The organism is Pedobacter westerhofensis, from assembly GCF_900182595.1.
In the GTDB taxonomy this organism is placed as follows: domain Bacteria; phylum Bacteroidota; class Bacteroidia; order Sphingobacteriales; family Sphingobacteriaceae; genus Pedobacter; species Pedobacter westerhofensis.
Window position 1 is genome coordinate 1 of the sequence record NZ_FXTN01000011.1, and the last position, 57,671, is coordinate 57,671.

A 57,671-nucleotide genomic window follows, 5' to 3' on the forward strand; every position below is an offset into this window, starting at 1 on the left:
AAAGTTGCACCAGTTCCAATTTTATAACTAAACGTATAAGGAGCTGTGCCGCCATTGCCCTGGAAAGTAATCGTGGAGTTGGCACTGCTGGCACACACTTCTGTAGTACCATTGATCGTAGCCGTTGGCAATGGGTTAACTTTTACCGTTGCCGATCCTGTTTGTGCATTGCTGCAAGCAGTATTGCTAGCGTCACTTACGCTGAGCAGCGTGTATACATAATTTCCAGCTGTAGCATTTGATTGGCTGACAGTAGCCAGTCCTGCCCCGTTTGAAACAACAGTTAAAGTTGCACCAGTTCCAATTTTATAACTAAATGTGTAAGGAGCTGTGCCGCCATTGCCCTGGAAAGTAATCATTGAGTTGGCGCTGCTCGCACATACTTCTGTAGTACCATTAATCGTAGCGGTAGGCAGTGGGTTAACTTTTACAGTTGCCGTTCCAGTCTGTGCATTGCTGCAGGCAGTATTGCTAGCGTCACTTACGCTGAGCAGCGTGTATACATAATTTCCAGCTGTAGCATTTGATTGGCTAACAGTAGCCAGTCCTGCCCCGTTTGAAACAACAGTCAGGGCTGCACCAGTTCCAATTTTATAACTAAACGTGTAAGGAGCTGTGCCGCCATTGCCCTGAAAAGTAATCGTTGAGTTGGCGCTGCTGGCACATACTTCTGTAGTACCATTGATCGTAGCGGTAGGAAGTGGGTTAACTTTTATCGTTGCAGACCCTGTTTGTGCATTGCTGCAAGCAGTATTGCTAGCATCTGAAACACTCAATAAAGTATAAACATAATTTCCTGCTATAGCATTCGACTGGCTAACAGTGGCCAGTCCTGCCCCGTTTGAAACAACAGTCAAAGTTGCACCAGTTCCAATTTTATAACTAAACGTATAAGGAGCTGTGCCGCCATTGCCCTGGAAAGTAATCATTGAGTTGGCGCTGCTCGCACATACTTCTGTAGTACCATTAATCGTAGCCGTTGGCAATGGGTTAACTTTTACCGTTGCCGATCCTGTTTGTGCATTGCTGCAAGCTGTATTGCTAGCGTCACTTACGCTGAGCAGCGTGTATACATAATTTCCAGCTGTAGCATTTGATTGGCTAACAGTAGCCAGTCCTGCCCCGTTGGAAACAACGGTCAAGGCTGCACCAGTTCCAATCTGATAACTGAACGTATAAGGGGCTGTGCCGCCATTGCCCTGGAAAGTAATTGTTGAATTGGCACTGCTGGCACATACTTCTGTAGTACCATTGATCGTAGCGGTAGGCAGTGGATTTACTTTTACAGTTGCAGACCCTGTTTGTGCATTGCTGCAAGCGGTGTTGCTAGCATCTGAAACACTCAATAAAGTATAAGCATAATTTTCTGCTATAGCATTCGACTGGCTAACAGTGGCCAGTCCTGCCCCGTTTGAAACAACAGTCAAAGTTGCACCAGTTCCAATTTTATAACTAAACGTGTACGGAGCTGTGCCGCCATTGCCCTGGAAAGTAATTGTTGAGTTGGCACTGCTGGCGCATACTTCTGTAGTACCATTAATCGTAGCGGTAGGAAGTGGATTAACTTTTACCGTGGCTGTTCCGGACTGTGGATTGCTGCAAGCGGTGTTGCTAGCATCTGAAACACTTACTAAAGTATAAACATAACTTCCTGCTGCAGCGTTTGATTGGCTAACAGTAGCCAGTCCTGCCCCATTTGAAACAACAGTTAAAGCTGCACCAGTTCCAATTTGATAACTAAAGGTATAAGGAGCTGTGCCGCCAGTGCCCTGGAAAGTAATGGTTGAATTGGCGCTGCCGGCACATACTTCTGTAGTACCATTAATCGTAGCCGTTGGCAGTGGGTTAACTTTTATCGTTGCAGACCCTGTTTGTGCATTGCTGCAAGCAGTATTGCTAGCATCTGAAACACTCAATAAAGTATAAACATAATTTCCTGCTATAGCATTCGACTGGCTAACAGTGGCCAGTCCTGCTCCGTTTGAAACAACAGTCAAAGTTGCACCAGTTCCAATTTTATAACTAAACGTGTAAGGAGCTGTGCCGCCATTGCCCTGGAAAGTGATCGTTGAGTTGGCGCTGCTGGCACATACTTCTGTAGTACCATTGATCGTAGCGGTAGGAAGTGGGTTAACTTTTATCGTTGCAGACCCAGTCTGTGCATTGCTGCAAGCAGTATTGCTAGCATCTGAAACACTCAATAAAGTATAAACATAATTTCCTGCTATAGCATTCGACTGGCTAACAGTGGCCAGTCCTGCCCCGTTTGAAACAACAGTCAAAGTTGCACCAGTTCCAATTTTATAACTAAACGTGTAAGGAGCTGTGCCGCCATTGCCCTGGAAAGTAATCGTTGAGTTGGCACTGCTGGCACACACTTCTGTAGTACCATTGATCGTAGCCGTTGGCAATGGATTTACTTTTACAGTGGCCGTTCCGGTCTGTGCATTGCTGCAAGCGGTGTTGCTAGCATCTGAAACACTCAATAAAGTATAAATATAATTTCCAGCTGTAGCATTTGATTGGCTAACAGTAGCCAGTCCTGCTCCGTTTGAAACAGCGGTCAATGTTGCACCAGTTCCAATTTTATAACTAAACGTGTAAGGAGCTGTTCCGCCATTGCCCTGGAAAGTAATCGTTGAGTTGGCACTGCTGGCACACACTTCTGTATTACCATTGATCGTAGCGGTAGGCAATGGGTTAACTTTTACCGTTGCCGATCCAGTCTGTGCATTGCTGCAAGCGGTATTTGTTGCGTCACTTACGCTGAGCAGCGTGTATACATAACTTCCCGCTGTAGTATTCGATTGGCTAACAGTAGCCAGTCCTGCCCCGTTTGAAACAACAGTCAAAGTTGCACCAGTTCCAATTTTATAACTGAATGTATAAGGAGCTGTGCCGCCATTGCCCTGGAAAGTAATCGTTGAGTTGGCACTGCTGGCACATACTTCTGTAGTACCATTGATCGTAGCGGTAGGCAGTGGGTTAACTTTTACCGTTGCCGATCCTGTTTGTGCATTGCTGCAAGCGGTGTTGCTAGCATCTGAAACACTTAATAACGTATAAATATAATTTCCTGCTGTAGCATTCGATTGGCTAACAGTAGCCAGTCCTGCTCCGTTTGAAACAACGGTCAGGGCTGCACCAGTTCCAATTTTATAACTAAACGTGTAGGGAGCTGTGCCGCCATTGCCCTGGAAAGTAATCGTTGAGTTGGCACTGCTGGCACACACTTCTGTATTACCATTGATCGTAGCCGTTGGTAGTGGGTTAACTTTTACAGTGGCTGTTCCGGTCTGTGGATTGTTGCAAGCTGTGTTGCTAGCATCTGAAACACTCAATAAAGTATAAATATAATTTCCTGCTGTAGCATTCGATTGGCTAACAGTAGCCAGTCCTGCCCCATTTGAAACAACAGTCAAAGTTGCACCAGTTCCAATTTTATAACTAAAAGTGTAAGGAGCTGTGCCGCCATTGCCCTGGAAAGTAATCGTTGAGTTGGCACTGCTGGCACACACTTCTGTATTACCATTGATCGTAGCAGTGGGCAGTGGATTTACTCCCAAACTAGCGATCGTTGAGCTCACAACACAGGCTTGGGCAGATGAGGTTACATCAAGTCTATACAGATTACCATTTGCCGTAGCGGGAACATTCTGAATGCTTAAAGATGACCTGGTAGACGTAGTGGTAACAGTAGTATTGGTAACTGATACCCCATTTCCTTCTACCACTTTCTGCCAGCTACCATTTGGCACTTGATAATACCATTGGAATGTAGCACCTGCACCATCAACCGTCGCTGAAGTCGTGAAAGTTTTGCCTTCACAAATTACAGCACTTTGTGGCTGAGTAGTGATTTTAGGAGTAACAACATTTACAGTAACCTGTCCCTCTGTTGACTTCGCACCATAAACATCCATGTAGGTATAGCGAAGAACTGATGATGAGCTGGTGAACGTGGCGAGAGGTGCAAAATTAAGTTTTCCTGTGGCTTGTGAAAACGTAAACGTCCCAACATTGTTGATTGTTCTGGTCTGTTCTATCGCCGGCGTTGATGGGTCCAAATCTATACTGGCCAAATTTATGGCACCATCTGCGTTAGGTTTGGTGTCATTACTTAGAATGTCAATTTCGGTTGAATTACCCTGACAAATTGTTTGTGTATCATTTGAAGCCTGAGGCGTAGCCAATTTAGAAGGATCAACCTTTAGCGTTAGCCCCCTGATTTCATGATAGTTATTACTACCTCCTGTCGAAGAAGATATACCATATTTTAAGCCTGAACTAGGCACGGCTTGAGCATATTGATAACCGGTAATCACTGGCGTAATTATACTTCCATGCTGTATACTCACATTAATAACTAATCCGCCTCCTGTCCTGGGAACAAGGTTAATGATTGCTTTTCGATATTGTGGATCAGCAGGAGTTGCACCCCTTAATCCTCCCGCGATCTCATAACCATTACCATTATTATAGGTTTGAGTTGTAGACAGGTGCTTATAATTCTGACCATCGGTAGCAAATCCATTACCTGCTCCACGAAGAGTTACACTGTTGGGTGTGCGACCCGGCCCCAGCTGCCTGTCCTCTCCACTATCTGAAAAATTTCCATATTCGTCGATACCTATACCCAAATACCCTTTACTCACTCCGGGAACGTTACTGCTTATTTGGGAATAACCAAGTGATCCGCCAAACCCGCCAATGTTGAAGTTCTGATCTGTAACTGAAGCATCAAAGAGAAAGAAACAGATGCCATCCGCTCCATTGCCACCATATGTGAAGTATTCAAACTCAATATTAAGCCCATATGTACCTAGAAATACATTATTTGAGTAAACATAACCTTTCTGATTTCCTTCCTTGTTTGTCAACCTAAGATAACCTGAACCAATTGGATCACTCTTCGGATCAGCAGCATTAGATGGCGCCGGACCTGCCGTCAGGTATGCCGATGGAACTCCACCAAATACTACATTTGCTGCGGAAGCATTCTTGAAAGATTCATCATATGGAAACTGTGCAAAAACACAAAATGAACTAAAAAAAAGAATTGCAAATAATATAAGAAATTTAGTATACAAACGACTTCCCCCCACCAAAAAACCAACCCGTTCATACCCCCTCAACAAGTGCATCAACCGACCAGACCTTGGTAAATCAGAAAGGAGAGGTATTTTCATATTGGAGCGTTATGGATTATGATCTGGGTATCTCGTGGATCATAAATTAATCAACTATAAAGACGGTGCAGGTTACAAGTTGATACCAGCCAATCGAGATGTCATTATAGTTCATAAATAAAATTTTCAAATAAGTTAATTAATCGTTTTACCTCCACAAAATACCAACAATTATCCAATATTTCCAAATAAAAATCCCCAATTCGCGCTGTTTTATAATTTTTATGCCAAAAATAGTATTCACACTACAAAGGGAGGGATCAGAGTTACATAAATATTATTTTAAAACCGTTCAGACGCATCTTAAATGTCTTTTTTGAGGATTAATATTGACCTACGTAAAATATGAAAATATGGATTTTTCAGTTAGATACCTGTCATATCCATAATCATAGATAATGATGCCTGACGGATCAGTTACCCATATTGAGAATTTAAATACCCACTATTTCACATTGAAAATACGTGCATTTTTTAAAATATGAAACCGTTGTTTATATGAAAAGATGCCAATAAACTAAATAAATTTATGCATATCAACAGTAAAAATAACCAATAAAAAAATATTACACCAAATAAGTTTCATAATTACTACTAAATTTATCTTAATTAAACTAATATGCTTTAATTTATTAAGCAATAGTGATATATAGTTAATTATCAAACAGTAGAGTTCATAAACTAAAGAATCCATTTGTGGCCTGTATATGGATTATTTTTCGTATATTTGTACCGAACGGAATACAAACACACTATTCTCTCAATACTTACTTGCTAATCAATCTATTGATTAGATTCAATTTTTCCTGGCCCCCTACCGTTGGTGCCTCGGATTTAAGTTTTATTCAGGCTAGATGGATCCTTAAGTTGATATTAAGGATCGCCTTAACAAGTAAACATCAGAGAAGAGTTATTTTTTAACTAAACCAAGGAAATTTATGGCTAAGTCTCAGGCAACCTTCATGAAAAAGCAACTAGAAAAAAACAGGCAGAAGAAAAAAGAAGATAAGGAGCAACGTAAACAAGATCGTCAGCAAAATTCATCAGGAGGCGACCTGGAAAGTATGATGGCATACGTAAACGAATTCGGTGAGATCGTATCAACACCTCCGGAAAAGAAATAAGACAAAAAAAAGCCTGATTCAAACGAACCAGGCTTTTTCATTTATATGTTGATCAGAAGAACTATTGCGCTCTGCCTGATTTCTTATCTTGTCCTCTTCCGATCAGGTATCCTGCACCAGCACCGGCAACACCACCGATGATCGCACCACGGCCTTTCTTTTTATCAATCAAAGCACCGCCAAGTCCACCCGCTCCAGCACCGATTACTGTTCCAAGTGCAGCACTGCTCCATCCTTTTTTCTTCTTGGTAGTTGTAGTAGTGGTAGTAGATGAAGAACCTGTACCTGCCATTCTGGCTGCAGGAGCATTTTCTGCCGCCCTGGCTTCAGATAACATCAATATCCTTTTTTCTTCTGCTTCTTTAACAGCAAGTTCTTTCTGAGCAACTTCAGCTTTTTTAAAGCTATCTACTCTCATACTATCCCTTGTAGCTTTTATAGCTGCCTGTCTGATTGCTTCTTCTTTTTTAGCATTAGAACATGCCGACATTGCCAGGACAATTCCAAATATTGCTATCAACTTTTTCATCGTGTATCTATTTTAGTTAGAGAATTAAATTATACATCGATATTTACTAAAATGATGCCAAGATTAAATTAGATCACTTTAGAGAATTATGAAGTAGATAAATAACAACTGTAACGTAGATACGGCGATCCTGAAATTCGTTATTTGTCCATTAAAGGTGATGATCCGGGCTCCTCTAATGTATCGTGATCATCATCCTCCCCATAAGGATTATGTGAAATACGGTCATTATCATTATTGAGGTTCACTTTATAAACAGAATCATCGGATGAATGATCAGCATCCAATCCCAGATTATCATTATTATCCGAATCATATAAATCCTTTTTGCTTTTGCCATCCTGATCAGTGACCAGTTTTTGCTTCATATTTGTCATCACGCATAGTTTATATAACACAACAACAAAAATAAAGTCAGCTGGTTTGCTTAAAATCTGCCCTCCACGAAAGAATAAGCAATTAAGATTTTGGATATTAGTATTCAATTGATTATTTTCACAGCGAAATTTATAATAATAATATGCGTACAACAGGAAAAGTTAAATGGTTTAATTCTGCAAAAGGGTTTGGTTTTATAACTCCAGAAGATGGAGGAAAAGATATTTTCGTACATTTCTCTGCGATTGCAGGTGATTCATTCAGAGAATTGAATGAAGGTGACAATGTAGAATTCGAATTGAACGACGGTAAAAAAGGCCCTGAGGCTTCTAATGTAACTGTTCTTTAGGAATAATTCGTTAAAAAATTAAAAAGGGGTGTGCACTGGCATTGCCCCTTTTTTTATGATTAAAATTAAATCTGCCTCCCCAGTCCTATGTATATTTTAGATAAGAAGATCAGTATTCTTGGTTGTGGCTGGTATGGCCTGGCACTCGCCAAAAAATTAATGGAGGCCGGATATACGGTCAAAGGTTCCACTACTACACCAAATAAACAGGAATTATTGAAGGATCTGGGAGTGATACCTTATATCGTGAGCTTTCAGGAAGATGAAGAGACGTTTGATCCCGGCTTTTTTGAAAGTTCAATACTTATGATTTGTATCCCGCCAAAAAGAAGTACCGCTGAGCAGCATACTTTTCTGTCAAAGATCACAAAGATTGCAAATGCGGCGTCACATGGCCAGGTACAAAATATTGTCTTTATCAGTTCAACTTCTGTTTATGGCGATCTGAACACAGAGGTTGATGAACATTCCACCCCCTTTCCGGATACGGATTCGGGCAAAGCGATGTTAGCAGCGGAATCTTTATTGAAAAGCTACCCTGATTTCACTACTACCGTGATCAGATTTGGCGGCTTGATTGGCCCGGACAAAAACCCGGGCAGATTTTTCGCCGGAAAATCTGATATTCCAAACGGACAGGCACCTGTTAACCTTATTCACTTATCAGACTGCCTTGGTATTACACTTAAAATCCTGGAAGATGCAGCTTTTGGAGACACCTATAACGCCTGCTCCCCACAACATCCGCTCCGATCAGTTTTTTATACAAATGCAGCGATACAATCAAACCTTGCTCCGCCCCAGTTTAAAAATGAACTGCTAAATTGGAAGAAGGTAAATAGTGTAAAGGTTAGTGACAAGCTGAATTACAATTTCGAAGTTAAATTAATAGTATTGTAATACAATAAACTAGGAATTCCTGCCGTATCAATTTTAAGGAAGTAACCGGCATTCCCTTTAAAAATGATATATTGCTAATCTCCTAATCTCTGTTTATGTGATTAGGAGCAGTTTTAGAGGAGTTTTAGAGACACAAGATTTAGAGAGATGAAATTAACGATATGGGGCGCGGCGAAACAGGTTACAGGAAGCATGCACTTGCTGCAGGCAGAAAACTATAACATACTGATAGATTGCGGACTTGATTATGAGAAAGATACTTATCAGGAAGAAAATCAGTACTTCCCGTTTGACCCCTCCGAAATAGATGTAGTAATCCTGACGCATGCGCATATCGATCACTCGGGGAACCTGCCTACGCTTGTAAGACTGGGCTTTGCCGGACAAATCCTTTGCACTCCTCCTACTGCAGACCTTACGGAGTTATTGCTGCTAGACTCCGTTAATATTTTTCTCAGCAAACAGAACAAAAGATCCAAAGGAAAAAGAGCAGGCTCCGGGCCTAAACCTCTATATCTGCACAAGCATGTAATGGATACCGTTGAGCGCTTTGTCACGATCTCATTTGATAAGGATTTCAACATCAATCCTGATATTTCGCTAAAATTTATACCCGTTGGCCACCTCCTGGGCGCTGCAGCCGTGGTTCTTACGATCCGGGACAAGGGAAAGGAAAAGAAAATCGCCTTTACAGGTGATATCGGCAGAAAAAATTATCCGGTACTTGTAGACCCGCAAACTATCCCTCCGGTAGATTATCTGGTTTCTGAATCTACCTATGGCGGAAGAGTGCACAGCAAAGACACTACACTACAGGAAAAACTGATAGAAACAATCAATGAAACCTGTGTAAAGTTTCCGGGCAGACTGATTATACCGGCTTTTAGTATCGGAAGGACACAAGCTCTGGTTTACTCACTGAATAAGATTTTCAGCGAGGGCCTGCTCCCGCCGGTAAAAATATTTGTGGACAGCCCCCTTGCTAGTTTCGCAACCGATGTGTACCGCAAATACCATCACCTCCTCAACGAAGAATCACAGGATTTCTATAAGCGTAAAGGAGATGAGTTTGAGTTTGATGAACTATCCTATGTGCAGGACAAAAGGGAAAGCATCTCGATTTCAAATTACCACGAACCATGTATCATTATCTCATCAGCAGGTATGCTGGAAGGCGGGCGTATACAGGATCATTTATATTACAACATCCAGAATTACTATTGTACAATCTTATTTATCGGATATTGCGCAAAGGGCACGCTGGGAAACCGTTTGCTTCGCGGAGATCCTATTGTAAGGCTCAGGCACCGGGATCTGATGGTATTTGCCACAATCAAGCAAACTGATCTGCTGAGCGGGCACGGAGACCATGAAGATCTGCTGGCCAACGTTACGCAACAGGATCCGGCCAGCTTAAAACAGGTTTTTTTGGTACATGGCGAGAACAAAAGCCAGGAGAGTTTGGCCAGCGCCATACGTGAGGCAGGCTACAATGTAGCCATTCCGGAAAAAGGTGAAGTATATGAATTGTAGCCTTCCGCAACGAAGTTGGTTACATTACCATGCCAGCTTCTCCTTATCACTTAGATTTCAATAGCCTTAACAGCTTTTGAAACCTGGGCAATATGCTGGAACATATCAACGGCACTTTCCTCAGCCAGCTGAAAATCTGCCTCGGGAACACTGGTGTTTAATACTTTTACAAAGGTTAACCAGTTGGGCATTAAATTTTGCGCGTAGACATTATAATAATTTAAGCTCAGTTTCTCAAAAGCAGGATTTGCCCTCAGTTTTTTTTGTATGACATTGCCTCCAAGAGTGGCTCCTTCCAGTACGTACATTGCTCCTAAGGATGATGCATTGCTCTCATCCCTCAGCAGGAAATCAAAACTAATGGCATCGAGATCTTCTTTTGGGATATTCATCTCTTCCAGGTCCTGCTCCAATGCGGATAGTTTGTCCCGGTTTTCAATATCAAGGCTATCCTTAATTTCGTTATCCAGCGCATCATGCAACTTCGATTCTATTGCTGCATGTACAATATAATTGGTAGCGAGCAAAGTTTTGTATTGTTCCAGGGTCAGCGTTTTATTCATAATCTCACGAACAAACATGAGGTTCTCCAATTCATCGTGATGAGCACTGGTGGCAATCTTTAATTTTTCCTGAAGCATTGGGCAATATAGGTATTAAGATATTTAGTTGATACTTCTGTTTTGGTTAAACCAAAAGTCGTAAAGGGAGCGTACGCAGATAATCAGATTGTGATATCCGGTGGGTTTAGTTAAAAATGCATTGGCTCCGATATCCAGTGACGTCCTTACATCATTCACATCATCAGATGTTGAAAAAAGAATAACAGGCACATATTTAAAAAATGGAATTTCCTTAATACGTTTCAGCACGTCCAAACCAGATATCCCTGGCAGGTTTAAATCAAGTAATATCAATTTGGGCCTGTGTTTTTCCTCGGCAAAACGCTTTAAGGTAGCAAGGGCAGAATTACCATCTTCGGCAATGCTCACGGTTAAATCATCATTTACTTCTTTAACTGCATATTGCATTATAAATGCAAAATCCTGATCATCTTCAACGTAAAATATATCGGGGGACATTACCATCTTAATTAGTTTTGAATGCTACATAAAAAATTGTGCCAACTTTCAACTCGCTTTCAAACCATATTCTTGCATTATGCTTTTCTATGATGCGTTTCACGATCGCCAGCCCTACACCTGTACCCTCAATATCCTTCACGTTTTCCATCCTTTTAAAAAGCTCAAAGACTTTATCATGATGACCGATTTCTATACCGATACCATTATCCTGTATTTTATAGATAATTTCATCTTCTACCTTCAGTCCTTCTATGTGTACTGCCGGATGATCTTCAGACCTGCTGTACTTTACGGCATTACCGATTAAATTGGTAAAAATCTGGCTGATAAGCACCGGAGAGCCAGATATCGCTGGCAGATCGCCAAAAGTAACCTCCACATTTCCTGCGTTCAATGCAGAAATAACTTCAACCGTGCTGTCTTTAACAATCTTATCCATGTCTAAAGAAACAAATTCCACCTCGGCCCTCCCCACTCTTGCCAGCTTCAAAATCTCGTTGATCAGAAAGTTCATTTTATCTGCACCGGCAACAACTCTGCCTAACATTTTTTTTCCCTGCTCATCTAAAGATTTATTTGATGCAATAACTAATTCTGTATAACTCTTGATGGAAGTGAGTGGGGTGCGCAGATCATGGGAGATCGTATAACTAAATGTGTCCAATTCTTCGTACGCACGTTTCAGGCGTTCATTTAAAATTCTGATTTCACCTGCTTTCTTACTGATGGTATTAATAATTTTTTCCCTCAGTTTCATTACATTGGAGATCTCCGTCTTTGTCCACTTTACCGCTGTGTTTTCTACCAACTCAGAAAAGATCTCAAATGAATTCCGTGGCGAAAGGTTCAGGAGCCCATTATCGGATACTACTACAGGTTTGTCTGGATTCCCGGCCCAGTTGATTGAAGTGATCTGCTCTGGTCTGAACCAAACCGCAATCTCGTTCATATCCTTGGAAATCATCGCGGCAATAATGCCACTACCGAGGTGTTTATAAGCTTTAGCTCCCGGAAATACTTCAGGTAAACGGTGCGTATAATAAACAGCATCATGCATAGTAGCTTTTAGCCAGACAAACAATTCTCTCAACTGTATCTCATCAGGTGTTTCACCGACAGTTGAAATCACATCTTCAAATAATACGGCGGCACCACTGGCTCCTGCAATATCTTTTATCGTGTATTCCTGCCTTGTAAGCGCCGAGGCCATCTCTTCATCCTTGCCGAGGTGCAGACTGATCATGGTCATCGCCAACTGATAAATATTTGATTGCTGTTCCTGCTCTTCCTCTTCTCTGTATTCCAAAGCAGAGGAAACAATCTTTCCAATCAGTTTCGCCCCTTCCCTCGCTTTATAATCGATAAACTTTGGACTATAATTGTGACAAGCTATTAATCCCCATAATTCTCCATGCGCAATGAGCGAAATGCTAAAACTTGATTCTACACCCATATTTCTCAGATACTGGATATGGATGGGAGATACCGCCCGCAGAACAGAATGTGTCAGATCCAGCGGATCCTCCACTTCAAGTGTAAGGATTGGAGCGCTGATAGTATTCACATCTGCGATGATCCTGGTATAATTGAGCTTATAAAGCGCTCTTGCCTGTTTTGGGATATCTGATGCAGGATAATGCAAGCCATAAAAAGGATCCAGATCCTCATTTTTGACCTCTGCAATTACTTCGCCGTGCCCGTCTTCCTGGAATTTATAGATCATTACGCGGTCGTAATGAATGATGTCTTTAATTTCCTTTGCAGTATTTTGCAAAAGAGATCTCAAGCCTTTACCTTTTAGGATTTCGGAGACCGATTTTCCGATTTGGTTTTGTATGTCATATTCAAGCGTTGCCGGTTCAAACTCAACGAGGTAATAATTTGCTGTAGGAGAAATGATCATGTAATAATCTGCATTACCAATTTGAATGGGATATGGATTGATAATGTCAAAATCTTTCTTTGCCCCGCCAAGCTGGATCAGCTGCAGTAACTGTCCATTTTTGAGATTCAAACCTGCTATTTCCTCAAATTGCCCGAAAGGCTTACCTAACAGCATTTGCAACTCTACAGCTATAAAATCGATGCAATTCTCACTTGCGTAAGTGATCAGCGTTGATTCATTATCTACTGCGAGCAGAAATCCGTGTGACTGTATTCTTCCCGGAATATGGATAGGTTCCCTATCGCAATTGCTCAGATCAACATTATTCAAATTCATATATATACCCAATGCAAAATATTTGCCGTAATCAGCTGAGAACATTTGCTGCACAAAATTACCAGAATTTATCAATTCGCTCAGGCTTTTAAAAAATATTAAAACAACCTGAAGGTCTTACTTTAATCGTATTGACCACGCCTGGCAACGTTTGGTTATATCATTCCTATATGAACGGCAGATGAACAAATCGTTAATATTTAATTAAAAACAGGCCATTTGTACCAAATACTATACACTAAACTGAACTTTTAAAGCGGAAAGTCAATTTTCAGACTGGATTTGTCAGAACGACTAATCACTTCATTATGAACATATTTGATGTATATCAAAACTGAAACACCGGTTTGGCAGGATTATTACGTATAGCAAATCGTCCAGTATAAAACTGAACGCATTTAATATCTAACAACAAATAAAATGAACTCAAACATTACAAAATCGGCGTTGATATTATCCTTAGTAGGATTATCAACTTCTTTATTTGCTCAGGACATGAATTCTGACAGTACAAAACGTTTTGAAAAGAAAGATTTCCGCACCTGGTCTATCGGCCTTAACGGTGGAATGTTAACACACTATACTCCGTTCAACGGAAGTTCAAACGGTGATTTCCGCACACCACAGGAAAGCTGGGGTTACGGAGGTTACATCAAGAAACAAATTGTTCCTGGATTTGGTATTCAGGCCGACTTCCTTGCTGGTAAAGTAAAAGGTTTCAGATCTAACGATTTGCCTTCACCAAGTGCAGCTCAGGATAACAGCAGCTTTGAAACTAAAATCGACTGGTCAGCAGCAGTGAGTGCAAACTTTACAATTGCTAACCTAAGCTTAAACCAAAAACGTAATTTCTTATCTCCTTATGTTACTGCAGGTGCAGGTTACATGTCGTCAAGCGCGAATGTTCAGAACACACCAACAGGCGCAAGCACAGGTTATAACGAAAACTGGTTCGTACCAGTTGGAGCAGGTTTCAAACTGGGTGTATCTAAAGGTGTAAACATCGACTTAGGTTATACCGTGAGCTTCATGAAAACTGACCGTTTTGACGGTGTTCGCAGCGGATCTAACGATAAGTTCTCCTATGCACATGCGGGTGTTGAGATCGCCCTTGGTAAAAAAGGAACTTCTCAATTGCAAAACTACAGCCCTATCGCAGCGATCCGTGAGGAAAGTGCAGCAGAAAGCGCTGAGTTAAGAAGAGCATTATCTACATCTGAGCAAAACAGACTGAGAGATCAGGAACAATATGCAAAAGATATGGGCGATGATGATATGGACGGTGTAGCAAACAAATTTGATAAATGTGCCGGAACAGCTGCTAATACAGTAGTTGACGGAGCAGGTTGTCCTCTAGTAGCACCTAAACCAGTGATCAGAGAAAAAGTGATCATCACTGAATCAGATCGTAAAGTTGTAAGCGAAGCGATCAGAGATTTAGAGTTCGACTTAGGTAAATCTACAATCAAAGCAACTTCATACACTACCTTAAACAGAGTTGCTGCTTTATTGGTAGAGAAAAACTTTAGCCTGAAATTAGCCGGACACACTGATAACACAGGTTCAATGGCTTTAAACTTAGGATTATCTAAAGACAGAGCTGAAGCGGTTAAATCTTACCTGGTTTCTCAGGGTGCTAACCCATCCCGTATCGAAGCTACAGGTTACGGACCAAACCAACCAATTGCTACAAACAAAACAGCAGCTGGACGTCAGAAAAACAGAAGAGTAGAATTTACTTTATACTAGTAAGTAAAACCCTTTAAACAAAAAAGACCCGCTTGATCACAAGCGGGTCTTTTTTGTTTAAAGGGTTTTTAAAAAGAAGCAGATTAACAAAACCTTTATCAGGTGGATCGAACTGCATCGTTGCAGTGTTGATTGATTTCTCAGATGATAGCTAAACCACCTAGAGTTCCGGCCAGGTCTCCCCTTCCAGTTTCAATGTACCGGCACTTCTATCCGGTACTATGGTTATTGTCATCTTATCTTTCAGTTCTGTATCAATCGCGCTGCAGCTATTAAACTCTTCCTTCACAAAATCAATCTGTGCCTTCAAAGTACCTTCCTGCCCTGCAGCAATAGTTCCGGGAACAAGGGCAACCCTTCTGATTTTCTCTCTGGGAAAATAAGCCTGCAGCATGTACCCGATCTGTTCAGCATGCTCATGTATAGCAGCGGCAAGCAACTCTGCCTGAATTGCAGTGCTGTGTGCCAAGCTATCCTGCTGGGCCATCGATAGCTTTAATAAATATGACGATTGCATAGAACTGTTAATATATAATGATAGTACTTTAAACCAAAGTTGCAAGCGCCTCTTTACTGAATCCTTTCAATTCATCAGTCCGGCCGTTCTGTACTTTCTTAACCCATTGCGGATCAGCCAGCAAGGGTCTTCCAACACCAACCAGATCAAAATCGCCTCTGTCCAATCTTTTTACCAGTTCATCCAGTGAAGCCGGCTGTGATGCTTCGCCATTGAAAGCAGCCATAAACTCACCTGTTAAGCCTACAGAGCCTACAGTGATTGTTGCGGCACCAGTAAGTTTTTTGGCCCATCCGGCGAAATTGAGATCAGAACCTTCAAATTCTGGTTCCCAGAAGCGGCGTTGTGAACAATGCAGGATATCTACACCGGCATCAACCAGCGGATTTAGCCATGCTTCCATTTCCAATGGGGTTTTGGCCAATTTGAAATTGTAGTCCTGAGGTTTAAATTGTGAAAGACGGATAATAACTGCAAAGTCCTCACCTACCTGCCTGCGCACTTCTTTAATTACTTCGATACCAAAACGGCTGCGTTCAGGCAATGTTGCCCCACCGTACTGATCGGTGCGCTGATTTAATTCTCCCCAGAAGAACTGATCGATCAGGTATCCGTGCGCACCGTGTATCTCTACACAGTCAAAACCCATTCTTTTGGCATCGGCAGCAGCCTTTCCATAAGCAAGGATCGCTTCGGTGATATCTTTCTCAGTCATCGCCTTTCCTTTTTTCTCGCCCGGATTAACCAATCCTGAAGGGCCTTCAAACTCAGCAGGCGGAATCCATCCCGAATGGTGGTTTGCCATGATGCCCATATGCCAGATCTGTGGACCCATCTGTCCGCTGGCAGCATGTACATCAGTGATTACCTTGTCCCATCCCGCCAATGCCTGATCGCCATAAAAATGCGGGATGTTAGCATCATTTGATGATGAGGGACGGTCGATCACCGTTCCTTCAGAAAGAATTAATCCAACATCACCTGCTGCCCTTTTCTGGTAATATTCAGCAACACCTGCGGTTGGAATTCCGTTTGGAGAAAAAGAACGAGTCATGGGTGCCATAACAATTCTGTTCTTCATATTTAATGTTTTCAGCTTAAATGGCTGGAACAAGCTATCTGTATTCATATATATTAATGGTTATAGTTCCTTATTGATGAGATCCTTTAGTTGCTGAAACGCGCCTTCATTCCGCTTGTAATAGGTCCACTGCCCCACCCGGTTAGATTCAACCAACCCTGTCCGCTGCAGCAGCGATAAATATTCAGACACCGTAGACTGTGTAACACCGGCTTTTTGCTGGATAGCACCCACACAAACCCCGCCCTCGTGCATATGGCTTTCATGATCAGGGAAATGAGCTTCCGGGTCTTTAAGCCACTCCAGAATTGAAAGCCTGGTTTTATTTGATAGTGCTTTGAAAATATCTACCTGATCCATAGTACAAAGATACATCGGGAATTCCCGATACATCAATATAAGTTACAACATGACTATTTAATGATCATCTGGCAGACAGGAAGCGTAAAAATTAATTGGAACGGGACAGCCTGTTCAGGACGGCCCCTGCGAAAGCTTTAAGGAATGGCATTGTCCGCAGGCTTCTCATGATAAAGAAATCCTGTAAAACGGAACTCTCCGAATCAAGGAAAGCAAAGATTCTGTAGGCCGGTGCTTTTTTAAACAGGTCGCCAAATAACTGATGGCCCTGGTATTCACCTTCTGCCAGCACATTGAGCAGCGTGGCATCATACAACTGTTGTTTAAGGCCGGTGTTTTCTTCTTTAAAGAAGGGATGGCCAGCTGACTGAAGACTATCAAGAATTCTTCCTACGGTCTTTTGTGTATTGGTAAAAGTATAGCCAGTACTTGCGCGCGTATCGCCGCCGGCAGTGCCGATATGGACAATGTTGCCTTCAAATCTTTTAAAAAGATGGTCAGTCATCGGAATCACTCCGTATTCATCTTCCAGCACTTCATACTGACCGATATGCAGCACTTCAAGGATATATTTTTTGATCTGCTGGTCATACATTTCCATAGGAAGCACTGATTTGGAAAACAGCGTATATTCTATAAACAGTTCGTCATTGGCCACAGGCAGCGTATAAAAAAAAGTCGTCCCGTTCTTCTGCTCTGTTCTGAAATCCATCAGCCATGCTTCTGAAAGCGGTGGAACTGCACTGCCGGTCTTAATCCTGATTCCTTTAAAATGCTGTAGAAAATACTGTTCTTTAGCCTGCAGCTCCGGCTGATGATAAATAGAATTGAAAAGATAACGGGAAACGTACGTGTGCTCCGGGGTAATTAATGTGCAGCTATCCTCTGCTGAAGAAACGGATAGCACATCAGCCTGTACAAAGGTAATATTAGTGCAGGCACGTAGGTAAGAAAGTACAGCGTGATAAAAATCTATACTTTTGATACTGTTATAAGTATAGCCACCACTGTTTAGCTGAAGCCTGTTCCCATCATTGGAAAAGAAAACCAGCTGGTCCCAGCGATGCCTGATCAGCTCTTCAAAACATGAATATTCTTTTTTCCAGAAAGACCAGGTCCTGTCATTACTCCCTTTATCAGACCGGTCTACAACGATGATCTGCTGCCCCTCCCAGATACCAAGTTTCATCGCCCGGTAAAGCAGGCTTAAACCAGCCAATCCCCCTCCGCAAATAAGAATATCACATTTTATATACATTGCCAAACGGTATCAACAAACCATTTTTTATGGTCGAGGAAATGAGTTACCGTTTTAAATCCAGTCGCACCGGCCATAGCCTCGGTCTCGCCAATACTATATTTCTGTGAGATCTCCATAAATATGAATTCGTTCTCCTTAAAGATAAACTTTTGCCCTGAAATATTAACCTCCTGTTCGACCCTGCTTACCAGATAACTTTTACATGCACCGCTGGCCGGATCATAGGTAGGGTAATGTTCAAACTGCTCAATATCAAAATCACCTCCAAGTTCATTATTGATCCTGTGTAAAAGGTTTAGGTTAAAATCCCTCGTAAAACCGGCAGCATCATTGTAGGCAGCCAGAATTGTGCGCGGATTCTTTTTAAGATCAAAGCCGATCAGCACAAGATCGCCTTCCTGCAGACAGGAACGGATTTTACGGCAGAATTCAACTGCATTTTCAGGGCTTTCATTGCCAATGTTGCCACCAAGCAGCAATACTACTTTTTTGCGGTCTGAAATCTGGTTTGCTTTTTCCAGCATTTCAAAATATTCACCGTTTAAGCCTTCCACTTTCAGGCCTTCGATCTGGCCTGGAAGCGTTTCTTCCAGATGGCTGATCATTGCAGATGAAATATCTATCGGCATATACGTGAAATCGGCCTTCATCTCCACCAGTTCTTTCAGGAGGAAACTGGATTTTGTGGCATCACCGGCGCCCATTTCTACCAGGTCAAAGGTGTTAAAACCATTCTTTAGCGTAACTGCCAGATCTCTGGTATGCTCCCTGAAAATCTCCATCTCGCAATTGGTAGGATAATATTCAGGGCAATCCATAATTTCCTGGAATAACTTATCACCTTTACCATCATAAAAATATTTGGAGTTTAATGTCTTCGGTGTCTGACTGAGGTCGTTCAAAACCTCCTTTAGAAATTGATTCATATTTATTTTGAGAGCCTTATTCCGCTAAACATCCAGCGTAAATTGGGGTGAAAAAAATTGCGGTAAGTATTGCGGCCGTGACCAGCCGGAGTGGCAACAGAAGCGCCACGCAATACTTTTTGGTTAACCATAAATTTACCATTGTATTCTCCTAATGCGCCCGCGGCCTTAGAGAACCCTGGATAAGGCAGATAAGCACTTTCTGTCCATTCCCAGAGCTTTCCCCAGTCCAATTGTACCGAAGCCACTTCCCATTCAAATTCTGTAGGCAAACGCATACCTTTCCATTGTGCAAATGCGGCTGCTTCATAATAGCTGATATGAGACACAGGTTCTTCAGGCTTTAATGTTTCCAGACCAGACAAACTATAGCGATGCCAGATTCCATCAACCTCATACCAGTACATTGGCGCAGTAATATTGTTTTTATTTACCCAGTCCCAGGCCTCGGCATGCCACAAGTTAAAGTCCTGGTAGCCACCGGCACGGATAAACTCAAGGTAATCTGCATTACTTACCAGACGGGTAGAAATACTGAAGTTCTGGATATAAACTTTATGTCTACCCAGTTCGTTATCAAAATGAAAACCATCACCCTGATAGCCAATTTCGTAAACTCCTTCATTAAAATCAGCCCAGCCTTCAGCGGAGTTGACCAATCCTGATTCTATATTGTCTGCTGCATATTCCGGAAAGAGGGGATTATGTCCCAGGATATATTTGATATCGTACCATAATAATTCCTGATGCTGCTGCTCATGGTTAAGCCCAAGTTCCAGCAGTTCCAATACAGTTGGATCAGTTAATCCCGGCAGGTATTTTTCCATTGCCTCATCTACATAGGCCCTGTACTGAAATACCTCGTCAACCGTTGGCCTGCTCAGGTTGCCCCGGTCTGTACGGATTACCCTGGCCCCTATGTTTTCATAGTAACTGTTAAAGACATAATTATAATCAGGATTGAATGGCTGATAGGCAAAAGCATTGGGAATGAGAATGAAGGTTTCAAAGAACCATGTGGTATGTCCCAGATGCCACTTTGGCGGACTCACATCCACCACGGGCTGAACCACATAGTCTTCTTTTTGAAGTTTCGAACATATCAGGACGCTATGCGACCTAACGGCTGAGTATTTATCCCAGAGTGACATATTATTTGTGCTTTAGATGGTTGGTTAAGTCTGTTATTGATTCGATGTGCAAACTTTGTGCCTGTTCTTTTCGCATCATGAGAGCATAACTGTTATTAAACCCAATTGGTTTTAGCCATTTAATATTAAATTGCTTATTAAATGCCTGACTCACATACTGGTATACTCCATCTGTATTTCCTTCAAGTTGCTTAATCGTTTTTTTGTCAGGTTTTAACAAAACCAAAAAGCCAGTTCCCGTGTACTCGGGATAGAAGTCTATCTGGTTGTTGGTTAAGGCATCAAAACATATTTTTGTACCTCCCAGCCCGGTTTTTGTCAGCACTGTCAGATCAGTGTTCCCCAGGATTAATATTTTATACATCTGGGCCAAAATATACTGCTCGCCAAAGATCTTGGAGCCAATCCTGACCGTACCCTTTGTGCCGTTTTTTGACGGTTTATATAAATGTTTAGACACCATGAAATCCATAGCAACCTGCTCAGGACTTTGTTTGAGCTGGTCCACTTTATAATTCAGGGCTGTCATGATCGAATCATTGATCGATCCGGATAACTGGTTGAGCACTGCCTCCAGTTCGGGATACTTTGTGAGCACCTCATTTCTGATCACAGGAGCTGCATAATATGGCGGAAAAATCCCCTTGTCATCCTTTAGTGTGATCAGATCATAAGCCTTTAAACGTCCATCCGTACTGTACCCGCTAATCACATCGAGCTTGTGCTCAAATGCAGCCTTGTACATCACCGCATCACTGATCACTACAGTTTCAATACCCAGGCGGTACACACTTTTTAAGCCCAGATAACCATCTTCCCTGCCCATAAATTCGGGTGTAAAACCGCCCAGCATCCTGCCGCCTATTTGAGTGGGCAACAAATAGAATGAGCTCATAGAAATAAAAACGAAGGGCAGGATCAGCCAGCTTACGCGTATACTTTTCAGGTTGATCTTTTGAACAAGCGACAAAAGGAAGTCCAGTATGATAGCGAGCAACGCTGCAGGAATGGCGCCCGCAAGGATCATGTTGGAGTTATTGAGTGCAATTCCTCCGAATATAAATTCTCCCAAACCACCTGCGGCGATATAAGCTGCCAGCGTAGCCACGCCAACATTGATTACCGTTGCTGTACGGATACCTGCCATTAATACCGGAAATGCCAGTGGCAGTTCTACTTTGGTGAGGATCTGCCATTTGCTCATGCCCATACCTTTTGCCGCATCTACCACCGCAGGGTTTACTTCCATAATCCCGGTGTATGTATTCCTGATCACAGGTAAAAGCGCATAAAGAAACAATGCAAGAATGGCGGGCTTGGGCCCGATGCCCAGGAAGGGAATCATCACGCCCAGTAAAGCGATGCTTGGAATAGTTTGCAGTACCCCCGCAATGCCGAGCACGATACCGGATAATTTCTGTTTTCTCGCAATCAGTATTCCCACCGGAACGGCAATGATAATAGCCAGGATCAGCGAAATCATCGTCAGCCCTATATGTGCCCAGGTTTGGTTCCACAATTTATCTGATTGCTGATTTACAAACTGCCAGAAAGTTTGAGTCTGATCCATCCTTATCTTTTTTTGTATTTTGAAAATGCAGCCATTAAACTTTCTATCGTTAGGGCATCGCCAGGTGCATCATCAGGGTAAGCATTCACTTGCAGCAAGCTCTCCATCTGATCCCACACAGAGATATTTTTTGCAGAGCCTGGCAAGATCTCTTCAAGCAAAACAGATTTCAGTTCCAGCTGCAAGCGCTGTTCGTCAAGGAAATTGGCAACAAAGTTGTTCGCAGGCCTGAAGAGCAAATCTTCCGGGGTTCCAATCTGCATGATCTCCCCTTTGTCCATCAGGCAGATCCTGTCGCCCATTTCAAACGCTTCCTGCACATCATGCGTAACCATGATAATCGTTTTTTTTACCAGTTCATCCAGCACCCTGAATTCTTTCCGGATACTGATACGCGTTAAATTGTCAAGTGCCCCAAAAGGTTCATCCATCAACAGCACCGGAGGGTTTACCATCAGTGAACGTGCAAGTCCCACACGCTGCTGCTGTCCCCCACTGAGTGCGGCAGGATATTTATCCTTTATTGCCGGATCAAGATTGAGCTTTTCAAAAAGTTCATCTGCCCGTTTACCGGTCTTACTGCTTTCCCATTTTAGGAGACGTGGAACAATCGCAATATTTTCTGCAACAGTGTAATGCGGGAACAGGCCGTGATTCTGCAAAACATATCCTATACCACGCCTTAAAGTTTCAGGCTGCTGCGACCTGATATCTGTGCCATTTAGAAATATGGTTCCCGAGTCTGGTTCTGTAAGCCTGTTTACCATGCGGAGGGTAGTGGTCTTGCCGCAACCGCTGGTGCCCAGCAGGATCAGGTTCTCCCCCTCTTTTACATCGAAACTGATGCTGTTCACCGCGGTGGATGAACCAAATTTCTTTACCAGGTGCGCTGCTTTGATCATTTAGGTGATGGACATAAATAAATTATTGAGCGATTCTGCATACAAAGGATGGGCAAAAATCGTGTACCTGATCTCTTCATAGGTAATCTTTCCCATCATTGCCATCTGTATAATCGACATAATCTCGCCCCCCTGTTCACCGATGATGGTAGCGCCAAGGATCTGTTTGGTTTTCTTATCAACTACAGCCTTCATAAAGCCACGAGTTTGTCCGGTTTCAATCGCCCGGGCTACATGCTCCATTGGTAATTTGGCCACCAGGTAATCAAGTTTCGCTGCTATGGCCTGTGTTTCGGTGATGCCGATCCGGCCTAGCTGGGGATCAATAAACATACAATAAGGAATCATCCGGCCTTTGATACTCATCTTCGCATTTTCCAGGAGGTTTGCCGCAACCACCACATAATCATTGTAAGAAATGTGGGTAAATGCCGGGCCACCCTTCACATCACCAAGGGCATATACATTTTTAACTGCAGTTTCCAGAAAATCATTCACCTGCACGTGGCCTTTTTCATCGCATTTGATGCCTGTATTTTCAAGTCCCAGATTTTCAGTCTGCGGTTTTCTGCCTGAAGCGAGGAGAACATGGCTGCCGCTGTAATGCATTTTTTTGCCATTGTGCTCTGCAGTAACTTTTATTTTATGATCAGCAGTTTTTTCAAATTTGCTTACGTTTACCTCGGTAAACACCTCAATGCCATCCTCTTTGAAAAACTCGGTAACTACTTCGCAAACATCACCATCCTCTTTGGGAAGCAGCCTGTCGCCATGCTCAAGGAGGGTTACTTTGGCTCCGAAACGGCTAAACATCTGCGCAAACTCCAGTCCGATATACCCGCCTCCTACAATCAGCAAATGCTCAGGCACCTGATCAAGTTCCAGGATAGTTGTTGAAGTGAGGTAATTAATATCATGTACCCCTTCTATATCCGGGATCACAGGGCTCTCGCCGGTATTAATAAAAATATGCTTTGCGGTATAGTTCTCAAAACTTCCGTCCCTGCCATCGATGTACAAAGTATGGTCATCAGTAAATTTTGCTTCACCATATATCAGTGTCAGGTTTTTGGTGTTTTCAAGTCCGGAAACCGAGCCGTCATGAGAATGCTTAACAATGCCGGCTTTACGCGCCATTACAGCTTTAAAATCCACCTTGTAAGCAGGGATATCAATACCCAGATCCGCGCTTCTTTCAGCCATGAAAGCAAGTTTTGCAGAAGCAACCAGTGCTTTTGTAGGTGTGCAGCCATCATTAATACACGTTCCCCCTACTAATCTCTTTTCTATAATTGCTGTTTTCCATCCCGCCTTCGCTAATTTTCTGGCTAGTGGCGTTCCTGCCTGGCCTGAGCCTATAATGATTGCATCAAATTCCTTCATGATCTGTTTTTTCCTGTATATAATTTATTTATCGGCCTTGTAACTTAATCCGTTACTTCTACGCCTTTCCAAAACGCAACATGGTCTTTAATCTGTTTGGCTGCATCTTTTGGGGCTGGGTAATACCAGGCAGCGTCAGGATTGGACTTGCCATCCACCTCAAGTGTAAAATAGGAAGCTTCGCCTTTCCAGGGACAGGTAGTATGTTTCTCTGAATTTTTAAAATATTCCTTATTTAAAGATTCTTCAGGGAAATAATGGTTATTTTCTACTACTATAGTATCCTGGCTTTCTGCCAGGACCTTACCGTTATAAATTGCCTTCATAAGATGAGTTTTGTTTTGTCAATGATTAACAATTAATAATTCAAAATGTCGATAGTTTTTTCAAGTTCTTGTATAGTATTAAAATAATGTGGTGAAAAGCGGATCACTCCATCCAGATTCTTCTTATTGAAATCGATACGTGCAAAATCTCTGAAGCTCATGGAAAAGTATACCTGATGATCTTTCAGCAGCTGAGCGGTATCCTGCAGGGGACGGTTCTTTGTAGTAAAAGTAAGTATATTGCTCAGCAGAGTTCCCTGGTCATGCAATTCTAGTCCATCCACCTTTTCGAGTGCTTTTCTAAAATACTGCATCAGTTCATTGTTGTACTGATCAATGTTTTTGATCCCCAGCCCATTGATATATTTCAGTGCTTCGGCAAGTCCGATTTTAGCTGCCGGTGAGCATTCCCAGAATTCAAATCTTTTTGCGGTTCCCGCCAGTTTGTAGCTATCGTCCCCTGTCCATTCAGCCCCCTGCATATCAAAAATCAGGGGCACCAGTTGCATGTCAAGTATTTTGTCAGACACATATAAAATCCCGGTACCTCTTGGGCCGCGCACAAATTTCCTTCCTGTGGCGGTTAGAAAATCGCAGCCAATCTTTTGGACATCCACAATCCGCTGTCCTACAGACTGGCAGGCGTCCAGTAAATATAAAACATCATATTTGCGGCAGATCCGGCCAACCTCTTCAACCGGCTGCACCAGTCCGGAATTGGTTGGCATATGCGTAATGGCCACTAATTTTGGGCGGTGCCTGATCATCAGTTTTTCAAAGAAATCAAGGTCGAGATCGCCATTGGCCAGGTTCTTTGCCCTGACGATGCTAATGCCAAGCCGCTCCTTCAGCGACAGAAAAGAAAGTTGATTAGAAATATAATCATCATCTGTAGTCAGGATCACATCTCCTGCTTTAAAATCCACTGCGGTAATTGCCCTGGCATAGGCATCGGTTGAACTGGCTGTATAAGCTATGTTTTCTGGGGCGCAGTTCAGGAGAATTGCGGCCTGCACATAAAATTCCTTGATTTCATTTTCAAACCGGGCTGCGAGTGCATATCCCCCATCTATCGCCTCCATTTGCAGGTAGGCCAGCATTTTTTCAGTTACACTTTGTGGTACCAGCGAGGAGCCTGCGCTGTTCAGGAAAATTTTATCAGCACATCCTTTTGTCTGTTGCCTGATGAGGTCAGTATCCATATCCTTAACGAATTGTTTAATGGCATTAAGGTAAAGAAAATATTCTTAAGAATGTAAAAGGCCAAAGCTAGTTCAGCTGGTCAAGCGGTTTTCTGTCAGCGGAGGGCTGTATTTTGTATTTACTTGGCGGCATACCGGTAACAGCTTTGAACTGTGTAGACAGGTGCGCGCTGCTGCTGTAACCCATTTGCCAGGCAATCTCATTCAGGTTCAGTTCACCATATTCCAGTAATTCCTTCACCTTCTCTATCTTCTGGTGAATGATATATTTCTCGATCGTTATCCCCTCGTTGTCAGAAAACAGCCTGCTGAGATAAACATAGTCTTTGTTCAGTTTTTGAGCGATCAGATTCATCAGGCTTTGCTGCATAGCACTAAGGTCAGAATAATGTACAATCTCTATCACCTGCGTTTTGATCTGCTCAATCAGCTGGTTCTTTTCTTTATCGATCAATTCAAAACCCAGCACCTGCAGCGCTTCAGAAACTTGCTTTAGTTTCAGCAGGTCAGGATCGGGTGATACCGTCACTTTGCCCAGGGAAATCGCTTCTACGTTTAGGCCCAGCTGATCCAGCTGTTGCTTTACCATCAGTATGCAGCGGTCGCACACCATATTTTTTATATACAGCGTCATCAGATCAGTTCGGCCTGGTATCCGGCCTTCTTTAAGGTTTCGATCACTTCATCAGTTAAATTATCTCTTGTTCCCGTAACAGTAAGGATTTTCTCCGCAACATTTGTATCCACAGTCCATTTTTCAAGACCGTCTACAGCATCCAGATGAGGAGTCACCGTTTCGATGCAGCCTCCGCATTTGATATTTGTTTTAAATTTTAATGTCTTCATTATCTTATATTTTTGTTTAGCCTGATCAACTTTAACCTGAGACTATTGCCTACCACTGAAACAGAGCTGAGTGCCATGGCCGCTCCGGCGATCATAGGATTAAGCAAAAATCCATTTACAGGGAATAATATTCCTGCTGCCAAAGGTATGCCAATCAGATTGTATATAAATGCCCAGAATAAATTCTGCCTGATCGTTCTCACCGTTTCGCGGGATAATCTTAATGCTTCAGGAACCTTCCTCAGGTCAGAAGAGATCAGGGTCAGCTGTGCTACATCGATTGCAATATCAGAGCCTTTGCCCATCGCGATGGAAAGGTCTGCCTGGGCAAGGGCCTCACTGTCATTGATCCCGTCCCCGATCATCGCTACTACTTTACCCTGCTGCTGCAGATCTTTCACGAAATCAGCCTTTTCAGAGGGCGATAAGGCTGCCCTGTAATGATCTATTCCCAACTTCTTTGCTATAGCTGCGGCAGTGAACTGGTTATCTCCCGTTAGCATATAAACCACTATGTCCAGTTTCTGCAGCGACTGAAGGGCTTCTTTAGAGCCCTCTTTCAATTCATCCGCCACAGCCAATACAGCCAGTACTTCTTCGCTGTTGCCAAAATAGATTACCGTCTTGGCTTTCTGCTCGTAATCATTTACCACTGCGGCAAGTTCATCAGGCAGTAAGATATTCCGGCGGGAAAGCATTTTATCGCTGCCGGCGAAATAAGACTTGCTTTCAAAAACGCCTTCTACCCCTGCGCCCGTGATACTTGTAAAGGACCTGACCGCTGCCGGCCTGATATTTTGCAGTTGAATAAAGTTCAGCACCGCAACAGCCAGAGGGTGTTCAGAATCCTGTTCCAATGCGAGCAGGATTCCCAGAAAGAATTGCGCCTTATCCTGCCCCTGGGCAGCCCATTCCATATGGTTTACTGTCGGACGCCCCTGTGTAAGGGTACCTGTTTTATCCAGCACCACAGCATTTACTTTGTAACCGCTTTCCAGTGCTTCAGCATCCTTAATCAGGATCCCGTTTTCTGCACCGATGCCCATTCCAACCATAATTGCTGTTGGGGTAGCCAGCCCCAGCGCACAGGGACAGGCAATAACAAGGACAGTTACCATCGCCATCAGCCCCTGGCTCAGCTTGTATTCTCCGCCGAACAGGAGCCAGGCAGCCAGGGTAAGCAGGGCAATAAACAGCACTACCGGAACAAAAATACCGGCAATATGATCTACCAGTTTTTGTACCGGAGCCTTTGAGCCCTGTGCATCCTGCACTTGGCGGATGATCTGCGCCAGTAATGTATCGGCACCAACTTTCTCCGCATGAAATTTAAAACTGCCTTTCTGGTTGATTGTACCGGCAAACACAAAGCCGCCTGCCTCCTTTAAGATGGCAACCGGCTCACCGCTGATCATACTCTCATCCACATAAGAAGTACCGCTGAAGACCGTGCCGTCCACAGGGATTTTATCGCCCGGTTTCACCGCCAGCAGGTCGCCTTTCTGAACAGCAGAAATTTCAATTTCTTTTTCGCCCTCCGGCCCTGTCAGCATCACAGTTTTAGGCTGCAGGCCAATCAGTTTTTTTATAGCCGATGAAGTACTGGATTTTGCGCGTTCTTCCAGCAGTTTCCCAAGCATAATAAATACAATGACAACTGCAGCAGCCTCATAGTAAACATGCGGATGCATGCCCCTGCTGTGCCAGTATTGCTGAAAGAATGTATTAAATACGCTGAAAAGATATGAGATGCCTGTACTCAGCGCTACAAGGCTATCCATATTGGCCCTGTGATGACGGGCCTGCCTGAAAGCATTAATGAAGAAATTATTTCCAAATACAAACAAAACCGGCGTTGTTAGAACCAGCATATAGTAGTTTGCATACGGAATATCCATAAAGAACATGCCGATAACAATTACCGGCAATGTAAGTGCTGCTGCCAGAATAGTTCTTTTTTTAAGTGCTTTGTACTGGCTGGCCTGTACTTCGGCCTGTTTCCCTGTCGCATTTGCTGTATCCAGGATCAGATCATAACCTGCTCCCTGTAATGCTTCCTTAAATTTTATGGGTATGATGAGGGCCGGATGAAATACCACCTTCACCTGTTGGGTAGCGTAATTCACTTCTGCAGTTTCTATGCCCGGCTGTGCGGCAAGAACAGATTGTACGCTTGAAGCACATCCTGCACAGGTCATGCCTAATACCGGTAAAGAAACTGTTTGAAGATCTGAAGCTGACATCCTGTTATCCTGAACAACAAAGATAAGCCTCCGGCATGCAAATGATTTACACGCTATTGTTATAATTTTATATAATCTGAAGAATAAATGACGGCGCCGGCAGCCTTGTTGAGAATGCCGGCTCCTGAATTGATGGGATTAAAAATCCAGATTACCCTCTACAGAATCATCCATCGTTTTACCTGTTACTACAGATGCTGCCATCTTTGCAAATGCCACCATATCACCGTGTTTGTTGTCCCAGTAATACACATTGGTTGGTACCACTTTCAATAAACTGATATTAAAATCATCCTTTCCGCCCTGAAACCAAACTTTTAAAAGCGGTTTCCAGAGCTCATCGATTTTCTGCTGATCGGTACTGATTTCGGTGATACCGTAAATATTCAAAAATCCTGAATTTGTAGACTCCTGGAAAAAGAGGTGGGTAAATGGGTCAGACGCAATCTCAGTATTCTTGGTACTGTCTTTCATGCTCATAAACCACAGGTTACCGTCATCGTCTACATCCAATACGGCCATAGGTCTTACAGATAATGGTAATCCCGTTTTGATATTGGTACAGAAAAAGCACGTTTCTGCTTTGGTTGCAATATGCTTTAGTTTTTCGAGCGCCTCTTTTCCTTCTAAAGTTTTGATATGCTCGTCAGTAGGTTGCGTGTTATTAGAACTGTCACGCGAGTTTTGAATGTTTTCCATAAGTTCATTGGTAGATGAATATGATGAACACGTGTTCACAGAATTTGTTTCCACGATTACATAAAACTCTACATATCAGGGACTAAAGTCCCCATTTACACTCACAATCTATTAATTCAAACAATAGCCCATAAATCCGGTTAAATCAATATGGACGTATTTAATATTAAAATAGGATTTGGAGACAACGAATTAACGCTCACAGTTTTGCCAAATGAAGATGGACAGTATAAAATCATCTATTATGGCGGGGTCCTTGGAGCAATCCGCCTGGAGGCAGATAACGAAACCTGGGAAAAAGTCCCGGATGATGAGCTTGAAGCCGGCGACCTGCCTTTTTACAAACATGACCTTACAGCAGACAGGCTGGAGATTGTACTGGACGATCCTACTATAGGGAAAATCGGCGAAGAAATACATGCCCATTCATAGAAAACCCCTCTACCTACTGGTAAAGGGGCTCAAAACACACACTATTCTATTTAAATTACCGTAAAGTGCCTTTGAAGACACTTTACATATCATATTGTCACAAATATCTTACCACTAATTTCGATTTAGTGAGCTGATAAAATGAATGGCTGATAAAAAAAACAACACAACTGCTGATCAGCAGATCAGATAAATCCTGAGATGCTAAACTTCTGCCAGTAATTTTTGCTTATAATCTTCCAGTTTCGCCATTTCATCTTCAGGGAGCTCCGGGACTTTAAGGTTAAGATTATTAAATTTTTCTTCCAGGATCTGGCTGATCGCCAGTCGAGCAAACCATTTTTTGTCGGCCGGAATTATGTACCAGGGCGCCTGATCAGTAGAAGTTTCTGCAATTGCCTCTTCATAAGCCGACATGTAATCTTTCCATAACCCTCTTTCAGTGATATCTGCCGAAGAGAATTTCCAGTTTTTTGAAGGATCATTGATCCTGTCCAGAAAACGTTCTTTTTGCGTTTCTTCAGATACGTTCAGAAAAAACTTCAGTATAACTGTACCGTTCTCTGCCAAATGTTTTTCAAAATTACGGATACTTTCGTAGCGTGCTTTCCAGAAAGATTTATCTATTTTTTTAACTGTGTCGTAACCCGGGATCCGCTCACTGAGCACATATTCCGGATGAACTTTGCACACCAGTACATTCTCATAGTGCGAGCGGTTGTGGATACTTATTCTGCCTCTCTGGGGAAGGGCAAGGTAATGCCTCCATAAAAAATCATGCTCATATTCATTGGAAGTAGGTGTCTTAAAGCTAAATACCTGGCATCCCTGCGGATTAAGCCCAGACATCACATGCGAGATGGCGCTATCTTTCCCGGCTGCGTCCATTGCCTGAAAAATAATCAGCACAGAATGGGAATTTTCCGCATACAGTGTCTCCTGATACTTGCTTAGTTTTTCCTTGATAACTTCAAGCGTGGCCTTACCAACCTCTTTCTCTATATCGCCGGTGTAATTGGTACTGTAGTCCTTCAGTTTTATTTTCTGCCCTGATGGTGCCAAAAAGCGATTCTGATCTTTGCTCATTTATGATGTGTTTAAAAAACCATTTGTGTGGTAGTATTGTTTAATCTGTTCAAAAACAAGCAATTTTATAGCCTGCGGCCAGTGAAAGGCAACGTATTTTGGAATGGCTAAAATTTTAGTGATTTATTTGCGTTAATTTGCACATTGAGTCTTTAACAAGAATTTCATAAGAACTGTTTTACAAAATATTTTGACCCCAACAAATGTTTAAAGAGATCCATAACAAATACATCCGATATTTATCCATATTTATCTACAGTATCATTATCTTCTTTTGCGCGCTGCAACTCAATTTCCTTTGGCTCTTTGGTTATTCTCCTTCTATTCACGACATCAAAATGCCTACCCTTCGCGTGGGGTCAGAATTGTATACTTCAGATGGTAAGCTCATCGGCAGATATTATAAAGAAAACCGCACCCCGGTTGATTTCAAGCAGATTTCCCCTAGTGTGATCAATGCACTGGTAGCCACAGAAGATGTACGCTTTTATAAACATATCGGTATTGATTTCCGCTCCCTGCTGTCCAGCGGGCTCTCTACGGCAACAGGTGAGAAACGTGGTGCAAGTACCATTACGCAGCAGCTGGCTAAAAACATGTACCGCACCCGTTATAATAAGTCGCAGGGATTTATTAAACATATCCCGGTTGTACGTACCATAGTTTCGAAGCTGAAAGAATGGATGACTGCAGTAAAACTGGAATCCAACTATTCTAAAAATGATATCATCACCATGTATCTTAATACCGTATCCTTTGGGAACAATACCTATGGTATCAAAACTGCAGCAAGGATATACTTTGATAAACAAACAGATTCCTTAACGGTTCCGGAATCGGCTATGCTCATCGGCATGCTTAAAGGCACATCTACCTATAATCCCGTGCGCTATCCTGAAAGAGCTCTCGAAAGAAGGAACGTCTCTTTATCACAGATGAACAAATACGGCTATATCAGCAGTGAAGAACTTTCACGCTTTAAAAGCCTGCCGCTGGAACTTAAAGAAGGAAGAATTGATGAGGGGAGCGATGGCGATTCTTACCTCAGGGCAGCAGTGTCCAAGTATCTTGAAAAATGGTGCAGGGAAAATAAGTATGACCTGTATGAAGATGGATTAAAGATCTACACAACAATTGATTCCAAACTGCAAAAATATGCCGAAGAAGCGGTTGCAGAGCAGATGAAGATCATCCAGAAAAGATTTTATAATGTATGGGGCAACGAAGACCCATGGCAGGATTCAGAAAAACATAAAGTTGACTATCCCGGACGTGCAATGCATAACCTGCCTATTTATGCGATGCTTGAAAAGAAATTTGCCAATAAGCCTGATTCCATAGAGGCCTATTTCAATAAAAAGAAAAAAATGAAAATCTTCTCCTATAAGGGAGACAGGGATACGCTTTTCTCTACAATGGACTCCATCCGCTACTATGGAAAGATTATAAACACCGGGATGATGACCCTGGATCCCTTTAGCGGCAAGATTAAAGTATGGGTTGGCGGAGTGGACCACAAATTCTTTAAATACGACCACGTTAACCAGGCCAAGAGACAGGCAGGGTCTACCTTTAAACCCTTTGCTTACCTGGCTGCTTTTGAAAGCGGTATGAGCCCATGTGATACCTTTGTAGACAAACCCGTAAAGATCAAATACGAGGAGAACGGGAAAACAGAATACTGGGAGCCGAGAAATGCGGATTGGAACACCACATACAGGGAGATGTCGCTCCGTGCTGCCATGGGACGTTCTGTGAATACCGTCACCGCCCAGGTAACCGAAAAGGTAGGCTGGGACAATGTAGTTAAATGGGCACATGAATGCGGTATAGACAGCCATCTGCAATCAGTCCCTTCTGTTAGTTTAGGGCCGAATGACGTGTCTGTGTACGAAATGGTGAGGGCTTACGGTACCTTTCTTAACAAAGGTGTAAGAACAGATCCGATCCTGGTAGAGAAAATTACTGATCAGGATAATAATGTGATTGAAGATTTTGTAGCCAAAACCAAGAGAGTGCTTTCTGAAGAGATCGCATGGCTGATGCTGTACATGTTCAGGGGCGGAATGGAAGAACCAGGCGGAACCTCACAGGCATTATGGGAATGGGACCTCTGGAAAAAGAACAATCAGATTGGTGGTAAAACAGGAACCTCCTCAGATTACGTAGATGCCTGGTATATGGGCATTACTAAAGACCTGGTAACAGGTGTTTGGGTGGGCTGTGATGAGCGCTCCGCGCATTTCAAAAATGGCGAGACCGGTGAAGGATCTCATACTGCACTGCCTATCTTCGCCAAGTTTATGGAAAAAGTTTACCATGATCAAAGTACAGGTTATACTTACGGTCCTTTCCCTAAAGCTACCGTACCTATTACAAGAAGCATCAACTGCCCTACCCCTGTTTATGTTGCGGATACTACCACCACAGACAGCGTAGCTACCGATTCACTGAATGTAAGCCCGCCTGCAGAAGGTGAAGCCACCCAACAAAAACAGGAAGAAGTAAAACCTGAAGAAAAAAAGGCTCCTGAACCGGCGCCACAGCAATTGCCGCCTGTACCGCTCAGCCGTAAGGAAGAGCGCGAACTCAAAAAGAAACAACGGCAGGAAGAACGGGAAAGAAAGAAAAACGAAAAAAACGGAAATTAAAAAAAGCTAAAGGCCAGCTGGAACTCAAAAACCAGCCGGCCTTTTTTATTTAGGGTCCTCATTTTTAAAATCATTTATGACATAATTGTCAATGGCATCTTTACCTGGGTAGGTATCGGCCTGTTCATGGTGATATGCTCAAAATCAAGACCTATGGTAAGGTCAATCCAGTCAGGGTTGCATGAACGTACCAAACGCTCTTTCTGCATCCTGGTAAACCGGCTGATCAGTTTAAACCTGCTCAGTGCCTGGCTCTCAGTTTTGAACTCTTCAAAATAAACCAAACGGGTAAGCTGCTGTGCATGATCAAAAAACAGGCTTGGCATCTGCTTATAAAAATCGAGCGTCTTAATTAAATCAGCGCTCATTCCAACGTGTAAACTGGCACGGTTCCTATCGGTTACGATGTAGACAAATTTTTTCATTGCTTTCAGCTTAAATTATTACCACTAATTAAATTAGTATATATATTTGCAGTACGAATAAATATTACTAACTTTATTGGTACAATATTACTAACTATTTTAGTAAAAACAAATTATTTCTAATCTTTTATTTTATGTCGAATATTTCCAGCAATCTCAAATACCTAAGAAAGAAAAAAGGCCATACACAGCAGCAATTCGCTGATTTGATGGATATTAAAAGATCTCTTGTTGGCGCCTACGAAGAAGACCGGGCAGAACCTAAATACGACTTACTAAAAATAATAGCAGAATACTTTGAACTGACCATTGATGAGTTTATCAACGAAACAGTCAATGACAAGTGGAAACCGAAGCTAAAAAGCCAGGGATCCAACCTGAGGATACTCAGTATTTCTGTAGATCACAACGATAATGAGAACATTGAGATGGTCCCTGTGAAAGCAAGTGCCGGTTACCTGAACGGATTTGCAGACCCGGAATATATCAGAGACCTGCCTAAATTCCAGCTGCCGCTGCCGGCCCTTAAACAGGGTACGTTCAGGGCTTTCGAGATTGTAGGTGACTCCATGCTGCCGATCCAACCGGGAAGTGTGATCGTAGGTGAGTATATTGATAACTGGAATGATATTAAAACAGGTGAGACGTATGTGATTGTGAGCAAAAACGAAGGCGTAGTCTACAAACGTGCCGGCAACAGGTTCAAAGAAAACAAAGAATTGAAACTGGTTTCAGACAATAAAATGTATGATCCCTACATGGTGGCGGCCGAAGATATCCTGGAGATCTGGAAAGCAAAAGCCTATATAAGCTCTACATTGCCAGACCCTGCTCCTGAGCCTACTATAGAAACGCTGACCAATATGATGTCACAGATGCAGAAATCACTTTCTCAGATGAACAAAAATTAATATTTTAAAGGAGATTAAACCGTTTTCAATTTTTCAGCTCAAAGAGATATGAAAAAATTATTTTTGACACTCGCTATTGCAGTAATGGGATTTACGGCAAGTTATGCACAAACTGCAGCGCATCATGAAAAAGCTACTCCGGCCCAGAAAGCAGAAAAAAGTACGGCTAAACTGCAAAAGGAACTTTCATTAACAGCTGACCAGAAAAATAAAGTATACGCCATAGAGCTGGATAAATTCCAGAAAGCAGAAGCACTGCACAAGTCTGGCCATGAGGCTAAAAGTGCAATGAAGGATAAGCAGAAGGCGATCAAAAAAGATACAGAAGCCAAACTGGATAAAGTTCTGAATGCAGAACAGAAGAAAAAGCTGGATGCGCTGCAGGCTGAGAAAAAAGCAAAGAAAGATAAAAAGAAAGCAGATAAAGCCTAGGCCCATCTGACAGACCAAAAGCCCGGCAATTGCCGGGCAAAAAAAAGGCCATCTCATATGAGACGGCCTTTTCTACGTTAATAGTTTATTTCTATTTAACTGTATCAATCACAGCTTTGAAAGCTTCAGGGTGATTCATAGCTAAATCAGCTAAAACCTTACGGTTTAAACCAATATTTTTAGTAGCTAATTTACCGATCAGTTGAGAGTAAGAAATACCGTGCTGACGAGCTCCAGCGTTGATACGTTGGATCCACAATCCGCGGAATTCTCTTTTCTTAACTTTACGGTCACGGTATGCATACTGCAAACCTTTCTCAACCGTATTTTTTGCTACAGTGAATACTTTACTTCTTGATCCCCAATAGCCTTTGGCCATATTAAGGACTTTTTTCCGTCTTCTTCTCGAAGCTACTGCGTTTACCGAACGTGGCATAGTGTTGTTGTTTTTTGATAAACGGTGTTGCGTATTTCAGCAAACTTACTACCGGGTACCTGGTTAAAAATTAATTATTTACCGATAGCAAGCATACGCTTAACGTTGCCCATATCAGCAGCTGACACCATTGAGGTGTGACCTAAATTACGCTTACGTTTAGTAGACATTTTTGTTAAAATGTGACTTTTGTATGCGTTCTTTCTAGCGATTTTACCGGTTCCAGTAAGCGAAAAACGCTTTTTAGCACTGGAATTGGTTTTCATTTTTGGCATAACCTGTGTTATTATTTATGTAATTTATTTATTTTTTTACAACTTTTGGAGCAAGGGTAAGGAACATACGTTTACCTTCCAACTTAGGTAAAAGCTCAACCTTTCCAATATCTTCCAAAGCCTGTGCAAACTTAAGCAACAGGATCTCTCCCTGCTCTTTGTAAACGATTGCCCTGCCTTTGAAATGTACGTATGCTCTCACTTTTTCGCCACTTTCCAGAAAACTCTGAGCATGTTTCAGTTTAAACTGAAAATCATGGTCATTCGTATTAGGACCGAAACGGATCTCTTTAATTACTGTCTGTTTAGCATTTGCCTTAATCTCTTTCTGCTTTTTCTTTTGTTCGTAAACGAACTTGCTGTAATCGATTATTCTACAAACCGGAGGTACTGCGTTAGGTGATATTTCTACCAGATCCAGCTCCAGTTCATCGGCAAGGGCTAAAGCTTTTGCCAAAGGATAAATCCCTGGTTCAACATTATCTCCAGCTAACCTGACCTCCTGGGCCCTGATAAACTGATTAATATTATGTTCTGCTTCTTTTTTCTTAAAAGGAGGACGTGGTCCCCTGTTAAATCCTGGTCTGCCTAATGCCAAATTTATATACTATTTAAACTGTTATTTCTTTAATTAATAATTCTCTGAACGCCTCAATGGTCATCTCTCCTAAATCACCCTCGCCATGCTTTCTCACTGATAATTTACCTTCTGCCATTTCCTTCTCCCCAATTATCAGCATATAAGGCGTCTTTTTAACCTCCGCGTCCCTGATCTTCCTGCCGATCTTCTCATCCCGAAAGTCAATCAAACCGCGAATATCGGAATTATTTAGTTCATCTGAAACTTTTTTAGCATAATCTTCATACTTTTCTGAAATAGGAAGGATTATAAATTGTTCAGGCGAAAGCCATAACGGGAAATTACCGGCACAATGTTCAATCAAAACTGCTACAAAACGCTCCAGGGAACCAAATGGTGCCCGGTGGATCATCACAGGTCTGTGCTTCTGGTTGTCACTGCCGGTATATTCAAGCTCAAAACGCTCAGGAAGGTTATAGTCTACCTGGATCGTTCCCAGCTGCCATTTCCTGCCTAAAGCATCTTTCACCATAAAGTCCAGCTTCGGACCATAAAACGCAGCTTCGCCCAGTTCAACTACAGTAGACAGCCCTTTCTCAGCAGCAGCTTCAATAATTGCACCTTCAGCAAGTTTCCAGTTTTCATCGGTTCCGATGTATTTGGATTTGTTTTCAGGGTCTCTTAAAGATACCTGTGCAGTATAGTCACTAAAACCTAATGATTTAAACACATACAGTACCAGATCGATCACCTTTTTAAACTCATCCTTTACCTGGTCCGGACGACAGAATAAGTGTGCATCATCCTGAGTAAATCCACGCACCCTGGTCAGGCCGTGCATCTCTCCGCTTTGCTCATAACGGTAAACCGTACCAAACTCAGCAAAACGTAACGGAAGATCTTTGTAAGAACGCGGTTTAACTTTATAAATCTCACAATGGTGAGGACAGTTCATTGGTTTTAGCAGGAACTCCTCTCCTTCCTGAGGGGTTTTTATCGACTGGAACGAGTCCTTGCCGTATTTCTCCCAGTGACCGGAAGTAACATATAAATTTTTATGTCCGATGTGCGGAGTGATCACCTGCTCGTACCCTGCTTTGCCCTGTGCTTTGGTTAAAAAGTTGACCAAACGCTCGCGCAAGGCGGTTCCTTTAGGCAACCATAACGGCAGCCCCATACCCACTTTTTCAGAGAAAGCAAATAATTCCAGTTCTTTGCCCAGCTTCCTGTGGTCGCGTTTTTTCGCTTCCTCAATCATCAGCAAATATTCTGTAAGTTCACTTGCCTTTGGAAAAGTAACCCCATAGATCCTTGTAAGCTGTTTTTTTGTCTCATCCCCCCTCCAGTATGCACCCGCAACGTTCATCAGCTTAACAGCCTTAACAAAGCCTGTATTTGGAATATGCGGGCCACGGCACAAGTCTGTGAAAGCACCTTGTTTATAAAAGGTGATCTTTCCGTCTTCAAGCCCCTGGATCAGGTCCAGCTTATATTCATCTCCCTTTTCAGTGAAATAACTGATGGCGTCAGCTTTGGAGACGCTGGTACGCTCAAAAACTTCTTTCTGCTTGGCCAGCTCCATAAACTTGGCTTCAATCGCCTTAAAATCGTCCGAAGAAAATTCATGGTCGCCAAAATCCACATCATAGTAAAAGCCTGTTTCAATGGCAGGGCCGATACCAAATTTGGTGCCCGGATAAAGCGCCTCCAGTGCCTCTGCCATAATATGCGCAGAAGAGTGCCAGAATGTAGCCTTACCGGCAGTATCATTCCAGGTCAGCAATTTCACCGATGAATCTTTTTCAATTGGCCTGGATGAATCCCAGACTTCGCCGTCTACTTCGGCTGCAAGAACATTGCGTGCTAATCCTTCTGAAATGGATAAAGCAATCTGATGGGCAGTAGTCCCATTTTCATACGGACGGGCAGAGCCATCCGGTAAAGTAATGTTAATCATCTACAACTATGATTTATATATGAATGAATTGATAATAATTATTAATCACTTACAAGGTGATCTTTATATTGCAAAGATAAGGTTTTAAGAAAGAATATCAGAAACGAATCTTATTTTGTGTAAGTAACAGCTTCAGTCCCCTGCCCCACAATGACCATTGCTGCAAGGTTCACAAACAGTCCATGCGCAAGAATCCCTTCAATCTGGTTCAGTTTTTCTGACAATGCTGCCGGATCACCGATCAGGCCAAAGTCGGCATCCACAATCAGATTGTGGTTGTCGGTAATAAACTGCTTTCCGTCTTTCATTCTCACGGCGCCCTGGCCGCCCAGTTTCGCCATTGCACGTACCACATAATTCAGTGCCAGAGGTACAATCTCTACCGGTACTTTAAACTTGCCCAGCTGATCTACTTTTTTTGCAGCATCGGCAATGATAATCTCCTTTTTTGTCAGGGAGGCTACGATCTTTTCCCTGAAATGTGCTCCCCCGCCCCCTTTGATCAGGTTCAGATTTTCATCAAATTCGTCCGCGCCGTCTATCGTCACATCTATATACTCCACCGCGTTCATATCCAGCAGTTCAATACCCAGGGAAGTGGCCAGCGATGCCGTGTGTTCTGAAGTAGGCACGCCTTTGATCTTCAACCCGTTTTTCACGAGTTCTGCAACTTCGATAATCGTATAATAAGCTGTAGAGCCCGTTCCTAACCCTACGATATCATTGTCGCGGATGTATTTAACAGCTTCGCGTGCAGCAACCTGTTTTTCAAGATCTTTTGTATTTAATGGTTCCTTGTCCAAAATAGTAAAACTTAAATGGTGAGTAATGCGGTTAAGCGCGATAAAATTAAACAAAATAAATAAACCCGCTATCAAATTTGGCGGAGTTAAATATTTTAAAGGCTTTCATTTGTGGTCATGATGTCAATAATAGCCTGCGGCATATATTTAGGATCAAGGATGGCATTTATATATCCTGCTGCAATTACACTTTCGGGCATACTTTCTTCACCGGCGGTATCAGGCGTTTGTGCAATGATGTACGCCCCGGCTTTGGCTAAAGCCTTCACTCCTTTAGTGCCATCTTTGCCCATGCCAGAGAAAATGATAGCGATTTTCCGGAACAGGGTGTCCTCTGCCAGCGAAACAAAAAACATGTCTATCGCATTATTTACCTTAACAGACAAATCTCTGTCTGTCAAGATCAAATTCCCTTCGTCAATGGTCATCGTTTTATTCTCAGGCATCACATACACGATGTTAGATTTGATCTGCATGTTATTTTCTACCGTACAAACGTCAATAGCACTGTGCTTTTGTATCATTTCAGTCAGCCTGCTTTTCTGATGTGCATACAAATGTGTAGTGATTACGTAAGACACACCGTCTGGCAATGTATTCTCGAAGAATTCGGAAAGAGCGGCCAGTCCTCCGGCAGATGCACCCAGGGCAACGATATATTTATTTTTCATATGATCAGTTCCCTGCTAAGATATGGCTTCTATCCGTTAAGCATCCTTATGGCTTTGAAAATCTGATAAATTTATACAGTCCCTTCATCAACAACAGAAAAAATACATTTTCTTATTTAGGCTACAAAATTCCTGATTTCGACTACAAAAGGTCAGTGCCTGATACAGACCTTTGAGCTATCAAATTCAAAGACAATATAAATTATGGCACATCAAAATGAAAAAAATAAGATCTGGTTTATCACCGGAGCTTCACGCGGATTTGGACGTGTATGGACTGAAGCTGCTCTGGAGCGTGGCGACAAAGTTGCTGCCACTGCACGCAAGTTATCCGGCATCGCTGATTTAAAAGAAAAATACGGAGACAGCGTTCTTACCCTGGAGCTGGATGTAACCAATCCCGATCAGGTAAAAACAGTTGTAGCACAAGCTTTTGACCACTTTGGCAGTTTGGATATTGTACTGAATAATGCCGGGTATTCGCTGGTAGGCACTATTGAGGAGGCAAGCCCTGAAGATGTCCGCGCCCTCTACGAAACAAACGTTTACGGCCCGCTGGCTGTCATTCGGGCCGCCTTACCATTCCTGCGCAAACAAGGTTATGGACATATCCTGGGCACATCCAGTAACCTGGGCCATGTAGCTATGCCAGTAATTGGCTACTATTGTTCGTCCAAATGGGCATTTGAAGCAATTCATGAAAGCCTGGCAACTGAGGTTAAAGCTTTTGGCATCAACGTTACGATTATAGAACCAGGAGCATATGCCACAGAATTTGGCAGCCAGGAATCACTGAAGTTTGCCCCCGGGCTTGATATTTATACGGAATTCAAAGCAAATTTTATAGATGGCTTAAAAAACCTTGAAAGAGGCAATCCCAAAGCTACTCCAGAGGCACTCTTTAAAATGGTGGATTCAGAAAACCCTCCGCTCAGGTTCCATCTCGGCAGCCACAACCTGCCGGGCGTTCGTAAGGCCTATGCTGAACGCCTTGCCACCTGGGAAGAATGGGATGCTGTTTCAAGCGCTGCCCAGGGTTAAAACTTTGTCATACATTGCAGACCGGCAGGTAAAGCGGTCTGCAATTTTAATATATTTATCTTATGAAAAAAGAAGCAAACAGTCCCATTAAATTCGAATCGCTCTCTGAAGCGCATGAGGCATTTGGCTTGCCCAAACCGCTGCACCCGCTGATCAGCCTGATGAAAGGCACTCCTGTGTCTGTCGCCGCGTCTGAACATCACGTACTAAGCTTCTACAAAATTTCGTACAAGCCAAAAATCACCGGAAAATTAAAGTACGGCCAGAGCTATTATGATTTTAACGAAGGCGGGTTACTATTTGCTTCGCCCGGACAGGTGATCGGCAGCAACGACCATGACATGAGTGTCTGTTCTGAATACACATTGCTCATTCATCCAGATTTCCTTCTGGGTTACACACTGGCAAAAAACATTAAACAATACGGCTTCTTCTCGTATTCTGCCAATGAAACGCTGCATCTTTCAGCACTTGAAAAGGATACGGTGATGTCTATCTTCAAATTTATGGAAGATGAGCTGAACAGCCGGACAGACGACTTTAGCCAGGATGTAATTATTTCACAGCTAGAGCTGCTGCTGAATTATGCAAACCGCTTTTATAAACGCCAGTTTATCACGCGAAAAGCCGCCAGCAACGATCTATTGCTGCGCCTGGAAGAAATTCTAAGCGAATATTTCCGTAATGAGGACACACTAAGCCAGGGCCTTCCCTCCGTACAGTTCATTGCCGAACGGCTAAACCTCTCTCCAGGCTATCTTAGTGACATGCTGCGTTCCCTAACCGGCCAGAACGCACAGCAGCATATTCACGATAAACTCATAGAAGCAGCAAAAGAGAAACTAAGCACGACCAGTTTATCTGTGAGCGAAGTAGCCTATGCTTTAGGTTTTGAGCATTCGCAGTCGTTCAGCAAACTTTTTAAAACCAAGACCGACCTTTCCCCTTTGGAATACAGACGGTCTTTTAATTAAACTGCAGCTACCTTAGCCAGGCTCCAGCACGTAGTACCCTCAAATCCCCAAATTTGGCGATTAGTTTTTCGTCAGGCTAATTTTACATTTGAAACACCTGGGTCCCGCTGTATGCAGGGGTGGTATTTAATGAGGATCGCCATCGGAAACACGCTAACCTCAACAGGATTTATTTGAACTTCAGAAATGCATCCAGGGCTTCAGATGGCTTGCCATCATTTCCCCATGCACTCAGGTCGTAATGGCTCCAGCTCCTCGCTCCCTCCGGCTCCCAGTACAGTACGCCCAAACCCTGATGCTGTGGTACTTCCTTTACTTTCTGCATCACCGCCAGCAGCATATCGTAGGTATTCTGCACCTTATTATCTTCGTTCCCTACCTCTACTACCATTACCTCCTTGTGGAACCTCGCAGCCATATCGTTCAGGTTGGCAGACAGGTCATTGATAGAAAGGGTATAGTCTGGTTTGCCCTCCAGCCAATAAGGATAATAGGAAAGTCCGATGACATCGTATTTTGCCCCATGTGCAGCAGCATTGTCAAACCAGGTACGGAAACGTTTATTGTTGTTGCCCTGGTCTACATGAAGAATTACTTTAGAAGCTGGACTCACATCCTTCACTGCCTGATAGCCTTTGTTGATCAGCTGTGCAAGCTGGCCCCAATTGGAGGTGCTGCCTTCAGGGTAAATCATTCCCTCTGCCGTTTCATTGCCTACCTGCACCCATTCCGGGTAAACACCCTCCTTCTTCAGCGCATTCATTACGCCAAGGGTATAGGTATAAACGTCTGTCAGCAGTCCAGGAAAGTCGTGTCCTTCCCAGGCCTTTGGCTTCTTTTGCTTACTGGGATCAGCCCAGCTATCGCTGTAATGCAGGTCGATCATGATCCGCATCCCCCATTTTTTTGCACGTATAGCCATGGCTACCGTTTCTTCGGTGCTGCAATGCCCGCTGATTTTATCATCAGATGGATTTACCCAGGTCCGCAGCCTGACCGTGTTTATTCCATGGTCCTTCAGTATTTTAAAGCAGTCTTCTTCTTTGCCGCTGTTATTATAAAATTTATAACCTGTGGCTTCCATCTGTGGCAGCCAGCCGATATCGGCGCCTTTTACAAATGCAGATGAAGCATTAGTAACGGCAGTTTTTTTAACAGCGCAGCCAGAGAGGATGAGCAGTGCTGACAGTAGGATTGAGATTTTCATGTTCAGGGTAGTTTGCACAATTATACTCATTTTTCATTCCTTCCCTGCCAGAATTGTATATTTACAGCAGTACAGCAAAAGGACTCGTCATCAAAATAATAATGGAATATAGTTTTAGAAAGGCAGTTGCCACTGAACAGGACCAGATATGGGAAATATTACAGCAGGGCATCCTGCGTAGAAAAATGGATGGCAGCAACCAGTGGCAGGACGGCTATCCAAATCCCGAAGTGGTAAAAGCAGATATTGAAAAAGGCCAGGGCTTTGTACTCACGTTTGGCGAAACCATCGTTGGCTACACAGCGATTATCATCAATGATGAGCCTGCATATCATGACATAGAAGGACAATGGTTGACCAATGGGGACTTTGTTGTCTATCACCGGGTAGCGATCTCAGAAGATTTTGTAGGCAGGGGATTATCAAAAAAGATCCTTCAGGCAATTGACGAATTTGCATTGAACAATCACATTCACAGTGTGAGGGCAGATACCAATCATGATAACATCGCGATGCTGAAAACCTTTGAAAAAATGGGCTACACCTACTGCGGCGAAGTGTTTTTTAGAGGCAGCGCCAGAAAAGCATTTGAAAAAGTATTACCAGCTCTGTAATGCACTACAAACTAAGGGAACATATAGAAAAGATAGTACCCCTCAGCGATGCTGAATTTGAATTCGTATCTCAGCATTTCACCCTCAAAAGGTTTAAGAAACATCAGTTTCTGATTCAGGAAGGCGAAGATGTAAAGTATAACTATTTTGTGTTATCCGGTTTGTTAAAACTGGTATTTACTGATGATATGGCCAAACAGCACATTGTTTCTTTTGCGCTCGAAGACTGGTGGGAAAGCGATTTTTATGCGTTTTACACCCAGCATAAAGCAACCATGTCGCTGGAGTGCATCGAGGATACCGAAGTGCTGTGCATTACATTCGCGGATTACAAAAATCTATGCGGGGGCCTGCAAAAGATGGAGCGCTTCTTCCTGGAGAAAGCTACTTTTGGCTTTATCGCAGCGCAGCGCCGCATTGTATCCTGGCTCAGCTCCAGTGCCAGACAGCGGTACGAACAACTGCTCAAACAATCTCCCGCACTGGTACAGCGTGTACCAAAAAGCATGCTTGCTGCCTATCTTGGTGTTTCGCGAGAAACACTCAGCAGGTTCTCTCCCTAAGGCATGTGACAAACATCACTTGATAATCGTGAGGTTTATCAACCTGTAATTTCCGGGGATATGCTGAGTTTTGCCTTGTATTTATACATAGACCCTTAGGCAAACTCAAAATCTTATAAAAATGGAAAAAAGAATCATTAATCCCTGGAAATGGCAGGAAGAACGCAGTTACGTTCAGGCTGTAGAAGTAAAAAATGTAGAAAGCACTTTATATATCTCCGGTCAGGCGGCCATATATCCGGATGGGAGATCCAGCAATGAAGACATCAAAAGCCAGACCATCCTGGCCCTGAGCAACCTGGAGCAGGTGATCAGCGAAGCCGGATATCAGCCTTCAGGCATTGCCCGCTTAACTATATACACCACTGCCACAGCAGAGTTCTGGCCACACTTCCATGTTCTTCAGGACTGGATAGCCAAACATGACGTTAAACCCGCAATCTCTATGCTGGAAGTAAAAAGCCTCTTTGAAACACTAAAAATTGAATTTGAGGCTACAGTTGTCAAATAACCGCGTAGCCCGGTTATCTGTATTTATTAAGGAATGCCGGTTTTGACCGTAAATAGTCCCGTGATTGCCGGATAAATTACATTGCGGCCTCAACATTTAGACTGTTCTTTTGTATAGTATATCGGAACAACAACTGATATGCTATACAAATCAATTGATATGAGGATAGTTACACTTGAAGAACACATTTCCCTGCCGGAAATGGCCAACAAAATACCAAAGGACGCGCTCGGAGGCTTCGGTCAGTCAGAAGTGATGCAGCGACTGGCCCCAAAGCTGGCCGATATCAGCGGAGAGCGCTTGCAGTCCATGGACGACAATGGTATAACCATGCAGGTACTGTCAGTTGACAGTTCAGGGGCTAATCTCTTAGGCAGCGAAGATGGGCCGGCATTTGCAAGCCAGTATAATGATCTGATTGCAATAGAGATTGCTGGTCTTGAAAGCCGTTTTACGGCTTTTGCCCATTTACCGATGACGGCTCCACTGGCCGCGGCGGATGAGCTGGAACGTGCCGTAACTGAGTATAACTTTCGGGGCGCAATGATCCGCGGACTTACTCAGGACCAGTTTTTAGACCATCCCAGGTTTGCTCCCATATTTGAACGCGCGGAAAAGCTTGATGTGCCTATTTATCTGCATCCCGGCCTGCCGCCAAAAGGAGTGGCAGACCTGTATTACAGTGGACTGCCTAATCATTCAGGCATGGCTGAAGCAATAGGCTGTTATGGTTGGGGCTGGCATTCAGAAACGGCAATACATGTATTACGATTGCTTTTTGCAGGAGTTTTTGATATGTACCCTAAGCTTAAACTCATCATCGGCCATATGGGCGAAATGCTGCCCATGATGATGGCAAGATCTGAAAGGGCATTTAAACCCGGGAACGGTGGTGCCAATCAGCGCACGCTCAGTGATACTTTTCATCAACAGGTGCATATCACTACCAGTGGTTTTTTCACCCAGCCGCCACTGAGGATTGCGCTGGATACATTTGGCATTGACAACATCATGTTTTCTGTTGATTATCCGTTTAGCACCAACGAGATGGGCATCGATTTTTTAAATGCTATTGATCTTCCTCAGGAACAGATTGAAAAGATTGCCCATGGAAATGCGGATAAGCTCCTGAATTTGCAGCGATAATGCTACTTTTGGGTAATGAGCAGCAGTTTAAACTCTTCCCATATGATAAAGCCATTCGTAGTGAATGTTCCGCAGGATATTCTCGATGATCTGAAAACACGGATTGGCAGCACCCGCTGGCCTGATGCCATCACAGGCTCTGGCTGGGATTATGGTGCTGACCTCTCTTACATGAAGGAATTAACAGCATACTGGCAGCACAGCTTTGACTGGCGCAAAGTTGAAGCCGAGATCAATTCATACCCAAACTTCATGGCAGAGATTGATGGTCAGCAGATTCATTTTATGCACATTAAAGGGAAGGGAGAGCGCTCTGTACCACTGATCATTACACATGGATGGCCAGGCTCCTTTCTCGAAATGATCAAGCTGATACCATTGCTTACCGAAGACCCTGATTTCTCGTTCGATCTGGTGATCCCCTCCATTCCGGGCTTTGGTTTCTCCGGCAAAATTACTGCTCCCGGATGCAACAGTGAATATGTAGCAGGGCTTTGGCATCAGCTGATGACAGAACTGGGCTATCAGCGCTATGGTTTACAGGGTGGTGATATCGGCGCCGGCGTCAGTTCCTGGACAGCACTAAAATACCCATCGCATATCATTGGTTTGCATCTCAACTATATACCCGGATCTTATCAGCCTTATCTGGCAGATGGAGAACAGCTTGCTGAGGAGGTACTGGCCTTTAAGCAATATGCTGCCGGCTGGTCTGCACGCGAAGGTGCCTATGCATATTTACATGCTACAAAACCCCTTACTGCGGCATATGGGTTAAATGATTCGCCTGCCGGTCTCTGTGCCTGGATCTTGGAAAAATTCAACAGCTGGAGTGATCATCGCGGAAATATCGAAAACAGCTTTACCAAAGATGAACTGCTGGCCAATATTTCCATGTACTGGATCACGCAAACCATTCATTCCTCTATGCGCATTTATAACGAAAACAGTAAGCACCCGCTGGTTTTTAAAAAAGACGATTACATCAGCGTACCTGTTGGATTTGCTGAATTCCCAATGGAGCTCCCTACCCCGCCCCGCTCCTATATCGAAAAAGGCTTTAATATTCGACACTGGACAAAAATGCCTGCCGGAGGACATTTTGCCGCAGCAGAACAACCCGCTTTGCTTGCGAAAGACCTGATCAACTTTTACTCAAAGCTGGTCTGATCTGATGATAAAAAAGAGCGCTCTTCCTGTACACTTTCTGCCAGGCACACAGTTTGCGGCAGCAGACGAAAAGATCGCATTTGGGGAGCACTTTATCAATCACCGCATCAATTTTTATGCTGTGGTCTGGTTTACACAGAACCAGGATCTGCATTATATAGATTTTGAACCTTATCCGATCCGGAAAAATCTGGTTTATCTCCTGGCAAAAAATCAGGTGCACTCCATACCCTCGCAGGCCCTGCCCGGCGCAAGAGTGATCGTTTTCTCGGGCGACTTTTTCCATTCTATTGAAGAAACACAAATCAAACAGCTTTTTCTGCCTTTTAATAATGAAGGGATAGCCATACCAGCAGAGATGCTTCAGTATCTTGTAAATATATTTTCTGTGATCTTAGCCGAATCCAGGGGCGCGGCAGACATTACGCTGCTGCTAAAATACACCAGTGCATTCCTGCTGGTCCTCCGCAGGTTGATCAAACCGCAGGCTTTGGGTATTTACAACAACGACACCAGGGTCATCAAAGTACTTCAATTAATAGAACAGCATTTCAAGGAACATCAGCCGGTTTCATTTTATGCCGATCAAATCGGTTTAACACCAAAAAGGACCAACGAGATTTTAAAGGTAATTCTTGGCGTCAGCATCAGTCAGCTTTGTAACCAGCTGCTGCTGCTGGAGAGCAAAAGGGCGCTCTATAATGGCATTCTCTCTGTAAAGGAAATCGCCTATCAGCTGGGCTTCTCAGACCAGTCTTATTTCTCACGCTTCTTCCGCAAACATGCCGGCAGCACGCCCGAGCAGTTCAGGGGGCAATTTCAGGAAGCCTTGTAGCGATGATGTAAAGAAACGTTAATGTTCAATTTGTGCTAATAAAGCGCAGCAAAGTGCTAACCCAGGCAGTCCCTATTTCACAACTTTACCCTTAGTTGTACAAATTGGATAAAGCTTTAATGCTTATATCCTTTTTAAAATAAAAGAGTATGGAAAAGTTAAAAAACAAAGTTATTCTGATTACCGGTGCAGCAATGGGACTGGGACTGGCAAGTGCCTTAGAGGCTGCAAAAAACGGCGCCCTGCTATCACTTGTAGACTTTAATGCCGAAACGCTGGAAAAAGCAAAAGAAGAAATCGAATCCAAATATCCGGATGCCCAGATCCTTACAGCAGTTGCGGATGTATCCGACGAAGAATCGGTAAAGAAGTTTGTGGATGAAACCGTAAATACCTTTGGGCGTATTGATGGATTTTATAATAACGCAGGGATTGAGGGCAGACAAGCCCCATTGGTAGAGTACGACCTTAATGTATTTAAAAAGGTAGTAGACATTAACCTTATGGGTGTATATTATGGCTTAAAGTATATCATTCCCATTATGCAGAAACAGGAATACGGCCGCATTGTAAATGTTGCATCTGTAGGCGGAATCAGGGGCGTGATGAACCAAACACCTTATGTTGCCACCAAACATGCTGTTGCGGGTATTACAAAAACTACCGCACTGGAATACGGAAGATTCGGGATCCTCTCCAACGCTATTGCACCGGGCGCTATCCTTACCCCTATGGTTGCCGAAGCATTTAAACAGGTGAACCCGGCTGATCCACAGGCGGCTGAGGATACATATGCACAGGCTAATCCAACAAAAAGGCTCGGCAGGCCTGAAGAAGTAGGAAAGCTCGTTGTATTTCTGCTGAGTGAAGACTGCAGTTATGTAAACGGCCAGGTGATTGCTATTGACGGAGGTCAGTCCAACTCATACGGAAACGTTTAAAAAGCCATTGCGGGGCTGGATTGTATTTTTACGGGCTATTGTCATATCCTGAAAAATATTTATACTTGTAAGAATATAATTCACTCCCCATGCTTCAATTTTTCAGAACTATACTTTGCCGTTTTGTCCTGCTGGCATTCCTTTGCCCATCGCTGGCCAGCAATGTATACTCACAGTCTGCGGCTGCCCCTGCCCATCCCTGGACAGCAAACTGGATAGCCTCTCAAAGCAATACGGGCACTGAATATGGAGTGTACTATTTCCGTAAAAGCTTTAGCCTGGATTCAAGGCCCGGCTCTTTCAAAATATATGTTTCGGCAGATAACCGGTATAAACTTTTTGTAAATGAAGTACTGGTAAGCATGGGCCCTGCCCGTGGCGATACCTATAACTGGAACTACGAGACTGTTGATCTTGCGCCATACCTCAAACAGGGGAAGAACACCATTTCTGCACTGGTATTTAATGAGGGACAGTATCAGCCCGTAGCCCAGATCAGTTTCAGGACCGCACTGATGCTCCAGGGAAGCAGCAAGGCTGAAGATGTGGTGAACACCAATAAGAGCTGGAAATGTTACAATGACCAGTCGCACCAGCCATTTCCGGGCTGGTTTCCTATCGCAGCTACCAAGGGCGAAAACGTTAATATGAATCTGGCGCTGGGCAACTGGAATAAGAACAACTTTGATGACAGCAGCTGGCCATTTGCCAAAGACCTGTCAGAAGCGCGCCCAAAAGGCAAAACCGATGGTTTTGGTTTAATGCTGGTGCCTTCAACCCTGCCGCAGATGGAACTGAGCTACCAGCGCATTTCAACTTTGCGCAAAGCGACGGGAATGAACGTTCCCGCCGGATTTCCAAAAAGTAAAGTCGCCATTACTATACCTGCCCACAGCGTTGTTACCCTGTTGCTGGACCAGGATACGCTCAGCAATGCCTATATTAATCTGCTTTGCAGCGGTGGCAAAGGCGGCAGCGTTACCCTAAGATATGCAGAATCGCTATATGAGTATATTAAAACCGGAAGAAGAAAAGGCAACCGTAATGATGTAGAGGGCAAAACCTTTTCCGGCCGCGCTGACAGTGTGATTACCAACGGCAAAGCGGCCCAGGAATTTACGACCCTAAACTACCGTACATTCCGCTATGTACAAGTCAGCATCCGGACAGCTGACGAGCCGCTTACCATCAGCGACCTCTATGGAACATTTACAGGTTATCCCTTCAAATTAAAAGCTACCCTAAATACCAGCGATGCCGAAATTAAAAAGATCGCAGCAATCGGATGGCGCACCGCCCGGCTTTGCGCAGTAGAAACCTATTTCGACTGCCCTTACTACGAGCAGCTACAATACGTAGGTGATACCCGCATACAGGCAATGGTATCCTATTTTAATGCAGGGAACGATACACTGGCCCGTAATGCAATCAACCAGATTGAACACTCCCGTCTGCCCGAAGGCGTAACGCAAAGCCGCTGGCCAAGCCGTGAAAACCAGGTGATCCCCGGCTTTTCACTGTGGTATATCGGCATGCTGCACGACTACTGGATGTACCGCAACGATCAAAATTTCATAAAAGATAAGCTTACCGGCTCCCGTGCGATACTCAACTTTTTTGCCCGTTACCAGCAGGCAGACGGTTCATTGAAAGATGTTCCGTTCTGGACTTTTGTAGACTGGGCAGACCGCAATGGATGGACTGCCGGCGGTCCGCCAAAGGGTGCAGACGGCAGCTCAGCGGCATTTGACCTCCAGCTGCTCTGGGCATACCAGTGCAGTGCAGAAATGGAGGCAAAGCTAGGCATGCCCGCAATGGCAGACATTTATAGGCAGAAGGCAGCTCAGCTAACGCAGACCATCCGCAGCAAGTACTGGAGCACAACCAAACAGCTTTTTGCAGAAACGATAGAGAAAAACACTTTTTCACAGCATACCAACAGTCTTGCTATACTTACTGGCGCTGCAGCAAAAGACCAATGGACTGCACTGGCAACGAAAATGCTGAGCGATACCACGCTGACCCAATGCTCTATTTATTTCAGATACTATATGCACATGGCATTGGTAAAGGCCGGCCGGGGCGATGATTATCTTTCCTGGCTGGATGCATGGCGTAGCAATATGGCGCTGGGCCTCAGCACCTGGGCAGAAGAACCGGATGTACAGCACAGCCGGTCAGATTGCCATGCCTGGGGGGCCAGTCCCAATATAGAGATCTACCGTACACTGCTGGGCATCGACAGTGATTCGCCGGGGTTTCAGAAGATAAAGATTGCCCCTCACCTGGGCAGCATTACCACAATCAGTGGTTCAATGCCCCATCCTAATGGCAAGGTAGATGTGGCTTATACATTAAAGGGCAATGATTGGGATATTCATATCAGCTTGCCTGAGAAAACAAATGGCACTTTTGTCTGGAAAAGCAAATCCTATCCATTAAAACCTGGTGAAAATAGTTTTAGCTTCCGCAACACCGGTGTGTAAAGCCTCCGTGTGTGATCAGCACTCATTGTCCATCTACCTGATCAATCACCCGAAGAAAGGGAATAGTTCAGCGAAGTAGGCGCTGCGCCGAACTTTTTCTTAAAGGAATGCGAGAAGTGTGACAGGCTTTCAAATCCCAGGTCAAGGTAAAAGGATGAAGGTTTCAGATGCTTGGTTTCGATGAGGTACTTTGCTTCGTTCAGCCGCCTGTCCATCAGCCATTGCCGCGGCGGGGCACCAAATGCTTTGATAAAATCACGTTTAAAGGCTGCCAGGCTGCGCCCGGTTAGCTCCGCGAATTTTTCAACGGGAACATTGAACTGATAGTTACAGAGCATAAACTTTACCAGGTCAATCTTATATGGTGCTGAAAAGTCAAACAGGAAATTGCGCAGTCCCGGCAAAGCAAGGAGCAATAACTTGACTCCTTCTTTTACTTTCAGGATGCCCATTTCATCCGTCATCGAGGCACCCGAGCTCCGTGCGTACGGGACTACAGACTGAAAATACCCCTGCAGGAAATCATTTGAAGGAATCAGAAGATTAGAAGGACCGATGTATTTACCATCCGCTTCCAGCTTTTCTTCTAACACGATCCTTCGCAGCAGGTCTTCCTGCAGGGAGATTACAATTGTTTCATAGTTACAGCCGGGAAGTGGCGTCTTTGCAACAGTACCCAACTGATTCTTACCGATCAGCAGCATTTCTCCACCGTTCATCGAAATCTTCTGCCCCGAAGTTTCCATTACAAACTGTCCAGAAACCTGCAAAATTAAAGTATGGTGGTTCCATAAACACAACCGCTCCTTCCGCGCAGCAGATTGGTAAGCGTAGAAGATTACGCCGGGGAGAATTTCTGCTGGACTGTTCATTTAACGTTGTAAGTAAGTGCCGCCAAGTATTGCGCCTGCTGCAAAAGTAGTGTTTAACCTATTCATTTCTTCAGTACTGAATACAATATCCATTGCGGCGATATTTTCCGGCAATCGCGATCTCCGGCTCATGCTCACCAAAGGCATAATCTGATCGCCTTGTTCTTTTACCCAGGCAATTGCAAGCTGTGTTGGCGTACAACCTTTATCCCTGGCAAATTGTTTAAATACTTCTACTTTTTCCAGGTTTTTGATCAGGTTTTCACCCTGAAAGCGAGGGAAAGCGTTTCGGTAATCGTTTTCAGGCAGCGGTGCTTTCAATTCTCCTGTGAACAGACCCTCAGCAGTATTGGCGAAGGCAATGATACCAACACCCAGTTCTTTTGCCGCAGGCAGCAGTTCGCTTTCGATCTGACGATCGGCCAGCGAATAGCCAATCTCCAGCGCGCTGATCGGGTGGATGGCATTGGCTTTACGAAGCTGGGCGGCAGATATTTCAGATACACCAATGTAACGCACTTTACCTTCTTTTACCAGATCGGCCACCGTTCCAATGATATCTTCTAAGGGAACACTATTGTCCATGCGGCTGGGCTGATACATGTCGATGGTGTCAATACCCAAGCGGGTCAGGGAGTAGTTTACAAAATTTTTGATAGCCACAGGTCGCAGGTCCATACCCAGCCACTCACCGTTGTGGAAGATAGTACCAAATTTTACACTAATAAAGGCATCGTCCCGTCTTCCTTTAATGGCTTTGCCTATTAGCATTTCATTATGCCCGGCGCCATAAAAGTCTCCGGTATTCAAAAAATTAATACCATTGTCCAGGGCTTCATGGATGGTAGCTATACTTTCTTTTGTATCTGGTGTAGGACCTCCCCAGATCGAGGACATACGCATGCAGCCTAAACCAAGGTTAGAAACCAAAGGGCCATTTTTGCCCAACTGAATTTTTGTGAAGTTTTTCATGATCCAAAGATCAGGCCTGAGGGCGGGGTGCAGTTGCTCCTACGGCTCAAATCTTTTGTCTGTACGGCTCAGGTTTGGATGCACAGATGTTACCTTAGAAATAATATCTGACACGAACATTTTATCCAAAGAACTGTCATCTGTAAACTTATTATTTCAGGGATAATGAGTGATTTGAAATGTTTGTTTTTTTTGTCTTTTATCAGGCAGCTTGAGTAAATTGCGGATTATTACATACATTGAACAATGTCCAATTTTGACGCGCTTTTCGATTACATTCAGGATATATCAGGCAAATTGCTTTCAGAGGATGATCAGCAGTTGCTGATGGCGCATTTCAAACCCAAAAAACTAAGAAAAAGGCAATACTTTTTACAGGAGGGAGACGTATGCAAATACATTGGTTTTATTGTAAAAGGATCTGCCAGAACCTTTACGGTAGATGAAAAGGGGCATGAAAATGTATTGAAACTATCTGTTGAAAATTGGTGGCTGGCTGATTTTGAAAGCTTTTACCTCCTCACGCCAAGCCGCTTTAATATTGAAGCGCTGGAGAACCTGGAGGTTTTACAATCAACCCATGCTCAAATTGAGGACTACCTTAAGGATATCCCTGCTTTTTCAGCGATGGCGAACGTAATCAGTCAAAATTACACCATTGCAACCCAGAAAAGAATGCAGGCCGCTTTTAGCTATACGGCTGAAGAGCGCTACGAAGACCTCATCAATAATTACCCGTATTTTCTAAAGCGCTTCCCGCAAAACATCATTGCCTCTTATCTGGGTTTATCCCCGGAAACCCTGAGCAGGATAAGGAGAAACTCTGCCAAGTAGATTTCCGCAAAGCAGCCGGCTTTTCAATTGACGCCTCAAAAAGCCACATCCATAAATTTTCCTGCATGCAAAAAAAAGAGCCTTCGGATACAATATACGCCGTTGTGCCCCGGCCGCTGTTTTGTTGCCCAAGCTTTTCGCCTTTGTTTTAACTTGCTATTTTACAATTTGTTATCCAATTAAGATGATCTGGATCATCATTTCCACTTGACCCATTTCGGGCGCATTTAATGATTCATGTCAATACACAGATTGTCAGTGTGCAGCATCTTTGGTTTATGATTCAGAACGGAAAAAACCAAAAGAATTTGAATCAAATGATTATCAAAAAATTGAACTAATAAATAGAAATAATGAGTAAACTAAAAAACAAAGTAGCGGTAGTTACCGGTGCATCAAAAGGAATAGGTGCATCTATCGCAAAACATTTTGCGGCAGAAGGTGCAAAAGTAGTTGTCAATTATGCTTCAAGTAAAGAAGGCGCAGACAGGGTTGTTAAAGAGATCACCGAAAATGGAGGCATAGCTATTGCAGTACAGGCCGATGTATCAAATGAAGCCGATGTAACAAGGCTGTTTGAGGAAACAAAAAAAGCATTTGGTACGCTGGATATTTTGGTAAACAATGCTGTCTTTCAGTCATACTTACCTATAGAACAGGCAACAGTAACAGCTTTTCATCAGCATTTCAACGTCAATGTTTTGGGGCCTGTACTTACTATCCAGGCATCTTTGAAACTGTTTGGCGATAAGGGCGGCAATATTATCAATATCAGTTCTGGTGCAAGCAAATACCCTCTTCCGTCTGCCTCGTTGTACTCTGCAACTAAAGCGGCTGTAGATGCCATAACGATCTCTTTATCGAAAGAACTTGGTGCAAAAAATATTCGTATCAATTCCATTCTGCCAGGCGCTACGGATACTGAAGGCGCAGCCAGTGCAGGCGTCACTGCCGGCAGTGAGTATGAAAAAATGTTTGTCGCCAATACCCCGCTTGGCCGCAGGGGCCAGCCCGCAGATATTGCGAAAGCCGTAGTATTCCTTGCTTCAGATGATTCAGCCTGGATTACGGGAGAGCAAATTTCCGTTTCGGGCGGGATGTACGGTTTTTAGCGTAATAAATTATGGAAGTAATGTTATTATTACTTCCATAACCTCCCTTTATACCTCCGGTAAGAAACCACAGCCAGCAAAGCAACCACAGTAATCGTTACATAAACCCATGCCGGAATTGGAACAGGATCGCCCTGTGCATAAGAATGCAGCCCGGTGAGGTAATAATTTACCCCAAAATAAGTCATGATAATTACTGAAAAAGCCAGCAACGATAAAAGGTTAAAAAGGTATTTGCCCCGCAGTGCTGGTATCAGCCTTACGTGTAGGACAAAAGCATACACAATAACCGAGATAAAAGCCCAGGTTTCTTTAGGGTCCCAGCTCCAGTAACGGCCCCAGCTTTCATTTGCCCAGATCCCGCCCAGGAAGGTCCCTACCGTCAGCAAAAATATACCAACAGTAAGAGACATCTCGTTGACGATGGTCAGCTCTACTACAGAGGCTTTAACCTTTGCACTGATTTTCTTATGATCAATAATATACAATAATAACACTACAGTACCCAATAGCGCACTTAAGCCAAAGAAGCCGTAACTTGAAGTAATGATGGCTACATGTACCATCAGCCAATATGATTTGAGCACAGGCACCAGCGGCGTAATCTGCGGGTTCATTTGTGAGCCTCCATGCGCAAATCCCATCAGGATTACGGCAATCAGACATCCGGCAGCAGGTATAAAAGCATTACTGTTCCGGTACAACAACATTCCCGACATCACCCCTATCCAGCTGATAAACATAACCGCCTCATAGCCGTTGCTCCAGGGTTCATGACCAGAAATATACCAGCGGACGGCAAGACCGTACATCTGTAAAAGTGCCGCAATACTGATCAGCACCAGCACAACGTTGATAGCTTTTCTCAAGACTTTAGAATTTTTGAACAAACTGCCAAAAGCCAGACCAAGGATCACTGTGCCCAGCAAAGCATAGGTGATCATCAGATTGAGGAAGATATTCCAGGAATTATATTTCACTTCCATATCAATCTTGGTAAGTGAGGGAACTACAGCTTTGCCCAATTTAAATTGTAATTGTTTAAGGGCCTCCAGTTTCTGATCGGCTGCTGACCAGTTTCCTGATTGTGCAGCCCCGTATATACTCATAAGGTAAAGTGTTGCCGGGTTGCGCAATGCTGCAGTACTGTCTGTTGCAGGTGCGGGCGGTGTTACCCAGGTGTTGTTTGCATCACCTGCTATAGGAAATACACGCAGGTATTGTCCGTTAAGCAGCTGCTGCATTACCTGCAGTTTATCGTTCAGTTCTATGATATCTTTGTCATAGCCATCCTGTTCGGATGCCTTTTTAGCAAAAGCTTTAAGGTAATCATCCTTAAGACGGAAATCGATGGTACCATCAGGACTTAAACTCAGCAGGTTGACCATGGTGGTATAACCCTCTTCATTGGCCTTTACGGCCGTAAGCAAGCCGGGTCCACCTTTACTGCCCACTTTAATCAAAGGTACATTCACCCAGTCGAAAGGCAATGTAGACACAGAAAGGAAAAACTGATTGGCATTGAGGGTATAGAACTTATCCTTTTGATACAATTTACGTAGAATCTCAAGCGCCAGAGTATTTACCGGCTCTATACGTCCGTCAATATTTTGCACCAGTAAACGGCCAAAGCTATCTGCATGTGTACGGTCGGTACGGATAGTACCGGCAAATGTCGCCGCATCTACCACCTGTCCGGAGAGCATCCTCTGCATTTCTGCCACGTGATTATGATCTTGCGTAGCTGCAGCAGTAGTGCTGTCTGCAGCATGTGAATGATCGTGAGGACTTTGTGCACTTGATCCTGCCGGCAAAGGCCCTGCCGTAGTAGCCATAGGTCCTGCGGTGGCAGGCATTGCTTTACCATCCCGGCCATGCATATCTATTTCCTGGCTGAATGCTGCTGTTCCCGGCAGAAAAATCAGCAGCAGCAATAATGTTTTGGAACGTGATATCGTTTTAAGCTGTTCGTTGAGTTTGGAAAAATGCGTGCCTTTCCAGAAAAGGGTAACAAACAAACCAGCAAACAGTAAGGTATAGCCGATATAGGTAATATTGGTGCCCCAGTAATCATGATTGACAGAAAGCACTGTGCCCAGTTCGTCCTGGTCAAAGCTCGACTGAAAAAAACGGTAGCCATCCTGATCCAATACATGGTTCATAAATATTTTATACGGACGCTGGTTGTGGCCATCATCAATCATGATATC

Annotated in this window: 54 protein-coding genes (1 of these 54 running past the window's edge); 21 read left to right on the top strand and 33 right to left on the bottom strand. The window is 43.5% G+C overall.

The genetic code is table 11. The annotated features are described in order from the left end of the window. Positions 1 to 5,189 (bottom strand): L-type lectin family protein (locus FN831_RS20080; RefSeq protein ID WP_142529993.1); only part of this gene is annotated, 5,189 nt, incomplete at its 3' end. A 938-nt stretch (positions 5,190 to 6,127) separates the two neighbouring features. On the opposite strand from FN831_RS20080, the gene FN831_RS20085 reads away from it, so the two are divergent. Beyond that, positions 6,128 to 6,313 carry a hypothetical protein gene (locus FN831_RS20085; RefSeq protein ID WP_142529994.1) on the top strand — a complete coding sequence of 62 codons (186 nt, stop codon included), beginning with the start codon at positions 6,128 to 6,130 and terminating at the stop codon, positions 6,311 to 6,313. A gap of 61 nt (positions 6,314 to 6,374) precedes the next feature. Here FN831_RS20085 and FN831_RS20090 read toward each other — a convergent pair whose 3' ends face one another. Both FN831_RS20090 and FN831_RS20095 read right to left on the bottom strand, forming a co-directional pair. Then, positions 6,375 to 6,842, bottom strand: coding sequence for a YMGG-like glycine zipper-containing protein (locus FN831_RS20090; protein WP_142529995.1), 468 nt, complete (start codon positions 6,840 to 6,842; stop codon positions 6,375 to 6,377). Between the two features lie 140 nt (positions 6,843 to 6,982). Beyond that, entirely contained in the window at positions 6,983 to 7,219 is a 237-nt protein-coding gene (locus tag FN831_RS20095) for a hypothetical protein (RefSeq protein ID WP_142529996.1), read from the bottom strand. Positions 7,220 to 7,362: 143 nt separating this feature from the next. Here FN831_RS20095 and FN831_RS20100 point away from each other — a divergent pair, with 143 nt between their 5' ends. The 3 genes from FN831_RS20100 to FN831_RS20110 all read left to right on the top strand — a co-directional run bounded on the left by FN831_RS20100 (position 7,363) and on the right by FN831_RS20110 (position 10,002). Further along, positions 7,363 to 7,569 carry a cold-shock protein gene (locus tag FN831_RS20100; protein WP_037438206.1) on the top strand — a complete coding sequence of 69 codons (207 nt, stop codon included), beginning with the start codon at positions 7,363 to 7,365 and terminating at the stop codon, positions 7,567 to 7,569. Positions 7,570 to 7,656: 87 nt separating this feature from the next. After that, the gene (locus FN831_RS20105) at positions 7,657 to 8,469 is read left to right on the top strand and encodes an SDR family oxidoreductase (RefSeq protein WP_142529997.1); all 813 of its coding nucleotides are present in this window, start codon (positions 7,657 to 7,659) and stop codon (positions 8,467 to 8,469) included. Positions 8,470 to 8,616: 147 nt separating this feature from the next. Then, on the top strand, positions 8,617 to 10,002 hold the full coding sequence (locus FN831_RS20110) for an MBL fold metallo-hydrolase (protein ID WP_142529998.1): 1,386 nt from the start codon (positions 8,617 to 8,619) through the stop codon (positions 10,000 to 10,002). Positions 10,003 to 10,052: 50 nt separating this feature from the next. Here the strand turns inward: FN831_RS20110 and FN831_RS20115 are convergent, their stop codons facing one another. From FN831_RS20115 to FN831_RS20125, 3 genes are read right to left on the bottom strand one after another with little or no spacing between them, the layout of a single operon-like run. Next, on the bottom strand, positions 10,053 to 10,643 hold the full coding sequence (locus tag FN831_RS20115; RefSeq protein ID WP_142529999.1) for a biliverdin-producing heme oxygenase: 591 nt from the start codon (positions 10,641 to 10,643) through the stop codon (positions 10,053 to 10,055). Between the two features lie 24 nt (positions 10,644 to 10,667). Continuing rightward, entirely contained in the window at positions 10,668 to 11,084 is a 417-nt protein-coding gene (locus FN831_RS20120) for a response regulator (RefSeq protein WP_246101645.1), read from the bottom strand. A gap of 7 nt (positions 11,085 to 11,091) precedes the next feature. After that, positions 11,092 to 13,308, bottom strand: a complete 2,217-nt coding sequence (locus tag FN831_RS20125; RefSeq protein WP_142530001.1) for an ATP-binding protein — start codon at positions 13,306 to 13,308, stop codon at positions 11,092 to 11,094. 420 nt (positions 13,309 to 13,728) lie between these two features. Between FN831_RS20125 and FN831_RS20130 the strand changes: the two genes are divergently transcribed. Then, positions 13,729 to 15,057, top strand: coding sequence for an OmpA family protein (locus tag FN831_RS20130; RefSeq protein WP_142530002.1), 1,329 nt, complete (start codon positions 13,729 to 13,731; stop codon positions 15,055 to 15,057). Positions 15,058 to 15,217: 160 nt separating this feature from the next. On the opposite strand, the gene FN831_RS20135 is transcribed toward FN831_RS20130, so the two are convergent. The 15 genes from FN831_RS20135 to FN831_RS20205 all read right to left on the bottom strand — a co-directional run bounded on the left by FN831_RS20135 (position 15,218) and on the right by FN831_RS20205 (position 29,524). Further along, positions 15,218 to 15,574, bottom strand: coding sequence for a hypothetical protein (locus tag FN831_RS20135; RefSeq protein ID WP_142530003.1), 357 nt, complete (start codon positions 15,572 to 15,574; stop codon positions 15,218 to 15,220). Positions 15,575 to 15,602: 28 nt separating this feature from the next. Beyond that, complete coding sequence (locus FN831_RS20140) at positions 15,603 to 16,703, bottom strand: NADH:flavin oxidoreductase (RefSeq protein ID WP_142530004.1); 1,101 nt, start codon at positions 16,701 to 16,703, stop codon at positions 15,603 to 15,605. 12 nt (positions 16,704 to 16,715) lie between these two features. Further along, positions 16,716 to 17,015 carry an ArsR/SmtB family transcription factor gene (locus FN831_RS20145; protein WP_142530005.1) on the bottom strand — a complete coding sequence of 100 codons (300 nt, stop codon included), beginning with the start codon at positions 17,013 to 17,015 and terminating at the stop codon, positions 16,716 to 16,718. Positions 17,016 to 17,106: 91 nt separating this feature from the next. Further along, positions 17,107 to 18,273, bottom strand: a complete 1,167-nt coding sequence (locus tag FN831_RS20150) for a lycopene cyclase family protein (RefSeq protein WP_142530006.1) — start codon at positions 18,271 to 18,273, stop codon at positions 17,107 to 17,109. After that, positions 18,264 to 19,202: an L-histidine N(alpha)-methyltransferase gene (locus tag FN831_RS20155; protein ID WP_142530007.1), complete on the bottom strand. Its 939-nt coding sequence runs from the start codon at positions 19,200 to 19,202 to the stop codon at positions 18,264 to 18,266. The genes FN831_RS20150 and FN831_RS20155 overlap by 10 nt, the downstream gene beginning before the upstream one ends. Before the next feature lie 2 nt (positions 19,203 to 19,204). Then, positions 19,205 to 20,353 (bottom strand): ergothioneine biosynthesis protein EgtB, encoded by a 1,149-nt coding sequence (egtB, locus tag FN831_RS20160; RefSeq protein ID WP_142530008.1) that lies wholly within the window; start codon positions 20,351 to 20,353, stop codon positions 19,205 to 19,207. A 1-nt stretch (position 20,354) separates the two neighbouring features. Continuing rightward, the gene (locus FN831_RS20165) at positions 20,355 to 21,923 is read right to left on the bottom strand and encodes an ABC transporter permease/substrate-binding protein (protein ID WP_142530009.1); all 1,569 of its coding nucleotides are present in this window, start codon (positions 21,921 to 21,923) and stop codon (positions 20,355 to 20,357) included. Between the two features lie 2 nt (positions 21,924 to 21,925). After that, entirely contained in the window at positions 21,926 to 22,825 is a 900-nt protein-coding gene (locus FN831_RS20170) for an ABC transporter ATP-binding protein (RefSeq protein ID WP_142530010.1), read from the bottom strand. After that, a complete protein-coding gene (lpdA, locus tag FN831_RS20175; RefSeq protein ID WP_142530011.1) occupies positions 22,826 to 24,208 on the bottom strand; it encodes a dihydrolipoyl dehydrogenase in 1,383 nt (460 codons plus the stop codon). Between the two features lie 44 nt (positions 24,209 to 24,252). Further along, positions 24,253 to 24,534, bottom strand: a complete 282-nt coding sequence (locus FN831_RS20180) for a DUF427 domain-containing protein (RefSeq protein WP_142530012.1) — start codon at positions 24,532 to 24,534, stop codon at positions 24,253 to 24,255. A gap of 32 nt (positions 24,535 to 24,566) precedes the next feature. Continuing rightward, positions 24,567 to 25,736, bottom strand: a complete 1,170-nt coding sequence (locus tag FN831_RS20185) for an aminotransferase class V-fold PLP-dependent enzyme (protein WP_142530013.1) — start codon at positions 25,734 to 25,736, stop codon at positions 24,567 to 24,569. A 67-nt stretch (positions 25,737 to 25,803) separates the two neighbouring features. Next, positions 25,804 to 26,370 carry an AraC family transcriptional regulator gene (locus FN831_RS20190; protein WP_142530014.1) on the bottom strand — a complete coding sequence of 189 codons (567 nt, stop codon included), beginning with the start codon at positions 26,368 to 26,370 and terminating at the stop codon, positions 25,804 to 25,806. Further along, complete coding sequence (locus tag FN831_RS20195) at positions 26,370 to 26,582, bottom strand: heavy-metal-associated domain-containing protein (protein WP_142530015.1); 213 nt, start codon at positions 26,580 to 26,582, stop codon at positions 26,370 to 26,372. Before FN831_RS20195 ends, FN831_RS20190 begins: the two co-directional genes overlap by 1 nt. Further along, on the bottom strand, positions 26,582 to 28,825 hold the full coding sequence (locus FN831_RS20200) for a heavy metal translocating P-type ATPase (protein ID WP_221931364.1): 2,244 nt from the start codon (positions 28,823 to 28,825) through the stop codon (positions 26,582 to 26,584). The genes FN831_RS20195 and FN831_RS20200 overlap by 1 nt, the downstream gene beginning before the upstream one ends. A gap of 138 nt (positions 28,826 to 28,963) precedes the next feature. Next, positions 28,964 to 29,524 (bottom strand): pyridoxamine 5'-phosphate oxidase family protein, encoded by a 561-nt coding sequence (locus tag FN831_RS20205; protein ID WP_142530016.1) that lies wholly within the window; start codon positions 29,522 to 29,524, stop codon positions 28,964 to 28,966. 150 nt (positions 29,525 to 29,674) lie between these two features. On the opposite strand from FN831_RS20205, the gene FN831_RS20210 reads away from it, so the two are divergent. Beyond that, on the top strand, positions 29,675 to 29,956 hold the full coding sequence (locus tag FN831_RS20210; protein WP_142530017.1) for a hypothetical protein: 282 nt from the start codon (positions 29,675 to 29,677) through the stop codon (positions 29,954 to 29,956). A gap of 204 nt (positions 29,957 to 30,160) precedes the next feature. On the opposite strand, the gene FN831_RS20215 is transcribed toward FN831_RS20210, so the two are convergent. Beyond that, entirely contained in the window at positions 30,161 to 31,042 is an 882-nt protein-coding gene (locus FN831_RS20215) for a polyphosphate kinase 2 family protein (protein WP_142530018.1), read from the bottom strand. A 203-nt stretch (positions 31,043 to 31,245) separates the two neighbouring features. Between FN831_RS20215 and FN831_RS20220 the strand changes: the two genes are divergently transcribed. Next, positions 31,246 to 33,693 carry a transglycosylase domain-containing protein gene (locus FN831_RS20220; RefSeq protein ID WP_142530019.1) on the top strand — a complete coding sequence of 816 codons (2,448 nt, stop codon included), beginning with the start codon at positions 31,246 to 31,248 and terminating at the stop codon, positions 33,691 to 33,693. Between the two features lie 74 nt (positions 33,694 to 33,767). On the opposite strand, the gene FN831_RS20225 is transcribed toward FN831_RS20220, so the two are convergent. Beyond that, a complete protein-coding gene (locus FN831_RS20225) occupies positions 33,768 to 34,118 on the bottom strand; it encodes a GIY-YIG nuclease family protein (RefSeq protein WP_142530020.1) in 351 nt (116 codons plus the stop codon). 134 nt (positions 34,119 to 34,252) lie between these two features. On the opposite strand from FN831_RS20225, the gene FN831_RS20230 reads away from it, so the two are divergent. Together FN831_RS20230 and FN831_RS20235 are read left to right on the top strand one after the other, a co-directional pair. Continuing rightward, positions 34,253 to 35,029, top strand: coding sequence for an XRE family transcriptional regulator (locus FN831_RS20230; RefSeq protein ID WP_142530021.1), 777 nt, complete (start codon positions 34,253 to 34,255; stop codon positions 35,027 to 35,029). Between the two features lie 48 nt (positions 35,030 to 35,077). After that, positions 35,078 to 35,461, top strand: coding sequence for a hypothetical protein (locus FN831_RS20235; RefSeq protein ID WP_142530022.1), 384 nt, complete (start codon positions 35,078 to 35,080; stop codon positions 35,459 to 35,461). A 91-nt stretch (positions 35,462 to 35,552) separates the two neighbouring features. Here FN831_RS20235 and rplT read toward each other — a convergent pair whose 3' ends face one another. From rplT to FN831_RS20265, 6 genes are all read right to left on the bottom strand, one after another. Next, entirely contained in the window at positions 35,553 to 35,897 is a 345-nt protein-coding gene (gene rplT / locus FN831_RS20240; protein ID WP_037439531.1) for a 50S ribosomal protein L20, read from the bottom strand. A 74-nt stretch (positions 35,898 to 35,971) separates the two neighbouring features. Next, the gene (rpmI, locus tag FN831_RS20245; RefSeq protein ID WP_041887185.1) at positions 35,972 to 36,172 is read right to left on the bottom strand and encodes a 50S ribosomal protein L35; all 201 of its coding nucleotides are present in this window, start codon (positions 36,170 to 36,172) and stop codon (positions 35,972 to 35,974) included. 28 nt (positions 36,173 to 36,200) lie between these two features. Beyond that, positions 36,201 to 36,770, bottom strand: coding sequence for a translation initiation factor IF-3 (gene infC, locus FN831_RS20250; RefSeq protein ID WP_090555863.1), 570 nt, complete (start codon positions 36,768 to 36,770; stop codon positions 36,201 to 36,203). Positions 36,771 to 36,783: 13 nt separating this feature from the next. Then, positions 36,784 to 38,709: a threonine--tRNA ligase gene (gene thrS, locus FN831_RS20255; protein WP_142530023.1), complete on the bottom strand. Its 1,926-nt coding sequence runs from the start codon at positions 38,707 to 38,709 to the stop codon at positions 36,784 to 36,786. A gap of 110 nt (positions 38,710 to 38,819) precedes the next feature. After that, positions 38,820 to 39,512 (bottom strand): ribose-5-phosphate isomerase RpiA, encoded by a 693-nt coding sequence (gene rpiA, locus FN831_RS20260; protein WP_142530024.1) that lies wholly within the window; start codon positions 39,510 to 39,512, stop codon positions 38,820 to 38,822. A gap of 95 nt (positions 39,513 to 39,607) precedes the next feature. Further along, entirely contained in the window at positions 39,608 to 40,183 is a 576-nt protein-coding gene (locus tag FN831_RS20265) for a chemotaxis protein CheB (protein WP_142530025.1), read from the bottom strand. A gap of 204 nt (positions 40,184 to 40,387) precedes the next feature. Between FN831_RS20265 and FN831_RS20270 the strand changes: the two genes are divergently transcribed. Further along, positions 40,388 to 41,224 (top strand): SDR family NAD(P)-dependent oxidoreductase, encoded by an 837-nt coding sequence (locus tag FN831_RS20270; RefSeq protein WP_142530026.1) that lies wholly within the window; start codon positions 40,388 to 40,390, stop codon positions 41,222 to 41,224. Positions 41,225 to 41,286: 62 nt separating this feature from the next. Next, positions 41,287 to 42,198, top strand: coding sequence for a helix-turn-helix domain-containing protein (locus FN831_RS20275; RefSeq protein WP_142530027.1), 912 nt, complete (start codon positions 41,287 to 41,289; stop codon positions 42,196 to 42,198). A gap of 169 nt (positions 42,199 to 42,367) precedes the next feature. Here the strand turns inward: FN831_RS20275 and FN831_RS20280 are convergent, their stop codons facing one another. Further along, positions 42,368 to 43,405, bottom strand: a complete 1,038-nt coding sequence (locus FN831_RS20280; RefSeq protein ID WP_142530028.1) for a glycoside hydrolase family 53 protein — start codon at positions 43,403 to 43,405, stop codon at positions 42,368 to 42,370. Positions 43,406 to 43,506: 101 nt separating this feature from the next. On the opposite strand from FN831_RS20280, the gene FN831_RS20285 reads away from it, so the two are divergent. From FN831_RS20285 to FN831_RS20320, 8 genes are all read left to right on the top strand, one after another. Beyond that, complete coding sequence (locus FN831_RS20285) at positions 43,507 to 44,019, top strand: GNAT family N-acetyltransferase (protein WP_142530029.1); 513 nt, start codon at positions 43,507 to 43,509, stop codon at positions 44,017 to 44,019. Next, positions 44,019 to 44,582, top strand: a complete 564-nt coding sequence (locus FN831_RS20290; protein ID WP_142530030.1) for a Crp/Fnr family transcriptional regulator — start codon at positions 44,019 to 44,021, stop codon at positions 44,580 to 44,582. Before FN831_RS20285 ends, FN831_RS20290 begins: the two co-directional genes overlap by 1 nt. 121 nt (positions 44,583 to 44,703) lie before the next feature. Then, on the top strand, positions 44,704 to 45,093 hold the full coding sequence (locus FN831_RS20295; RefSeq protein WP_142530031.1) for a RidA family protein: 390 nt from the start codon (positions 44,704 to 44,706) through the stop codon (positions 45,091 to 45,093). 159 nt (positions 45,094 to 45,252) lie between these two features. Further along, positions 45,253 to 46,239 carry an amidohydrolase family protein gene (locus FN831_RS20300; protein ID WP_142530032.1) on the top strand — a complete coding sequence of 329 codons (987 nt, stop codon included), beginning with the start codon at positions 45,253 to 45,255 and terminating at the stop codon, positions 46,237 to 46,239. 42 nt (positions 46,240 to 46,281) lie between these two features. Next, the gene (locus FN831_RS20305) at positions 46,282 to 47,409 is read left to right on the top strand and encodes an epoxide hydrolase family protein (protein WP_142530033.1); all 1,128 of its coding nucleotides are present in this window, start codon (positions 46,282 to 46,284) and stop codon (positions 47,407 to 47,409) included. Positions 47,410 to 47,413: 4 nt separating this feature from the next. Beyond that, positions 47,414 to 48,244, top strand: coding sequence for a helix-turn-helix domain-containing protein (locus tag FN831_RS20310; RefSeq protein ID WP_142530034.1), 831 nt, complete (start codon positions 47,414 to 47,416; stop codon positions 48,242 to 48,244). A gap of 149 nt (positions 48,245 to 48,393) precedes the next feature. After that, a complete protein-coding gene (locus FN831_RS20315) occupies positions 48,394 to 49,185 on the top strand; it encodes an SDR family oxidoreductase (RefSeq protein WP_142530035.1) in 792 nt (263 codons plus the stop codon). Between the two features lie 89 nt (positions 49,186 to 49,274). Beyond that, the gene (locus FN831_RS20320; RefSeq protein ID WP_142530036.1) at positions 49,275 to 51,671 is read left to right on the top strand and encodes a family 78 glycoside hydrolase catalytic domain; all 2,397 of its coding nucleotides are present in this window, start codon (positions 49,275 to 49,277) and stop codon (positions 51,669 to 51,671) included. Positions 51,672 to 51,712: 41 nt separating this feature from the next. Here the strand turns inward: FN831_RS20320 and FN831_RS20325 are convergent, their stop codons facing one another. Next, complete coding sequence (locus FN831_RS20325; protein WP_142530037.1) at positions 51,713 to 52,543, bottom strand: helix-turn-helix domain-containing protein; 831 nt, start codon at positions 52,541 to 52,543, stop codon at positions 51,713 to 51,715. Next, entirely contained in the window at positions 52,544 to 53,515 is a 972-nt protein-coding gene (locus FN831_RS20330) for an aldo/keto reductase (protein ID WP_142530038.1), read from the bottom strand. Between the two features lie 246 nt (positions 53,516 to 53,761). Between FN831_RS20330 and FN831_RS20335 the strand changes: the two genes are divergently transcribed. Both FN831_RS20335 and FN831_RS20340 read left to right on the top strand, forming a co-directional pair. Then, the gene (locus FN831_RS20335; protein WP_142530039.1) at positions 53,762 to 54,349 is read left to right on the top strand and encodes a Crp/Fnr family transcriptional regulator; all 588 of its coding nucleotides are present in this window, start codon (positions 53,762 to 53,764) and stop codon (positions 54,347 to 54,349) included. Between the two features lie 353 nt (positions 54,350 to 54,702). Next, on the top strand, positions 54,703 to 55,461 hold the full coding sequence (locus FN831_RS20340) for an SDR family NAD(P)-dependent oxidoreductase (RefSeq protein ID WP_142530040.1): 759 nt from the start codon (positions 54,703 to 54,705) through the stop codon (positions 55,459 to 55,461). A gap of 29 nt (positions 55,462 to 55,490) precedes the next feature. On the opposite strand, the gene ccsA is transcribed toward FN831_RS20340, so the two are convergent. Continuing rightward, positions 55,491 to 57,671, bottom strand: partial view of a cytochrome c biogenesis protein gene (ccsA, locus tag FN831_RS20345; protein ID WP_246101647.1) — the 3' portion only. Its footprint extends 1,152 nt past the window's final position; only the last 2,181 of its 3,333 coding nucleotides appear in the window; its start codon lies off the right edge, out of view; its stop codon occupies positions 55,491 to 55,493.

Bases quoted from the DNA above. Each gene is read 5' to 3' on its own strand.
- FN831_RS20265 (WP_142530025.1), bottom strand. From the start codon at position 40,183: ATGAAAAATAAATATATCGTTGCCCTGGGTGCATCTGCCGGAGGACTG.
- FN831_RS20115 (WP_142529999.1), bottom strand. From the start codon at position 10,643: ATGCTTCAGGAAAAATTAAAGATTGCCACCAGTGCTCATCACGATGAA.
- rplT (WP_037439531.1), bottom strand. From the start codon at position 35,897: ATGCCACGTTCGGTAAACGCAGTAGCTTCGAGAAGAAGACGGAAAAAA.
- FN831_RS20340 (WP_142530040.1), top strand. From the start codon at position 54,703: ATGAGTAAACTAAAAAACAAAGTAGCGGTAGTTACCGGTGCATCAAAA.
- FN831_RS20105 (WP_142529997.1), top strand. From the start codon at position 7,657: ATGTATATTTTAGATAAGAAGATCAGTATTCTTGGTTGTGGCTGGTAT.
- FN831_RS20215 (WP_142530018.1), bottom strand. From the start codon at position 31,042: ATGAGCAAAGATCAGAATCGCTTTTTGGCACCATCAGGGCAGAAAATA.
- egtB (WP_142530008.1), bottom strand. From the start codon at position 20,353: ATGTCACTCTGGGATAAATACTCAGCCGTTAGGTCGCATAGCGTCCTG.
- lpdA (WP_142530011.1), bottom strand. From the start codon at position 24,208: ATGAAGGAATTTGATGCAATCATTATAGGCTCAGGCCAGGCAGGAACG.
- FN831_RS20145 (WP_142530005.1), bottom strand. From the start codon at position 17,015: ATGGATCAGGTAGATATTTTCAAAGCACTATCAAATAAAACCAGGCTT.
- FN831_RS20165 (WP_142530009.1), bottom strand. From the start codon at position 21,923: ATGGATCAGACTCAAACTTTCTGGCAGTTTGTAAATCAGCAATCAGAT.
- FN831_RS20270 (WP_142530026.1), top strand. From the start codon at position 40,388: ATGGCACATCAAAATGAAAAAAATAAGATCTGGTTTATCACCGGAGCT.
- FN831_RS20290 (WP_142530030.1), top strand. From the start codon at position 44,019: ATGCACTACAAACTAAGGGAACATATAGAAAAGATAGTACCCCTCAGC.
- FN831_RS20295 (WP_142530031.1), top strand. From the start codon at position 44,704: ATGGAAAAAAGAATCATTAATCCCTGGAAATGGCAGGAAGAACGCAGT.
- FN831_RS20315 (WP_142530035.1), top strand. From the start codon at position 48,394: ATGGAAAAGTTAAAAAACAAAGTTATTCTGATTACCGGTGCAGCAATG.
- FN831_RS20090 (WP_142529995.1), bottom strand. From the start codon at position 6,842: ATGAAAAAGTTGATAGCAATATTTGGAATTGTCCTGGCAATGTCGGCA.
- FN831_RS20235 (WP_142530022.1), top strand. From the start codon at position 35,078: ATGAAAAAATTATTTTTGACACTCGCTATTGCAGTAATGGGATTTACG.
- FN831_RS20185 (WP_142530013.1), bottom strand. From the start codon at position 25,736: ATGGATACTGACCTCATCAGGCAACAGACAAAAGGATGTGCTGATAAA.
- FN831_RS20085 (WP_142529994.1), top strand. From the start codon at position 6,128: ATGGCTAAGTCTCAGGCAACCTTCATGAAAAAGCAACTAGAAAAAAAC.
- FN831_RS20210 (WP_142530017.1), top strand. From the start codon at position 29,675: ATGGACGTATTTAATATTAAAATAGGATTTGGAGACAACGAATTAACG.
- FN831_RS20195 (WP_142530015.1), bottom strand. From the start codon at position 26,582: ATGAAGACATTAAAATTTAAAACAAATATCAAATGCGGAGGCTGCATC.
- rpmI (WP_041887185.1), bottom strand. From the start codon at position 36,172: ATGCCAAAAATGAAAACCAATTCCAGTGCTAAAAAGCGTTTTTCGCTT.
- FN831_RS20330 (WP_142530038.1), bottom strand. From the start codon at position 53,515: ATGAAAAACTTCACAAAAATTCAGTTGGGCAAAAATGGCCCTTTGGTT.
- FN831_RS20140 (WP_142530004.1), bottom strand. From the start codon at position 16,703: ATGAATACAGATAGCTTGTTCCAGCCATTTAAGCTGAAAACATTAAAT.
- FN831_RS20335 (WP_142530039.1), top strand. From the start codon at position 53,762: ATGTCCAATTTTGACGCGCTTTTCGATTACATTCAGGATATATCAGGC.
- FN831_RS20275 (WP_142530027.1), top strand. From the start codon at position 41,287: ATGAAAAAAGAAGCAAACAGTCCCATTAAATTCGAATCGCTCTCTGAA.
- FN831_RS20095 (WP_142529996.1), bottom strand. From the start codon at position 7,219: ATGACAAATATGAAGCAAAAACTGGTCACTGATCAGGATGGCAAAAGC.
- FN831_RS20135 (WP_142530003.1), bottom strand. From the start codon at position 15,574: ATGCAATCGTCATATTTATTAAAGCTATCGATGGCCCAGCAGGATAGC.
- FN831_RS20220 (WP_142530019.1), top strand. From the start codon at position 31,246: ATGTTTAAAGAGATCCATAACAAATACATCCGATATTTATCCATATTT.
- FN831_RS20130 (WP_142530002.1), top strand. From the start codon at position 13,729: ATGAACTCAAACATTACAAAATCGGCGTTGATATTATCCTTAGTAGGA.
- FN831_RS20230 (WP_142530021.1), top strand. From the start codon at position 34,253: ATGTCGAATATTTCCAGCAATCTCAAATACCTAAGAAAGAAAAAAGGC.
- FN831_RS20200 (WP_221931364.1), bottom strand. From the start codon at position 28,825: ATGTCAGCTTCAGATCTTCAAACAGTTTCTTTACCGGTATTAGGCATG.
- FN831_RS20150 (WP_142530006.1), bottom strand. From the start codon at position 18,273: ATGTATATAAAATGTGATATTCTTATTTGCGGAGGGGGATTGGCTGGT.
- FN831_RS20100 (WP_037438206.1), top strand. From the start codon at position 7,363: ATGCGTACAACAGGAAAAGTTAAATGGTTTAATTCTGCAAAAGGGTTT.
- FN831_RS20225 (WP_142530020.1), bottom strand. From the start codon at position 34,118: ATGAAAAAATTTGTCTACATCGTAACCGATAGGAACCGTGCCAGTTTA.
- FN831_RS20285 (WP_142530029.1), top strand. From the start codon at position 43,507: ATGGAATATAGTTTTAGAAAGGCAGTTGCCACTGAACAGGACCAGATA.
- FN831_RS20180 (WP_142530012.1), bottom strand. From the start codon at position 24,534: ATGAAGGCAATTTATAACGGTAAGGTCCTGGCAGAAAGCCAGGATACT.
- FN831_RS20320 (WP_142530036.1), top strand. From the start codon at position 49,275: ATGCTTCAATTTTTCAGAACTATACTTTGCCGTTTTGTCCTGCTGGCA.
- FN831_RS20305 (WP_142530033.1), top strand. From the start codon at position 46,282: ATGATAAAGCCATTCGTAGTGAATGTTCCGCAGGATATTCTCGATGAT.
- FN831_RS20125 (WP_142530001.1), bottom strand. From the start codon at position 13,308: ATGAATTTGAATAATGTTGATCTGAGCAATTGCGATAGGGAACCTATC.
- FN831_RS20155 (WP_142530007.1), bottom strand. From the start codon at position 19,202: ATGAATCAATTTCTAAAGGAGGTTTTGAACGACCTCAGTCAGACACCG.
- FN831_RS20300 (WP_142530032.1), top strand. From the start codon at position 45,253: ATGAGGATAGTTACACTTGAAGAACACATTTCCCTGCCGGAAATGGCC.
- FN831_RS20205 (WP_142530016.1), bottom strand. From the start codon at position 29,524: ATGGAAAACATTCAAAACTCGCGTGACAGTTCTAATAACACGCAACCT.
- FN831_RS20310 (WP_142530034.1), top strand. From the start codon at position 47,414: ATGATAAAAAAGAGCGCTCTTCCTGTACACTTTCTGCCAGGCACACAG.
- FN831_RS20280 (WP_142530028.1), bottom strand. From the start codon at position 43,405: ATGAAAATCTCAATCCTACTGTCAGCACTGCTCATCCTCTCTGGCTGC.
- FN831_RS20170 (WP_142530010.1), bottom strand. From the start codon at position 22,825: ATGATCAAAGCAGCGCACCTGGTAAAGAAATTTGGTTCATCCACCGCG.
- FN831_RS20110 (WP_142529998.1), top strand. From the start codon at position 8,617: ATGAAATTAACGATATGGGGCGCGGCGAAACAGGTTACAGGAAGCATG.
- thrS (WP_142530023.1), bottom strand. From the start codon at position 38,709: ATGATTAACATTACTTTACCGGATGGCTCTGCCCGTCCGTATGAAAAT.
- FN831_RS20325 (WP_142530037.1), bottom strand. From the start codon at position 52,543: ATGAACAGTCCAGCAGAAATTCTCCCCGGCGTAATCTTCTACGCTTAC.
- FN831_RS20120 (WP_246101645.1), bottom strand. From the start codon at position 11,084: ATGTCCCCCGATATATTTTACGTTGAAGATGATCAGGATTTTGCATTT.
- FN831_RS20190 (WP_142530014.1), bottom strand. From the start codon at position 26,370: ATGACGCTGTATATAAAAAATATGGTGTGCGACCGCTGCATACTGATG.